Annotated in this window: 40 protein-coding genes (1 of these 40 running past the window's edge); 29 read left to right on the top strand and 11 right to left on the bottom strand. The window is 74.9% G+C overall.

Features of this window, described 5'->3' with window-relative positions; all coding sequences use genetic code 11:
• Positions 1-30 precede the first annotated feature (30 nt).
• Both E5225_RS08125 and E5225_RS08130 read left to right on the top strand, forming a co-directional pair.
• Complete coding sequence (locus E5225_RS08125; RefSeq protein WP_135971805.1) at positions 31-297, top strand: hypothetical protein; 267 nt, start codon at positions 31-33, stop codon at positions 295-297.
• A gap of 193 nt (positions 298-490) precedes the next feature.
• Complete coding sequence (locus E5225_RS08130; protein ID WP_135971806.1) at positions 491-1,126, top strand: fasciclin domain-containing protein; 636 nt, start codon at positions 491-493, stop codon at positions 1,124-1,126.
• Positions 1,127-1,180: 54 nt separating this feature from the next.
• Here E5225_RS08130 and E5225_RS08135 read toward each other — a convergent pair whose 3' ends face one another.
• Together E5225_RS08135 and E5225_RS08140 are read right to left on the bottom strand one after the other, a co-directional pair.
• A complete protein-coding gene (locus tag E5225_RS08135) occupies positions 1,181-2,278 on the bottom strand; it encodes a Fic family protein (protein WP_244243691.1) in 1,098 nt (365 codons plus the stop codon).
• A gap of 343 nt (positions 2,279-2,621) precedes the next feature.
• Positions 2,622-3,485 carry a universal stress protein gene (locus tag E5225_RS08140; RefSeq protein WP_135971807.1) on the bottom strand — a complete coding sequence of 288 codons (864 nt, stop codon included), beginning with the start codon at positions 3,483-3,485 and terminating at the stop codon, positions 2,622-2,624.
• Between the two features lie 87 nt (positions 3,486-3,572).
• Between E5225_RS08140 and E5225_RS08145 the strand changes: the two genes are divergently transcribed.
• From E5225_RS08145 to E5225_RS08155, 3 genes are all read left to right on the top strand, one after another.
• Positions 3,573-4,040 carry a response regulator transcription factor gene (locus E5225_RS08145; protein WP_243738004.1) on the top strand — a complete coding sequence of 156 codons (468 nt, stop codon included), beginning with the start codon at positions 3,573-3,575 and terminating at the stop codon, positions 4,038-4,040.
• Positions 4,041-4,056: 16 nt separating this feature from the next.
• Complete coding sequence (locus E5225_RS08150; protein ID WP_135971808.1) at positions 4,057-4,524, top strand: protein-tyrosine phosphatase family protein; 468 nt, start codon at positions 4,057-4,059, stop codon at positions 4,522-4,524.
• A 174-nt stretch (positions 4,525-4,698) separates the two neighbouring features.
• Positions 4,699-5,799 carry an amidohydrolase family protein gene (locus tag E5225_RS08155; protein WP_166435853.1) on the top strand — a complete coding sequence of 367 codons (1,101 nt, stop codon included), beginning with the start codon at positions 4,699-4,701 and terminating at the stop codon, positions 5,797-5,799.
• Here the strand turns inward: E5225_RS08155 and E5225_RS08160 are convergent.
• From E5225_RS08160 to E5225_RS08170, 3 genes are all read right to left on the bottom strand, one after another.
• Positions 5,736-6,029 (bottom strand): DUF1272 domain-containing protein, encoded by a 294-nt coding sequence (locus tag E5225_RS08160; RefSeq protein ID WP_135971810.1) that lies wholly within the window; start codon positions 6,027-6,029, stop codon positions 5,736-5,738. The genes E5225_RS08155 and E5225_RS08160 overlap by 64 nt on opposite strands.
• A gap of 148 nt (positions 6,030-6,177) precedes the next feature.
• Positions 6,178-7,008 carry a hypothetical protein gene (locus E5225_RS08165; RefSeq protein ID WP_135971811.1) on the bottom strand — a complete coding sequence of 277 codons (831 nt, stop codon included), beginning with the start codon at positions 7,006-7,008 and terminating at the stop codon, positions 6,178-6,180.
• Positions 7,005-8,687 (bottom strand): bifunctional lysylphosphatidylglycerol flippase/synthetase MprF, encoded by a 1,683-nt coding sequence (locus E5225_RS08170; protein ID WP_135971812.1) that lies wholly within the window; start codon positions 8,685-8,687, stop codon positions 7,005-7,007. The genes E5225_RS08165 and E5225_RS08170 overlap by 4 nt, the downstream gene beginning before the upstream one ends.
• A 164-nt stretch (positions 8,688-8,851) precedes the next feature.
• Here E5225_RS08170 and E5225_RS08175 point away from each other — a divergent pair, with 164 nt between their 5' ends.
• The 14 genes from E5225_RS08175 to E5225_RS08240 all read left to right on the top strand — a co-directional run bounded on the left by E5225_RS08175 (position 8,852) and on the right by E5225_RS08240 (position 28,558).
• Positions 8,852-9,874: a LacI family DNA-binding transcriptional regulator gene (locus E5225_RS08175; RefSeq protein WP_135971813.1), complete on the top strand. Its 1,023-nt coding sequence runs from the start codon at positions 8,852-8,854 to the stop codon at positions 9,872-9,874.
• On the top strand, positions 9,871-10,878 hold the full coding sequence (locus E5225_RS08180; RefSeq protein WP_135971814.1) for a LacI family DNA-binding transcriptional regulator: 1,008 nt from the start codon (positions 9,871-9,873) through the stop codon (positions 10,876-10,878). Before E5225_RS08175 ends, E5225_RS08180 begins: the two co-directional genes overlap by 4 nt.
• Before the next feature lie 343 nt (positions 10,879-11,221).
• On the top strand, positions 11,222-12,877 hold the full coding sequence (locus tag E5225_RS08185) for a type 2 periplasmic-binding domain-containing protein (protein WP_135971815.1): 1,656 nt from the start codon (positions 11,222-11,224) through the stop codon (positions 12,875-12,877).
• A 105-nt stretch (positions 12,878-12,982) separates the two neighbouring features.
• The gene (locus tag E5225_RS08190; RefSeq protein ID WP_243738005.1) at positions 12,983-13,966 is read left to right on the top strand and encodes an ABC transporter permease; all 984 of its coding nucleotides are present in this window, start codon (positions 12,983-12,985) and stop codon (positions 13,964-13,966) included.
• 26 nt (positions 13,967-13,992) lie between these two features.
• On the top strand, positions 13,993-14,901 hold the full coding sequence (locus E5225_RS08195; protein WP_135971816.1) for a carbohydrate ABC transporter permease: 909 nt from the start codon (positions 13,993-13,995) through the stop codon (positions 14,899-14,901).
• Complete coding sequence (locus E5225_RS08200; RefSeq protein WP_135971817.1) at positions 14,901-15,581, top strand: YesL family protein; 681 nt, start codon at positions 14,901-14,903, stop codon at positions 15,579-15,581. Before E5225_RS08195 ends, E5225_RS08200 begins: the two co-directional genes overlap by 1 nt.
• Before the next feature lie 83 nt (positions 15,582-15,664).
• Entirely contained in the window at positions 15,665-17,704 is a 2,040-nt protein-coding gene (locus E5225_RS08205) for a glycoside hydrolase family 31 protein (RefSeq protein ID WP_208012426.1), read from the top strand.
• Positions 17,705-17,827: 123 nt separating this feature from the next.
• Entirely contained in the window at positions 17,828-20,188 is a 2,361-nt protein-coding gene (locus E5225_RS08210; RefSeq protein WP_243738007.1) for a beta-L-arabinofuranosidase domain-containing protein, read from the top strand.
• A 548-nt stretch (positions 20,189-20,736) separates the two neighbouring features.
• Positions 20,737-20,826 carry a potassium-transporting ATPase subunit F gene (locus E5225_RS08215; protein WP_135971818.1) on the top strand — a complete coding sequence of 30 codons (90 nt, stop codon included), beginning with the start codon at positions 20,737-20,739 and terminating at the stop codon, positions 20,824-20,826.
• Positions 20,826-22,499: a potassium-transporting ATPase subunit KdpA gene (gene kdpA, locus E5225_RS08220; protein WP_135971819.1), complete on the top strand. Its 1,674-nt coding sequence runs from the start codon at positions 20,826-20,828 to the stop codon at positions 22,497-22,499. The genes E5225_RS08215 and kdpA overlap by 1 nt, the downstream gene beginning before the upstream one ends.
• Positions 22,500-22,501: 2 nt before the next feature.
• Complete coding sequence (gene kdpB, locus E5225_RS08225; protein ID WP_135971820.1) at positions 22,502-24,664, top strand: potassium-transporting ATPase subunit KdpB; 2,163 nt, start codon at positions 22,502-22,504, stop codon at positions 24,662-24,664.
• Positions 24,665-24,708: 44 nt separating this feature from the next.
• Positions 24,709-25,323, top strand: coding sequence for a K(+)-transporting ATPase subunit C (gene kdpC / locus E5225_RS08230; protein ID WP_135971821.1), 615 nt, complete (start codon positions 24,709-24,711; stop codon positions 25,321-25,323).
• Between the two features lie 2 nt (positions 25,324-25,325).
• Positions 25,326-27,848 carry a DUF4118 domain-containing protein gene (locus tag E5225_RS08235; protein ID WP_135971848.1) on the top strand — a complete coding sequence of 841 codons (2,523 nt, stop codon included), beginning with the start codon at positions 25,326-25,328 and terminating at the stop codon, positions 27,846-27,848.
• Positions 27,845-28,558, top strand: coding sequence for a response regulator (locus E5225_RS08240; RefSeq protein ID WP_135971822.1), 714 nt, complete (start codon positions 27,845-27,847; stop codon positions 28,556-28,558). Before E5225_RS08235 ends, E5225_RS08240 begins: the two co-directional genes overlap by 4 nt.
• Positions 28,559-28,630: 72 nt before the next feature.
• Here E5225_RS08240 and E5225_RS08245 read toward each other — a convergent pair whose 3' ends face one another.
• Positions 28,631-30,328, bottom strand: coding sequence for a catalase (locus E5225_RS08245; protein ID WP_135971823.1), 1,698 nt, complete (start codon positions 30,326-30,328; stop codon positions 28,631-28,633).
• Positions 30,329-30,632: 304 nt separating this feature from the next.
• Here E5225_RS08245 and E5225_RS08250 point away from each other — a divergent pair, with 304 nt between their 5' ends.
• From E5225_RS08250 to gdhA, 9 genes are all read left to right on the top strand, one after another.
• Positions 30,633-32,342 (top strand): DUF885 domain-containing protein, encoded by a 1,710-nt coding sequence (locus E5225_RS08250; protein WP_135971824.1) that lies wholly within the window; start codon positions 30,633-30,635, stop codon positions 32,340-32,342.
• A gap of 53 nt (positions 32,343-32,395) precedes the next feature.
• A complete protein-coding gene (locus tag E5225_RS08255; RefSeq protein WP_135971825.1) occupies positions 32,396-33,034 on the top strand; it encodes a trimeric intracellular cation channel family protein in 639 nt (212 codons plus the stop codon).
• A gap of 137 nt (positions 33,035-33,171) precedes the next feature.
• Positions 33,172-34,206: a LacI family DNA-binding transcriptional regulator gene (locus E5225_RS08260; RefSeq protein WP_243738008.1), complete on the top strand. Its 1,035-nt coding sequence runs from the start codon at positions 33,172-33,174 to the stop codon at positions 34,204-34,206.
• A gap of 144 nt (positions 34,207-34,350) precedes the next feature.
• A complete protein-coding gene (locus E5225_RS08265; protein WP_135971826.1) occupies positions 34,351-35,286 on the top strand; it encodes an alpha/beta hydrolase in 936 nt (311 codons plus the stop codon).
• Positions 35,277-35,702, top strand: coding sequence for a DUF3237 family protein (locus tag E5225_RS08270; RefSeq protein ID WP_135971827.1), 426 nt, complete (start codon positions 35,277-35,279; stop codon positions 35,700-35,702). The genes E5225_RS08265 and E5225_RS08270 overlap by 10 nt, the downstream gene beginning before the upstream one ends.
• Positions 35,703-35,946: 244 nt before the next feature.
• A complete protein-coding gene (locus E5225_RS08275; protein ID WP_135971828.1) occupies positions 35,947-37,398 on the top strand; it encodes a glycoside hydrolase family 10 protein in 1,452 nt (483 codons plus the stop codon).
• A 248-nt stretch (positions 37,399-37,646) separates the two neighbouring features.
• The gene (locus E5225_RS08280) at positions 37,647-41,243 is read left to right on the top strand and encodes a Tc toxin subunit A-related protein (RefSeq protein ID WP_135971829.1); all 3,597 of its coding nucleotides are present in this window, start codon (positions 37,647-37,649) and stop codon (positions 41,241-41,243) included.
• A complete protein-coding gene (locus tag E5225_RS08285) occupies positions 41,240-47,104 on the top strand; it encodes a toxin TcdB middle/N-terminal domain-containing protein (protein WP_135971830.1) in 5,865 nt (1,954 codons plus the stop codon). Before E5225_RS08280 ends, E5225_RS08285 begins: the two co-directional genes overlap by 4 nt.
• Positions 47,105-47,208: 104 nt before the next feature.
• On the top strand, positions 47,209-48,561 hold the full coding sequence (gene gdhA / locus E5225_RS08290; protein WP_424945110.1) for an NADP-specific glutamate dehydrogenase: 1,353 nt from the start codon (positions 47,209-47,211) through the stop codon (positions 48,559-48,561).
• Between the two features lie 61 nt (positions 48,562-48,622).
• Here gdhA and E5225_RS08295 read toward each other — a convergent pair whose 3' ends face one another.
• From E5225_RS08295 to E5225_RS08315, 5 genes are all read right to left on the bottom strand, one after another.
• A complete protein-coding gene (locus E5225_RS08295) occupies positions 48,623-51,382 on the bottom strand; it encodes a cation-translocating P-type ATPase (RefSeq protein ID WP_135971832.1) in 2,760 nt (919 codons plus the stop codon).
• A 104-nt stretch (positions 51,383-51,486) separates the two neighbouring features.
• Positions 51,487-52,461 carry a LacI family DNA-binding transcriptional regulator gene (locus E5225_RS08300; RefSeq protein WP_243738010.1) on the bottom strand — a complete coding sequence of 325 codons (975 nt, stop codon included), beginning with the start codon at positions 52,459-52,461 and terminating at the stop codon, positions 51,487-51,489.
• Between the two features lie 257 nt (positions 52,462-52,718).
• Positions 52,719-53,831 carry a fatty acid desaturase family protein gene (locus E5225_RS08305; protein ID WP_135971834.1) on the bottom strand — a complete coding sequence of 371 codons (1,113 nt, stop codon included), beginning with the start codon at positions 53,829-53,831 and terminating at the stop codon, positions 52,719-52,721.
• Positions 53,832-54,023: 192 nt separating this feature from the next.
• On the bottom strand, positions 54,024-54,473 hold the full coding sequence (locus E5225_RS08310) for an ATP-binding protein (protein WP_135971835.1): 450 nt from the start codon (positions 54,471-54,473) through the stop codon (positions 54,024-54,026).
• A gap of 4 nt (positions 54,474-54,477) precedes the next feature.
• The gene (locus tag E5225_RS08315) at positions 54,478-57,297 is read right to left on the bottom strand and encodes a SpoIIE family protein phosphatase (RefSeq protein ID WP_135971836.1); all 2,820 of its coding nucleotides are present in this window, start codon (positions 57,295-57,297) and stop codon (positions 54,478-54,480) included.
• Between the two features lie 208 nt (positions 57,298-57,505).
• Here E5225_RS08315 and E5225_RS08320 point away from each other — a divergent pair, with 208 nt between their 5' ends.
• Positions 57,506-57,671 carry the 5' end (the start) of an NAD-dependent epimerase/dehydratase family protein gene (locus E5225_RS08320; RefSeq protein ID WP_135971837.1) on the top strand. It continues 728 nt past the right edge of the window, so only the first 166 of its 894 coding nucleotides appear in the window; it begins with the start codon at positions 57,506-57,508; its stop codon lies off the right edge, out of view.

Consider the following 57,671-nt stretch of genomic DNA (forward strand, 5'->3'; position numbering starts at 1 on the left):
TCTGCACCACACGATCCAGGGGGATTGATCATGGCCGACACCGCCCGCGTGACCGACGACAGCATCAAGGTGCGTCAGCTCAGCCACTACCAGTTCAGCTTCCGTGCGGGTGACGCCGGGACCAAGGGCACCTGGTACCTGCAGCTCGTCCTGGACCAGGGAGCGTGGGAAGAGGTCCTGACCCTCACCGCCGACGACGCCGACAACCTGCAGGACGTGCTGACCGCCACGGACACCGTCTACTACGACATCGAGCGTCGCTTGTTCATGTTCGGGGTCACCAAGCCCGGCCACTGACGGGAATCGGCTCGGGCACACGCTCTTCGGTGAACACGCCGCAGCTCGGGCAGGCGCGGAGCGGGGGCGCGGCATCCACCGGTCGGACCGGGTGCATCCGGACGCGTCGTCCACGCGGAAGAAGGGATGAGGGCGTCGACGACGACGCCCGCGGCGCCGCGCGTGCCGCCCGACCGTCCGCAAGGAGTCCTCGATGAAGATCCGTCGTCTCGCCGCGTCCCTGGCCGCCACCGCCCTGGCCGGCGGTGCGGTCGTGGGCCTCGCCCCCGCCGCGTCCGCTGCCGCTCCGACCAGCCTCGCCGCGGTGCTCGCCGCCGACGGCTCCGGTTTCGACCGCAGCTGGTACGACTTCGACATCGTCGACAACGCGGTCGGCGCGGTGCTCGCCGCGAAGCCGGGGAGCCCGGTCGCCGTGCTCGCCGACGGCACGGTGCCGCTCACGGCGTTCCTGCCGAACGACCGCGCGTTCCAGGTGCTCGCGCACGACCTCACGCACCGCTGGTACGGCTCGGAGGAGAAGGTGTTCGAGGCCCTGGCCACGGCGGTGGGCATCGACGCGATCGAGCAGGTGCTGCTCTACCACGTGGTGCCGGGCGCGACGATCGACTCCGCCGCGGCGCTCGCGTCCGACGGCGTGGCGCTGACGACCGCGCAGGGCGGCACGTTCACGGTCGACGTCATCTCGAGGCGGATCCCGATCGTCGTCCTGCGGGACGCCGACCGGAACGACCTCAACCCGCTCCTCGTGCGGAGCAAGCTCGACATCAACGCCGGCAACCCGCAGATCGCGCACGGCATCACCTTCGTGCTGCGTCCGTCCGACCTCTGACGGACCGCGCCCGCCCGGTGCGCACCGGGCGGGCGCGACGGCGGCCCTCGTCCGTCACCAGTCCCGGCGGTGCGACCTCGCGGCGAACCGGTCCATCGCGGCCAGCACCTCGGGTGCCTGCCATACCCGATCGCGGGCTCCGTTGCCGACCTGCTCGAGGACGCCGTCCTCCACGAGCCGGTCGATCGCCAGCTGGGCGTTCACCGTGCTCACCCCGAGCGCCTGCGCCGCCAGGCGCGTGTCCACCACCGGCCGCGTCGTCACCAGGTCGGCGAGCGCCCAGGCCGCGGCACCGCGGCGCGCCCGGATGCGGTCGCCCCAGGCGGCACGCGCGGTGGTGACGTCGGCGATGAGCCGGCGCGAGCTCGCCAGCGCGGGGAACACCGCCTCGGCGACCTCGGTGACGATCGGCTCGACGTCGCCGGACCGGTAGAGGGTCAGGGCGTCGAAGTACCGGCCGGTGTCGACGAGCAGGCCGGCGGACACCGGGACGATCGCCTCCCGCGTCAGGCCACCGTGGCGCAGCTGGGCATGCAGCAGCGCCCGGCCGGTGCGGCCGTTGCCGTCCGGGAACGGGTGGACGGACTCGAGCTGGGCGTGCGTCAGGGCGGCCTGCGCGAGCAGCGGCACGTCGTCGCGTGCCATGAAGGCCACGAGGTCGTCGATGGCGGCCGGCACCCGCTCGTGCACGGGGGCGACGAACGTGGCGCCGTGCGGGCTGCGCGAGGTGCCGCCGATCCAGACCTGCTGATCGCGCCACCGCCCGGCGGCCGCCGGCATGTGGCCGACCATCAGCGCGCGGTGCATCGCGAGGATCGCTGCGCCGTCGAGCCGGCGGGCGCCGGCGAGTGCCTGTGTCATGGCGGTGACGTTGGCGACGATCTCGTCCGCGTTCGCGCGGCCCTTGCGTCCGAGCTCGGCCATCGCGATGGCCTTGGGGGAGGAGGTCAGGTTCTCGATCCGGGAGGAGCTGGCCGCTTCCGTGCGCAGCAGCAGCGCCGCGAACGACGTCGTGGCGGCGTGCGTCTCCCCGTCGAACCGGGCGATCTCCGCGGAGGCCTCAGCGACGAGCGCGGCGGCCCGGGACGACAACGCGACGGGGGCGTCGGCGATGCAGGGCGGGACGGCCGCCTCGTAGAGCCCCGTGTGCACGGAGCGCCCGGCGCGGGGCCCGTAGTCGGCGTCGGCGGACCGCCACTCGACGGCCTCGGTCCCGAACGTGGGCCAATCTCCCGTGGCCCGGGCAACGGACTCGCCGCGTCCGCCGGTGGCCCACCGGTCGCCGTGCGGCCGACCGATGGACTGCGGGGACTGATCCGTTGCCACCGTCGAACGTTACCATCGGAAGAGGCACGATCCATTGCCAACCCGCCCGGTCATTGACGGTTCCCGCCTCTGACCGCCCCGTGAGACCGGCCGCGACGGCATCCATCTCCCCGTGACGTGCCCTGCGGCCTGCGCGCCTCCTCGGCGGTGCCGTCGGGGCGAGCCGGCCTCAGGCCGCAGCCCGGCAAACCAGCACGCTCGACGACGCGTTGCGGAGCACGTCGTGGCTGACGGAGCCCAGCAGCATGCCGCGGAAGGCGCCCAGACCGCGGCAGCCGACGACGACGAGCTCGCTGCGGCGCGACAGCGCGGCGAGGGCGTGCGCGGGATCGTCCTCGACCACCTCGACCTCGACGCGCAGGCCGGGGTGCTCCTCCCGCAGGTCCTCGGCCAGGCGTGCCGCGGCGTGGTGCGCGGGGCCCGCCTCGTCGGGCAGGAGCGGGGCGGGTGCGTCGCGGGTGCCGTACGGGTCGACCACGGTCCGGCGGGCGTGCACCACCAGGAGCGGGACGTCGCGGGACCGCGCCTCCCGTGCCGCGGTCCGTGCCGCGGCGAGCGAGGCCGCCGAGCCGTCGACGCCGACGACCACCGGCCCCGCCGGTGCGGCGCCCGGTGCGTGCCGGACCACGGCGACGGGGACGGGTGCGTGCGCGGCCAGGTGGCCGGTCACGCTGCCCAGCCGGGAGCCGTCCGGGCGGGCGCTGGAACCCAGCACCAGCAGCTGCGCGCCCGCCGCGGCCGCGAGCAGCGCCGGGACGGGCGGCCCCTGGACGGCGCGGGTCTCGATGCGCAGCCGCGGGTGCAGGGCGGCCGCGCGCTCCCGCTCCGCGTCGAGGTAGCGCTGCGCCTCCAGGTCGAGACCCAGGTCGAGGGGCGCGTACCAGCCCCACGCTGCGAGGTCGGACGGCGCCTGCCATGCGCGGACGAGCAGCACGTCGGCGTCTCGCCGTCCGGCCTCGTCCAGGCCCCACCGCAGCGTGTGGGCGCTGTGCGCCCCGCCGTCGAGAGCGATGACCACCGGTCCGTCGAGCATCGGGACCGCCTCCTGTTCAGGTGGCCGACATCGTGTTCCTCTCCAGGTTCCGCCCTCGCAGGGGGCCACGGTGGTGACCTAGGACCCATGCGGGGCAGGTCCGGCCGGCAGCCGCACCGGCCCAAGCGCACGCCGGCCGGCTTCGTGCGCACGCCGTGCACGACAGGGGCACGACCGGGCTCAGCGCGCGAACGCCAGCACGCCGGTGACGACCAGGCTGATCGCGCGCTGCAGGCGGGGGTGGACGGCTTCCTGCCCAAGTCCCGCCACGCCCGGGACGTCGCCGAGGTCATCCGGCTCGTCGCCGCCGGCCGCCGCTACGTCGACCCCGAGGTGGCGGCCGACGCGCTCGCCGACGAACGCAGCCCCCTGACCGACCGGGAGCTCGACGTGCTGCGCGCCGGGCGCCGCGGCGAGACGACCGCCGAGATCGCCGCGTCCGTGCACCTCTCGGCGGGGACGGTGCGCAACCACGTCTCGTCCGTCCTCGGCAAGCTCGGGGTGGCGACGCGGCAGCAGGCCGTGCTCGCCGCGGAGGAGCGTGGCTGGATCTAGGGAGAGGATGCCTGCCATGAGTTCTGGAGCCGCGTGGGACAGCGCGGAGGCCGGGGTCGTCACCTTTCCGTCCGGTGCGCGGATCCGTGGCCGTCGGGTACGCGACTTCCGCGACATGACGACGCTGCCGGACCTGGCCGTGATCCTCTCCGGGACGCGGCCGCGTCACCGGATCGGTACGGACACCCGGTGGATACGGTGGCCCGACTTCTGGCTGCCCGTCCGCCCGGCTGACGCGAGAGCCGTCCTGGACGAGGCGCGCGCGGCGGCGTCGACGTCGCGCGTCGACGTGGCGTGCCGCGGGGGTGTCGGCCGTACGGGCACCGCCCTGGCCTGCATCGCGGTTCTGGACGGCGTCCCTGCCTCGGCCGCCGTGCAGCTCGTTCGTCGTCAGTACGACGCTCGCGCCATCGAGACACCCTGGCAGCGGCGGTACGTGGCGCAGCTCGCGCGGGAGACACCGCGTCGGGGGCACGGCGCGTAGGCGTGGACCGGCGCCGGGCGCCGTGGGCGGCTGGCTAGAGTTCCGCCGCGGAGGCGCCGCACCCCCGCGCGGCGAGAGACGTTGCCTGAGGACCTCGTGCTGACCGGAGCTCGCGTCTGGTCGGACCCGGATGCGGCCGTCTCGGAGCCGCGGTCCGTCGTGATCCGGGACGGGGTGATCCGGACCACCGGGTCGTCGGACTCCGTGCCGCGATCGGTGCGTCGGCTCGACGTGCGTGGGCGCGTCGTGACGGCGGGGTTCTGGAACTGCCACGTCCACCTGACCGGGCAGCCGTGGCTGCGGTCCCGTACCGGCAGCGCGCCGGACCTGCAGGCCGCCCTGGACGACATGTTCCTGCGCCGGGGCTTCACGCAGGTCCTCGACCTGGCGTCGAACCCGCTGACGACCCGCGCGCTCGTGCGCCGGATCTCCACCGGAGAGCTGCGCGGCCCGGAGATCGTCACGGCGGGCAACGGCGTCCGGCCGTGGCGCGGCATCCCGTTCTACGTCGCCGCCGACCTGCCCCGCTACCTGCACGCGCTGATGCCGGGACCGGCGACCCCGCTGGCCGCCCGGCTGGTGGTCGCGGCCCAGGCGGTCGCGGGCGCGGGCGTGACGAAGCTCTTCACCGGGTCCTACGTCACACCGACCCGCGTGAAGCCCATGCGCCTGGCGGTCGCGCGGGCGGCGGCGTCCGAGGCGCACCGCCGCGGCATGCGGGTCTTCGCCCACCCGTCGAACCGCGAGGGCACGTCGGTCGCACTGCGGGCCGGGGTGGATGCCCTCGCGCACGTCCCGGACGAGACCGACGGCACGGAGTCGTTGCTGCGCGAGGCCGCCGCGGCGGGTGTGCGGGTCGTGCCGACGCTCCACATGTTCGCCTCGACCGTCACCACCGACGAGGCCTACCTGGCGCCGATCCGGGGCGCGCTCCGCGGCTTCGTCGATGCCGGCGGTCGGGTGCTCTTCGGCACCGACGTCGGCTACATGTCCGACCGCGACACCCGCGGGGAGCTCGAGGCGATGCACGCCGCCGGCATGAGCCCGTCCGACCTGCTCCGGTCGTTGACGGTCGAGCCGGCCGAGTTCATGCGCCGACCGGACCTGGGGACCGTCGAGCCGGGCATGCGCGCGAACCTGACGGTGCTCGCCACGACGGAACCGCCGACACCGGCGGACCTCGCCCACGTCGCCGCGGTCGTCCGGGACGGTCAGGTCGTGTACGAGCGCGACACCTCGTCCGCGGCCGGCGCCGGGGCCGACCCCGGCCCGTGAGCGCAGGGCGACACCGTGCGGCGCGTGGCCGCGGGGTGGCGCAGCAGGGCGTCGGGCGGGCGGACGGGACGGCGCTCGAGCGTCCCGCCGCAGTTGGGGCACGCCCGCGCGGGGAAGCGGTCGACGCAGTCGGCGCACCAGGTGCACTCGAACGTGCAGACGTAGGCGTCCGTCGCGTCGGGCGGCAGGTCGCGGTCGCAGCACTCGCAGCCCGGTCGGATCTCCAGCACGGTCCCTCCCTGGTCCGGTGACCGGGACGCTACGCAGCGGCGACCCGTCCGCGCGCGCCGCGCGGTGCGGATGGCAGGAAGCACGCTGCGGCTGGCAGTCGCGGCCCGGGTCCAGGGGTCGGCGGCGGCAGGGAGGTCGCCGGGACGCTCACCCGCCGGGCGGCGGTGCCGCGGGCTCCGGGGCCTCCGCGGCCGCGTTCGCCGGGCTGGTGGCCAGCAGGACGCACCCGGCGACCGCGGCGAGCACGGCCAGGACCGCGGCCCAGGCCCAGCCGGCGCGGACCACGTCCCCGAGCACGGCGACCCCGACGACGCCCGGGACGAGCACCTCCACGACGGACAGCAGCGCGGCGACCGGCCCGACCGCACCGCGCTCCAGCGCGCGCAGGTAGCCCAGGACGCCGACGGCCCCGCACCCGAGGACGACCAGCGCGAGCGGCTGGAGCACCGCGTCGAGCAGGTCCCCGGACGCGTGCGCGGCGCGGGCGGCGACGGCCGCGCCGGAGTACCCGAGCCCGGCGAGCGTCGCGAGCGTCCACGCCCCGCCGCGGCGGTACGCCACGGCGAGCGCCGCCGCGAGCACGACCGTGGCGCCGAGCATGACCGTCGTGAAGCCGTCGGGCGGGCGGACCGCGGGCTGCTCGCCCGCCGCCCCGGCGAGCACCGCGAGCGCACCGACGACGACCACCACCGCGACCCCGTCCCGACCGCGCAGCCGCGCGCCGAGCGCCACGGGTGCGAGCAGCACCACGACGACGACCGACGAGCCCTGCACGGCCTGCACCACGAACAGCGGCAGGCGGTCGAGCGCGAGCAGCGACAGCAGGAAGCCCGTGCCGTCGAGCAGGAGCCCCAGCACGGCGAGCGGCTGCCGCACGACGCCGAGGCCGGCCGCGCGCCGCGCGGCCACGGCCTGCAGGACCGTGCTCACGCCGTAGGCGAGCGCGGCCCCGACGGCCGCCGCCAGCGACAGGATCACGACGGCGTCCCGCGCGGCGCGAGGAAGCGGCCGATGACCGGGATCTCCGTGACGCCTTCCGCGCCGGCCACCGCCAGGGCCTGCGTCGCGACGTACTCGGCGGGGTCCAGGACCAGGTAGCGCGGCGTCCACGACGGGTCGAACTTCTCGTTGAACGCGCCGAGCGTCGCGGCCTGCGTGCCCTGGGACAGCCGGCGGAGCAGCTGGCGCGCGAGCTCGTCGAGGCGGGACCTGCCCTCGCCCTCGAGCACGTCCCGCAGCACCGCGAAGTTCAGGCCGAGCCCGCGGCAGCCGCGTCGGCGCAGCTCCTCGACGGTCGCGACGATCGTCTCCTCGACGAGCCCGTTCGGCGCGCCCTCGTCGGTGCGCCGGCGCATCACGTCGAGCGACCAGCCGTCGATGTCGCGGGCCGGCACCCACTGGCAGAACGCGTCCACGCGGCCGTCCGGTGCGCGCGTCACCGACAGGAGCAGGCCCGTGTCGAGGGGGTCGAACAGCCGGGACAGGGTCATCGAGAACCCGCGTTCCTGCTCGCCGCGGCGCGACTCGTCGCTCATCGCCGCGATGGCGTCGCGCAGGTCCGGCGCGAGGTCCACGGGGTCGTGGAACGTGGTGACGTAGCCCAGGCGCACGATGCGTCCGACGGACTGCCGCAGCGACTTGTGCGCCCGCCCGTGGAGGGTGAACGTCCGGCAGTCGACCGTGGCCTCGTCGCCGAGGTACAGGGGACGCAGGCCGCTCGCCTCGTACACCGGCAGCCAGTCCGCGGACGCCGCGACCACCGACACCGACCACCCCGCCTCCTGCGCGTGCTCGAGGAAGTCGGCCCACGCGCCGACCCGCTCGTCGGGCGGGCCGATCGGGTCGGGGGAGACGAGGCAGACGCCCCCGCGCACGGCGTGCGCCACGACCGTGCGACCGCTGACGAACCAGTCCTTGTCGTCCCGCAGCGCGAAGTAGTCGAGCGTGCCGCCGCCCCACTGCTCCACCAGCGCACGCGCGCGCTCGCGCTCGGCGAGGTGCGCGCCGGCGCCGAGGGGCACCGGTCGACGCGGGGAGAGCAGCGACCAGAACAGCGTCACGAGGAACAGCACCGCGAGGCCGGTGACTAGCGGGTTCCCCACTCGCCCCCACGCCGTGCGGTCGGCCGCGTCCGCGCGCCCGGTGGCCGGCGCCCACGCCGACGCCGCCACGGCCACCGCCGCCAGGACCACGGCGGCCGCGCTGACGAGCACCGCGAGGCGGACGGCACGCCGCGTCGGCAGGACGGGGAACGCCCGTCCGTGCGCGGCGAGCCAGAGCGCCCCCACCGCGACCACGACCGACTCGACGACGTGCAGGCCCTTGGTCAGGTGCAGGGCCGCGCTGACGCCCAGCACCGCGAGCGTGCCGCCCCAGGCGAGCCTGCTGCCCGTGCGCAGGCCCCGCGCCGTCAGGAGCAGCAGCGTCGAGACGAGGAGCAGGGCGGCCCGCGAGGTCACCGGCACCAGGCCGGGCAGCACCTCGCGCACGACGGGCAGCTCCTGCCACAGCGGCCGGACGAGGGCCGACAGCACGCCGAGCACCGCGAGCAGCAGCGCCGTCCGCGACGCGACCACGCGGACGCGCACGTCGGCGCGGTGCCGCGCCAGGGCGTCGGGTGCGGTGCGCGGGAGCAGCGCCCGCCGCGCATCTGCCATCGTCCACGCCCCCCGACGCGGCACGCACCCTGCCGGCGCGCCGGACGCCACCGACGCTACAGCCGGCCCCCGTGCCGAGCCCGGCGAGCAACGGCGCGTCGTGCCGGGGGACCCGCACCGTGGAGCGCCCGGACCGACGCCGGGGCGCCACCTATGCTTTGGCGGTGTCCCCGACCGCTCGAGACGTGGCCGCCCTCGCGGGCGTCTCGGTGAAGACCGTCTCCCGGGTGGTGAACGGCGAGCCGCACACGCGGCCGGAGGTCGTGCAGCGGGTCACGGCCGCCATGGCCGAGCTCGGCTGGACACCCAGCGCCACGGCCCGCAGCCTGCGCACCCGCAGGACCGGGCTGGTCGGCATCGGCGTCGCCGAGCTGCGTCGGCCGTACCTGGCCACGCTCGTGGAGGCGCTCGTCGCGGAGGCGGACCAGCGCGGCATCCCCGTCGCGGTGGAGCCGACGCACGGCGACCCGGACCGCACGGCGGCGCTGTTCGCCGCCCGGGGGCGCGTGTTCGACGGGCTCCTGCACATCGGCCCGCTCGCCCCGGGTGTCGCCACGCAGGGCGCGCTGACGGACCGGCCGGCCGTCGTCATCCAGGGCGGCGCGGCCGTCCGTGACGTCGACCGCGTCGACGAGGACGTCGAGGCGGCGGTCTCCCTGGCGGCCCGGCACCTGGCCGTCATGGGCCGGGGACGGCCGGTGCTGCTCGGCGGCGACCGTGCGCGCCGCCCGGGCGAGGACCCCGTCGTGCCGTCGGCGGCCATGCGCGCCGCGCTGGCCGACGCGGGGCTCGACGCGTCCGACGTGCCGCTCGTCGCGATCGACGGCGTGGCGGACCGGCACGCCGGTGCCGACGCCGCCGGCCGCGCGGTCGTCGCGCACCCCGCGCTCGACGCGCTGCTGTGCGTGAACGACGAGGTCGCCCTGGGGGCGCTCGCCGCACTCAGCGCGCTCGGCGTCGACGTCCCGGGCCAGGTCGCGGTGATCGGGCACGACGACCTCGACGACGGGCGCTTCTCGACGCCGTCCCTGACGACCATCGACCCGGGGCCGGCCCGGCTCGCGCGCGTGGCGCTCGAGCTGCTCGGCGAGCGGCTCGCCGGACGGGGGCCGGAGCAGGCCCGCGCGGTCACGCTGCCCGTGCACCTCGTGCGGCGCGAGTCGACGCTCGGCGAGGTCGTGCCGTGAGGCGCCCGACCCTGGCCGACGTCGCGGCGGTGGCCGGGGTCTCGGCCAAGACGGTCTCGAACGTGCTCCTCGGCCGCGACGGCGTGTCCGAGGCGACCCGCCAGGCGGTGCTGGCCGCCGTCGCGGAGGGCGGCTACGAGGTCAACCTGGCCGGCCGCGGCCTGGCGTCCGGTCGCACGGGACGCGTGGCGGTCGTCGTGCCGAACGTCTACCAGCCGTACTTCGCCGAGATCGCCGAGCGGCTCATCCTCGCGCTCGAGCAGCACGGGTTCACCACGATGCTGCGCATCGGGCACGACGAGGCGGCGGAGCGCGAGGCCGTGCTCGGCAGCCGGACCCGCGACGTCGACGGCGTGATCTTCTGCCCGCACTTCGTCATCCAGCCCGGCGACACCGCGACGCCCCAGCGTCCGGTCGTCCAGCTCGGCGGCGGAGCCACGTCCCGCTGGGACTGCGTCGTCATGGGGGAGCGCGAGGGCGCGGAGGCGATCACCCGGCACCTCCTGGAGACCGGGCGCCGACGCATCGCGCTGGTCTGGAACGCCGGGCACGGCGGCGCGCCGAGGGACGACCGGTTCGCCGGCCACCTCGCCGCGCTGGCGGCGTACGGCGTGCCGCACGACCCGTCGCTCCTCGTCTCCGGGTCGGACTGGGACCGGCGTGCGTCGGGGTACGAGGCGATGGTGGCGCTGCTGCGGTCGGGGGCGTCGTTCGACGCCGCGATGTGCGTGAACGACGCCATCGCGGCCGGTGCGCTGCGCGCGCTGCGGCGCACCGGCGTCCGGGTGCCGCAGGACGTCGCGGTGACCGGCTTCGACAACACCGACGAGGGCGAGTTCACCGTGCCGGCGCTGTCGTCGGTCAGCCCGCAGCAGGAGCAGATGGTGGCGAGCGCCGTCGGCATGCTGCTCGAGCGCATGGCGGGCCACACCGGCCCTGCCCGCGAGGTCCGCACCGGCGCGGACCTCGTCGTGCGCGCCTCCTCGGCGCCGCGCCGACCGTAGCGGCCCGCGCGCACGCCGCTACGCCGCGGCGGGCGGTGCCCCGACGGTGCGGTGCCACCGCATCCGGTTCCGGGTCCGGGGTCCGGTTCGCCCACCCCGCACCGTCGGCGGAGCGCCGGTCGCGACGCGCGCTTGTCTCGTAGTTGACAACGCTGAACCACGCACGCCACGATCGCCCTGCACGTCCGCGGGCCACGGCTCGCACCGCAGCACCTGCAGCCCCGCTCCCACCGGCACCACGCCGCCCGAGCCGCACCGGCACCGTCGCCGGCTGTGGCGGGCGTGGCCGCCGCCGACGGGTCGCCGCAGCCGCATCGCCCGGCTCGTCTCAAGGAGGAGACCCATGGCCCGCAGCACCCGTCCCCGCTGGTCCCGGTCGCCGGGCCAGGCGCCCGGCCGCCGAGCGTTCACGTCGACCACGGCGGTCGTCGCCGCCTCCACCCTGCTCCTCGCGGGGTGCACGGGCGGCGGGGACGACTCCGCCGACGGGTCGGGAGACAGCTCCGGTGGCGGAGAGCTCACCATCCTCGTCGTCAAGCACCCGCTGACCCGCGCCATGGAGGACATGGCCTGGGTCGCCGAGCTCGAGAAGGCCGCCGACGTCTCGATCACCTGGGAGGAGGTCAGCGCCGACTGGGACCAGAAGAAGTCGACGATGCTCGCCGCGGGCGACACCCCCGACCTCATCATCGGCGGCAACGCCATCACGGACTCCGACCTCGCGACCTTCCGCTCGCTGTTCGAGGACCTCAGCGACGACATGGACGCCCTGCCGAACGTGCAGGCCATGTTCGAGGAGGTCGACGGCGTCAAGGAGATGGCCACGCAGGCCGACGGCTCGGTCTACGCCCTGCCGAGCTGGAAGGAGTTCTGGCCGCAGGCGATCACCCGGCAGTACATCAACCAGCAGTGGCTGGACAACCTCGGCCTCGCCACGCCCACCACCTGGGACGAGCTCTACGACGTGCTGCTCGCGTTCAAGGAGCAGGACGCCAACGGCAACGGCGACCCGGCGGACGAGATCCCGATGGACTGGTCGCCGGTGACGACGACCGGCTACGGGTACTTCCAGCCCACCGCGCTGCTCGGGAGCCTGGGCCTGCCCATCACGGGTGGTGGCGGCACGGGGTACTTCGTCGAGGACGGGCAGGTGGGCAACTTCCTCGCCGACGAGCGCTGGAAGGAGGTGCTGACGTTCCTCAACCGCGCCTACGCGGCCGGGCTCGTGAACACGAACGTCATCACGCAGGACTACTCGGCCTACCAGTCGATCGGGCGCGGCTCGGGCGACACGGCCGCGGTCGGCTTCAGCTGGGGCTGGACGGCCTCCGACCGCTTCGGTGCCCAGCTCGCGCCCCAGTACGCGTCCATGGCGCCGCTGCCGGCCGAGGCCGGCCAGTCCGAGCCCGTGACCTGGAGCTACGACTTCGAGAACCTGACCCCGAACCACGTCGTCGTGTCGGCGCAGACCGACGCGAAGGACGCGGCGCTGCGGGTCGTGAACGAGTTCTACGGCCAGGACATGTCGATGCAGGTGCTGTTCGGCGACTTCGGCACGAACGTCGAGAAGGCCGGCGACGACGCGTACGAGGTGCTGCCGCCCGCGGACGGCACGAGCGACCCGTCGACCTGGAAGTGGACGTCGACGCTGGCCGACGGCGGCCCCCTCTGGATCCGCTCGGGCATGGACGTGACGCTGCCCACCGACCTCGCCGAGGCCGTCGAGCAGAGCGCGCCCCTCGCGGACGCCGTCGCGAACGTCGACGCCGACGAGGACGTCCTGCCGCCCTACCTCAAGATGTCGACCGAGGACCTGAGCACGATCGCGCTCAACAACTCCACGATCCTCAACATCAGCCAGACGAAGTTCGCCGAGTTCGTCACCTCCGGCGGGATCGAGGCCGGCTGGGACGACTACGTGGCCCAGCTCGAGGCGTCCGGGCTGGAGCAGAACGTCGAGCTGTACCAGAAGTACTACGACGAGGCCGGCCAGGGCTGACCCACGACCCCGGCGTGGTGGCGGGCGACCCGCCCGCCACCACGCCGCGCCCGGCAGGTCCGCAGATCCGCGACGGAGCGGATCGCAACAGGAGGTGGTGGTGTCGTGGCGGTGACCCTCGACGAGACAGCGGCGAGCGTGCCGGGGTCGACGCCGGTCCGTGCGCTGGTGCGCGGCCGTCGGCGCAGGACGCTCACGGGGCACCTGCGCAGCACGTGGCAGCTGTGGCTCATGCTGACGCCGGCCGTCGTCGTGACGGCCGTGTTCGCGTACTTCCCGATGTACGGGATCCAGCTCGCGTTCCGGGAGTTCGACTTCGCCGCCGGCCTCACGGGCGGCAAGTGGGTCGGCTTCAAGTACTTCACGCAGTTCTTCGAGAGCCCGCTCTTCTGGGACCTGATCCGCAACACGGTGATGATCAGCTTCACCACGCTGCTCGTCGGGTTCGTCGCGCCGATCGTGCTCGCGCTCACGGTGAACCAGATCGTGGGCCCGCGGCGCAAGCGGTTCACGCAGACCGCGACCTACCTGCCGCACTTCATCTCGATCGTCGTGGTGGTCGGCATGCTGCAGGTCTTCCTGTCGCCCACGTCCGGCGTCATCCCGAACTTCCTGGGCCTCTTCGGCGTCGCCGAGCAGAACTACCTCGGGGACCCGGGATCGTTCGTGCCCGTGTACGTGATCTCTGAGGTCTGGCAGCACTGCGGGTGGAACAGCATCATCTACCTCGCGGCGCTGTCGAGCATCGACACCCACCTGTACGAGGCCGCGCGCGTGGACGGCGCGAGCCGCCCGCAGATCATCCGGCACATCGACCTGCCGGCCCTCGTCCCGACGATGGTCGTGCTGTTCATCCTGAACATGGGCGGTGTCCTGAACGCGGGCTTCGAGAAGATCTTCCTGATGCAGAACCCGCTCAACCTGCCGGTCTCCGAGGTCATCTCCACCTACGTGTACAAGATCGGCATCCTGCAGAGCCAGTTCAGCTATTCCACTGCCATCGGCCTGTTCAACACGGTCATCAACTTCGCCTTCCTGGTGCTGACGAACCAGCTCGCCAAGAAGTTCGCGAACACGAGCCTGTGGTGACCGTGCGGACAACCGGGAGGACGACCATGAGGACCATGTCCCTGCGTCGCAGGACACCGGGCGACCTGCTGTTCTCGATCGCCCTCGGCACGGTGGTCGTGCTGATCCTGTTCGCGACGATCTACCCGATCTACTTCGTGACCATCGCGTCGGTGAGCGACCCGACGATGGTCGCCACCGGAAAGGTGTGGCTGTTCCCGCAGGGCTTCAGCACCTTCGGTTACGAGCAGATCCTCGCCGACGAGCGCATCTGGACCGGGTACAGGAACACGCTGCTGTACACGGTGGTCGGCACCGCCGTGAACCTGGTGGTGACGCTGCCGGCGGCGTACGCCCTCTCGCGCCGGGAGTTCGCGCCCCGCAGGCCGCTGATGCTCTTCTTCGCGTTCACGATGTTCTTCAGCGGCGGCCTGATCCCCACGTACCTGCTGTACCGGGACCTGAACCTGCTGGACAACTGGCTGGTGTTCGTCATCCCGTCGGCGCTGAACGTCTACAACCTCATCATCGCCCGGGCCTTCTTCGAGAACTCGCTGCCCGAGGAGCTGTTCGAGGCCGCGACGCTCGACGGCGTGGGGTACCTGAGGTTCTTCGTGTCCATGGCGCTGCCCCTGTCCAAGGCCATCATCGCGGTGATCGGCCTGTACTACCTGGTGCAGCACTGGAACGACTTCTTCACCGGCCTGATCTTCGTCCGGGACTACGACAAGCAGCCGCTGCAGATCGTCCTGCGCGACATCCTGCTGTCCAACCAGGCGTTCGCCGGCGGCGCAGGGGGAGCCGGCGGCTCGGGCGGCGGGGCCTACGCGCAGCAGTTCGCTGACCAGATCAAGTACGGCGTCATCATCGTCTCCACGCTCCCCGTGCTGCTGGTCTACCCCTTCATCCAGAAGTACTTCGAGAAGGGCGTCATGGTCGGGTCGGTGAAGGGCTGATGGGACGCCTGGTCGGCTGGCACGCGCGCGCCGGCGAGCTCGGGGTCCGTCTGCTCGTGCTGCACCTGCTGTGGATCGCGTGGACGCTGCGCGGCGGGGTGGTGCTCGGCGTGTTCCCGGCCTCGGCGGCCGTGCACGCCGTGGTCCGGCGCGACGCGGTGCACGGCGTCGGCGACCGCGGCCACCGCGCCGTCCGGGCCGAGTTCCGTGCCGCCTGGCACGCGGAGCTCGTCCCCGCGAACGTGCTCGGGTACACCGTCGGCGCCCTGTGGGCGGTGCTCCTGCTCGACCGGCGGGTGCTCGGGGTCGTCGACCTCGGGCTCGCCGGCCCGGTGCTGGCGGGCCTGCTCACGCTGCTGACCGTGGTCGCGTTCGTCATGACGGCCGCGCTGCCGGTGCTCGCGTCGCACTTCGCCGAGGGGCCCGTCCGGCTGCTGCGCCGCGCCGCGGTGCTCGTCGTCGCACGGCCCTGGCAGGCGCTGGCGAACGCCGTGGTGGTCGGGGTGGTGCTGTCCGTCTACTACGTCGTGCCCGGTCTGGTGCCGGTGTTCGGCCTCGCGCTGCCCGCCTGGCTGTCCTTCGCCACGCTGTGGGGGAGCGGGCTGCTCCCGGCACCGGCACCTGTGCCGGCGCGTGCAGCCGACCCCGCCCTCGTCGGCGCGGCGCCCGTCCCCGCCTGAGGCGCGGCCCCGCCGCCCCGCCCGACGACCTCACTCATCAACCACCGCGCCGGACCGCCCGCGCGTGGGAAGGACGCAGAACCGTGACCCACCCGTTCGACGTGCACGCCGCCACCCTCGTCTGGCGCGGCGACGGCGAGACCCTCGTCGTCGAGCCCTGGGGGCGCGACAGCGTGCGCGTCCGCTCGGCGCTCGGCGACGTCGTCGACGCCGACTGGGCGCTGCTCGTGCCGGACCCCGAGGCGCACGTCGGCGCGACGCTCGCCGTCGACGGCGCGACCGCCACGCTGACCAACGGCCGCATCCGCGTGGTCGCCACCGCGACGAGCGGGAAGGACTGGCAGACCGGTGCCGTCGTGCACGACTGCCGGCTCGCGTTCGAGGACGCCGACGGCCGGCCGCTCTTCTCCGAGGTGCCCTCCGGCGGGGCGCTCAAGGTGCGGGCGCGCACGTACCGGCCGCTGCCCGGCGGTGGCGTGCGGGCCGGGCTCGCGCTGCAGTCACCGGACGGCGAGCACCTGGCGGGGATGGGGCAGTACCAGCAGGACCTGGTCGACCTCAAGGGCTGCACGCTCGAGCTGGCGCACCGCAACTCCCAGGCGAGCGTGCCGTTCGTCCGGTCCAGCGCGGGCTACGGGTTCCTCTGGCACAACCCCGCGGTCGGCCGCGCGACCTTCGCGGCCAACCGCACCGAGTGGACGGCGGAGAGCTGCCGCCAGCTCGACTACTGGGTGACGGCGGGCGAGACGCCGGCCGCGATCAGCAGCCGCTACGCGGAGGCCACCGGGCACGCGCCGATGATGCCCGAGCACGGGCTGGGGTTCTGGCAGTGCAAGCTGCGCTACTCCAGCCAGGAGGAGCTGCTGACCGTCGCGCGCGAGCACGTGCGCCGCGGCCTGCCGCTGGACGTGATCGTCGCCGACTTCTTCCACTGGCCGCACATGGGGGACTTCCGGTTCGAGGACGAGTTCTGGCCGGACCCGGCGGCGATGGTCGCCGAGCTGCGCGAGCTCGACGTCGAGCTGATGGTCTCGGTGTGGCCGCAGGTCTCGCTGGAGTCGGAGAACTTCGCCGAGATGGCCCGGCGCAACCTCCTGGCCCGCACCAACCGCGGCATCGACGTGCAGATGTGGTTCGGCGGCCCGAGCAGGTTCGTGGACGTGACCAACCCGGCCGCGCGCGCATACCTGTGGGACCGGTGCCGGGAGGGCTACGCGCGCCACGGGATCCGGCTGTTCTGGCTCGACGAGGCGGAGCCGGAGTTCGGGGTCTACGACCTCGACGCGTACCGGTACCACGCGGGCCAGGCGCTCGAGGTCGGGAACCTGTACCCGCAGGCGTTCTCGCGCGCGTTCTGGGAGGGCCAGACCGCCGACGGCGAGACCGACGTCGTGAACCTCGTGCGCTGCGCGTGGGCGGGGTCGCAGCGGTACGGCGCCCTGGTGTGGTCGGGCGACATCCACTCCGACTTCCCGACCCTGCGCCGCCAGGTCGTGGCCGGCGTGCACATGGGCGCCGCCGGCATCCCGTGGTTCACGACCGACATCGGCGGGTTCGGCGGCGGCCGCACCGACGACCCCGCGTTCCACGAGCTGCTGGTCCGCTGGTTCCAGGTCGGCACGTTCCTGCCGGTCATGCGCCTGCACGGCGACCGGGCCCCGGCGAGCCCCGTGCGGGCGGCGGACGGCTCCGAGCGCAACCCGACCGGCGCCGGCAACGAGCTGTGGTCGTTCGGGGAGCCCGTGTACGACGTCCTCGAGCGCTACGTCCACCTGCGCGAGGAGCTGCGGGACTACACCCGCGACCTCATGGCCGCCGCGCACACCGACGGACAGCCGGTCATGCGCGGGCTCGCGCACGAGTTCCCGGACGACCGGCACGCGTGGGACGTCGCGGACGAGTACCTGTACGGGCCGTCCCTGCTGGTCGCCCCGGTGCTGGAGGCGGGCGCCACGTCCCGGGCGGTCTGGCTGCCCGCGGGTGCCACGTGGACGTCGCTCGTGACGGGCGAGGTGCACGAGGGCGGCCGCTGGGTCGACGTCGCCGCGCCCCTGGCCACGATCCCCGTCTTCGCCCGCGACGGCGCCCTGACCCACCTGGTGGGGCGCGTCCCGGCGGCCTGACCGCCGCGTGCGGCGCGCCGTCGCTACCGTCGCCCCCATGTCCCGGCACGGCCCGCCACGCAGCGCGGCGCCGTCCCACGTCCGTCGCCGTCCGCCCGCGACCACTCCCCGGAGGATCACCCCATGCAGCAGCTCGACGTGCCGCGCGACCCCGCGTCCGCGGCGGGCGCGGTCCCGCCCGCCCCCGGCCGGCGCACGGCGCGGGTGCGCACCTTCCCGCTCGCGGACGTCCGGCTCCTGCCCGGGCCCTGCAAGGACGCCCAGGACGCCGACGTCCGCTACGTGCTGACGCTCGACCCCGACCGGCTGTGCGCGCCGTACCTGACGGAGGCGGGGCTCCCCGCGCCCGCGCCCGGCTACGGCAACTGGGAGGGCGACGGCATGGGTGGCCACATCGGCGGCCACTACCTCTCCGCCTGCGCCCAGCTGTGGGCGGCCACCGGCGACGAGCGGCTGCGGCAGCGGCTCGAGCACGTGCTCGACGTCCTCGGGCGCTGTCAGGAGGCGCTCGGCACCGGGTACCTGGGCGGCGTGCCCGGGGGGGCGCGGCTCGGGGCGGAGCTCGCGGCCGGTGTCGTCGACGCGGACACCTTCAGCCTCAACGGGCGCTGGGTCCCGCTGTACAACCTCCACAAGACCGTCGCCGGCCTGCTCGACGCGGCGACGTACGCCGGCTCCGGCCGTGCCCTGGCCCTCGCGACGCGGTGGGCCGACTGGTGGCTGTCGGTGAGCCGGGCCATGCCGGACGACGCGTTCGAGGAGATGCTGCACACCGAGTTCGGCGGCATGGCCGACGCGTTCGCGGCGCTCGCGGAGGCCACCGGTCGCGCCGACCTCCTCGCCGAGGCGCAGCGGTTCGCGCACCGCCGGCTGCTGGAGCCGCTCGTGGACGGTCGCGACGAGCTCGACGGCCTGCACGCGAACACGCAGATCGCGAAGGTCGTCGGGTACGCGCGGCTCGCGGCGCTCACGGGCGAGACCGGTTACGCCGACGCCGCGGACACGTTCTGGCGGACGGTCACCCAGGGCCGGACGGTGGCGATCGGCGGCAACAGCGTCCGGGAGCACTTCCACCGCGCGGACGACTTCACGGCCATGGTCACCGAGCGTCAGGGCCCGGAGACGTGCAACACGTACAACATGCTGAAGCTGACCGCGCTGCGCTTCGAGGCCACCGGCGACGCCGCGCTGCTCGACTACTACGAGCGCGCGACCCTCAACCACGTGCTCTCGTCCGAGCACCCGGAGCGCGGCGGGTTCGTGTACTTCACGCCGCTGCGGCCGGGGCACTACCGCGTCTACTCCCAGCCGGCGACGTCGATGTGGTGCTGCGTCGGGTCGGGGATGGAGAACCACGCGACGTACGGCCGGCTCGTGTACTCGCGCGTCGACGGGGACCTCGCGGTGAACCTCTACCTCGGTGCCGCGCTCGACTGGGCGGAGCGCGGGCTGTCGGTGCGGGTCGAGGCGGACCTGCGCCGGTCCGACACGGCCGTCGTGCACGTGCGGGCGGCGGCGCCGGTGGACCTCGGGCTCCGGTTGCGGCGCCCGGGCTGGGCCGACGCGATGGAGGTCGAGGTCGACGGCGAGCCCGCGGACGCCACCGAGGACGACGGGTACCTCGTGGTGCGCCGGACGTGGTCGGGGGAGGCCACCGTGACGGTGCGCTTCACCACCGGCCTCGTCGCCGAGCCGCTGCCCGACGGCTCCCCGTGGGTCGCCTACCGGTGGGGCCCGGTCGTGCTCGCGCACCGCGACGGGCACGACGCGCTGGACGGCCTCCTCGCCGGCGAGGAGCGGATGGGTCACGTCGCCGCCGGTGCGGTGCGCCCGCTCGCGGACACGCCGGTCGTCGTCGCCCAGGGCGACCCCGTCGACGCCGCCGTCCTCCTGCGACGCGACCCGCTGACGGTCGGCCTCACCGTCCGGACCGCGGGCTCCGACGCGCCGGCGACCGTGCACCTGGAGCCGTTCACCGACGTCCACGACGCGCGGTACACCGTCTACTGGCCGGTCGGCACGGACGCGGACGCGCGTCGCGCCGAGCTCGCGGCGCTCGACGCCGCCGAGGCGCCCGAGGCCGTCGTCCTCGACGAGGTCGTCGCCGGGGAGCAGCAGCCCGAGTCCGACCACGGGTTCGCCGGCGAGCACACGCGCGCCCACGCCACCGGGGCGACGCACTCGCGCAGCGCCACCGGCTGGTTCGCGTACACGCTGCGCGACCCGGACGCGGCGGCGTCGGTCCTGCGCCTCACCTGGGTCGAGCCCGACCCCGCGGAGCCGCGCGCCCACGAGGTCCGCATCGGCGGGGCCGTGGCGCGGCCCCAGGCGGCGCTCGTGCAGGACGGCGTCCTGCACGAGGACTTCGCCGTGACCCCCGAGGCGCGCGACGCGCACGGGCAGGTGGCCGTCGCGGTGCACGGGCGGGACGGGCTCGCGACGCCGGAGCTGCTGCGGGTCCGTCTGCTGGGCGCGACCGCCTGACGCGCGCCCGCCGCCGTCTCCTCGGACGGCGGCGGCCACGCGCCGCCGCGCCCGGGCAGCGAGCACCACGTCGACCGCGAGGAACGCCGGCAGCGGGGCGCCGAACACCGGGACGACGTGCGGCGCCGGCCGACGCGCACGCCGTCGCGGCCACGATCACCGTCCGCACCGTCCGCGGCGCCCCGCACCGGGTCCGGTCCACCCGCGCACCGTGACGACGTGGTCCGGGGCTGCGGCAGATCCCGGTGGCGACTGAGACGTCTCGGACGCCACCGGGACGCCCGGCGCGCAGGAGCTCCACCGTCGGCGCACCGGCCCGTATGGCGTCCGTAAGCGACCGCGCGCACGCCGTATGGATTCCGTGAGGACGGGCTGCAGGCCGCTCACCAGGGGGTTCGATCGTCGACGGCGCCCGAGCAGGGCGCTCGGACCCACGGGTCCGTCCACCGCGGAGCGGAGAAGCACAACGTGCTCGACATCGTCTACGTGCTGGGCGTCATCGCCCTGTTCGTGATCGTCGCAGGGATCGGGAAGGCGGTGGAGAGGCTGTGATCGTCGTCGAGCTCGTCGCGGCCGCGCTCGCCGTCGCCGCGGTCGTCTACCTCGTGGTCGCACTCGTGAAGCCGGAGCGGTTCTGATGACGGCGCTCTACGCGGCCCTGAGCCTGGGGGTCGTCGTGGTGGTCCTCGCGGCGCTCCACCGGCCGCTCGGTGACTACATGGCGCACGTCTACACGACGAACGCGGACTGGAAGGTCGAGCGGGGCGTCTACCGCCTGCTCGGCGTGGACCCGCGCTCGGAGCAGACCTGGCCGGTCTACCTGCGCAGCGTGCTCGCGTTCTCGCTCGTGGGCCTGCTGCTGGTCTACCTCCTGCAGCGCACGCAGCAGTGGCTGCCGTACTCGCTGGGCCTCGGCGCGCCCTCGGAGCACCTGTCGTTCAACACCGCCGCGTCGTTCGTGGGGAACACGAACTGGCAGTCGTACTCGCCCGAGCTCACCGTGGGCTACACGGTCCAGCTCGCCGGGCTCGCGGTGCAGAACTTCGCCTCCGCCGCGGTCGGCATGGCCGTGGCCGTCGCGCTGGTCCGCGGGTTCGCCTCCCGCCGGTCCGGCACCATCGGCAACTTCTGGGTCGACCTGCTGCGCGGCACCGTGCGCATCCTGCTGCCCGTCTCGGTGCTCGCGGCGCTCGTCCTGCTGGCCGGTGGCGTCGTGCAGAACTTCGCGGGCTTCACCGACGTGACGACCCTCGCCGGTGGTGCGCAGAGCATCCCCGGTGGTCCGGTCGCGTCGCAGGAGGCCATCAAGCTGCTCGGCACGAACGGCGGCGGCTTCTTCAACGCCAACTCGGCGCACCCGTTCGAGAACCCGACGGCGTGGACCAACGTCCTCGAGATCGTGCTCATGCTCGTCATCCCGTTCGCGCTGCCGCGCACGTTCGGCCGCATGGTCGGGGACGACCGGCAGGGGTACGCGATCCTCGCGACGATGGGCACGCTGTTCGTCGCGTCCTTCGCGGCGCTCACGGCGCTGGAGTCCGCCGGCCGCGGCACGGCGCCGCAGCTCGCCGGTGCCGCCCTGGAGGGCAAGGAGGCGCGGTTCGGGATCGTCGGGTCGACGCTCTTCGCGACGACCAGCACGGGCACGTCCACCGGTGCGGTCAACTCGATGCACGACTCGTACACCGCGCTGGGCGGCCTGCTGCCCATGCTCAACATGATGCTGGGGGAGGTCGCGCCCGGCGGCGTCGGGTCCGGCCTCTACGGGATGCTCGTCCTGGCCGTCATCGCCGTGTTCGTCGCCGGCCTGCTGGTGGGACGCACACCCGAGTACCTGGGCAAGAAGATCGGCCCGCGCGAGATCAAGCTCGCGAGCCTGTACATCCTCGTCACGCCGACGTTGGTCCTCGCGGGCACGGCCCTGAGCTTCGCCGTCCCGGCCCTGCGGGGGAGCGTCGAGTCGACGTCGATCTGGAACCCCGGCGTCCACGGCCTGTCCGAGGTGCTCTACGCGTTCACGTCCGCCGCCAACAACAACGGGTCGGCCTTCGCGGGCCTCACGGCGAACACGCCCTGGCTGAACACGGCGCTCGGCGTCGCGATCCTGCTGGGGCGGTTCGTGCCCGTCGCGCTCGTGCTGGCGCTGGCCGGCTCCCTCGCGCAGCAGGACAAGGTCCCGGCCACGGCCGGCACGCTGCCGACCCACCGCCCGCAGTTCGTCGGGCTCCTCACCGGCGTCGTCCTCGTGCTGACCGCGCTGACCTACTTCCCCGTTCTCGCGCTGGGTCCCCTGGCGGAAGGGCTGATCTGACCATGTCCACTCTGACCGAGACACCCACGACCCCGCCCGTCACGGCGCGGCCCACCCCGTCCGCGACGCCGAGCGGCGCGTTCTCGTGGACGCAGGTGCGCCAGGCGTTCCCCGGTGCGTTCCGCAAGCTCGACCCGCGCCGCATGTGGCGCAACCCCGTCATGTTCCTCGTCTGGGTCGGCGCCGCCCTCACCACGGTGCTCGCCGTCGCCGAGCCCTTCCTGGGCGGCCCCGGCACGTCCGGCGGCACCGAGGTCCCCGCATCGTTCACGGCCGTCATCGCGGCGTTCCTGTGGCTGACCGTCCTGTTCGCCAACCTCGCCGAGTCCGTCGCCGAGGGCCGCGGCAAGGCCCAGGCGGACTCCCTGCGCGCGACCCGGACGGCGACGGCCGCGCACCGGGTCGGCGCGTACGACGCGGACACCGACCCCGGTGCGACCGGCGCGCGCACGGACGAGGTGTCGTCCGCCGACCTGCGGCTCGGGGACGTCGTCGTCGTCACCGCCGGGGAGCTCGTCCCCGGGGACGGCGAGATCGTGTGGGGCATCGCGTCGGTCGACGAGTCCGCCATCACGGGCGAGTCCGCTCCCGTGATCCGCGAGTCCGGGGGTGACCGGTCCGCCGTGACCGGTGGCACGCGCGTGCTCTCCGACCGCGTCGTCGTGCGCATCACGTCGAAGCCGGGGGAGACGTTCGTCGACCGCATGATCAGCCTCGTCGAGGGCGCCAGCCGGCAGAAGACGCCGAACGAGATCGCGCTGAGCATCCTGCTGGCATCGCTGTCGATCGTGTTCGTGGTGGTCGCGCTGACCCTGAACCCGATCGCGTCCTACGCGGCGAGCCCCGTCAGCGTGACGGTCCTCGTGGCGCTGCTGGTCTGCCTGATCCCGACGACCATCGGGGCGCTGCTGTCGGCGATCGGCATCGCCGGCATGGACCGCCTGGTGCAGCGCAACGTGCTGGCCATGTCGGGCCGCGCGGTGGAGGCCGCCGGCGACGTGACCACCCTCCTGCTCGACAAGACCGGCACGATCACCTACGGCAACCGCCGCGCGACGCAGTTCCTGCCGGTGGACGACGTCCCGCAGCACGAGCTCGTGCGCGCCGCCGCCGTCGCCTCGCTGGCCGACCCGACACCGGAGGGCAGCTCGATCGTCGAGCTCGCCCGCACCCTCGGCGTCGACCCCGGCACCAGCGCACCCGGGACGGTCGTGCCCTTCACCGCCCAGACCCGGATGTCCGGGATCGACGAACCGGACGGCACGCAGCTCCGCAAGGGTGCCGGCTCGGCGGTGACGGCGTGGCTCGAGGAGGACGGCCGGCTGCCGAGCAGCGTGGTCGCGCAGGTCGAGGACGCCGTCGAGCACGTCGCCGCGTCGGGCGGCACGCCGCTCGTCGTCGCCGCGAAGACCCCCGGGGCACCGGGCCGCGTGCTCGGCGTCGTCCACCTCAAGGACGTCGTCAAGGAGGGCCTCGCCGAGCGGTTCGCCGAGCTGCGCTCCATGGGCATCCGCACGGTCATGATCACGGGTGACAACCCGCTCACCGCCAAGGCGATCGCCGCCGAGGCGGGGGTCGACGACTTCCTCGCCGAGGCGACGCCGGAGCAGAAGCTCGCCCTGATCCGCAAGGAGCAGGAGGGCGGCAACCTCGTCGCGATGACCGGTGACGGCACGAACGACGCGCCGGCGCTCGCGCAGGCCGACGTCGGCGTCGCCATGAACTCCGGCACCTCCGCCGCCAAGGAGGCGGGGAACATGGTCGACCTCGACTCGGACCCCACCAAGCTCATCGACGTGGTGCGCATCGGCAAGCAGCTGCTCATCACCCGCGGCGCGCTGACGACGTTCTCGATCGCGAACGACATCGCCAAGTACTTCGCCATCATCCCGGCCATGTTCATGGGCGTGTTCCCCGGGCTCGGCGCCCTCAACGTCATGGGCCTGAGCTCGCCGTCGTCCGCCGTCCTGTCGGCGATCGTCTTCAACGCGATCATCATCGTCCTGCTCATCCCGCTCGCGCTGCGCGGCGTGCGGTACCGGCCGCTCGACGCGTCCGCGACCCTCGGCCGCAACCTGCTGATCTACGGCGTCGGCGGGATCGTCGCGCCGTTCGTCGGCATCTGGCTCATCGACCTGGTCGTGCGCCTCATCCCCGGGTACTGACGCCAGGCCCCGGTACCGACCAGTCGGCAAGGAGACATCGCACCATGAGCACCAGCACACGCAGCACCGGACGCGTCCTGTGGGTCGCCACCCGCGCCATGATCCTGTTCACCCTCGTCCTCGGGGTGGGGTACACCCTGCTCGTCACCGGCATCGGGCAGCTCGTGCTCCCCGCGCAGGCCGACGGCTCGCTCGTCCGGGACGGCGACGGGCAGGTCGTCGGCTCCGCGCTGATCGGCCAGCCCTTCACCGACGCTGACGGTGCCCCGCTGCCCGAGTACTTCCAGCCCCGGCCCTCCGCCGCCGGCGACGGGTACGACGGGGGCGCGTCGTCGGGCTCGAACCTCGGGCCCGAGAACGAGGACCTCGTCGCCGCGATCGAGGAGCGGCGCGACCAGGTCGCCCAGCTCGAGGGCGTCGACGTCGACGACGTCCCGGCGGACGCGGTGACGGCGTCGGCCTCGGGTCTCGACCCGCACGTCAGCCCCGCGTACGCGGCCCTCCAGGTCGAGCGCGTCGCCGACGCGCGCGGGATGAGCGCCGGTGACGTCGAGGCGCTCGTCGCGCGGCACACTGAGGCCCGGGCCCTCGGCTTCCTCGGTGAGCCCGTCGTCCACGTGCTCGAGCTCAACATCGCCCTCGACCAGATGCAGAGGTGACCATGGGTCGCGGCCGGCTCCGCGTGCTCCTCGGCGCGGCACCGGGCGTGGGGAAGACCTACGCCATGCTCGAGGAGGGCCGGCGCCTGCGCGACGAGGGCAAGGACGTCGTGGTCGCGGTCGTGGAGACCCACGGCCGCGCCGCGACGGCCGCCCTGCTCGACGGGCTCGAGGTCGTGCCGCGCCGGACCGTCGAGCACCGAGGCGTCACGCTCACGGACCTCGACCTGCCCGCGGTGCTCCTGCGTCGTCCTGACCTCGCGCTGGTCGACGAGCTCGCGCACAGCAACGCGCCGGGCCTCGAGCACGAGAAGCGGTGGCAGGACGTGGACGCCCTGCTGGACGCCGGCATCGACGTGGTCTCGACGGTCAACATCCAGCACATCGAGTCGTTGAACGACGTCGTGGAGAAGATCACCGGTGTGGTCCAGCGCGAGACGATCCCCGACGGGGTGCTGCGCGCCGCGGACCAGATCGAGGTCGTCGACCTGGCCCCGCAGGCGCTGCGCGACCGCCTCTCCGGCGGCTACGTCTACCCCGCCGAGCGCATCGACGCGGCGCTGTCGAACTACTTCCGCCTGGGCAACCTCACCGCGCTGCGCGAGCTCGCGCTGCTGTGGCTCGCCGACGAGGTCGACGCCGCGCTGCGGCTCTACCGGACCGAGCACGGCATCGACAGCACGTGGGAGGCCCGGGAGCGCGTCGTGGTGACGCTGACCGGCGGCCCCGAGGGGGAGACCCTCATCCGCCGCGGCGCCCGGATCGCGGCCAGGTCCGCGGGCGGGCAGCTGCTCGCGCTGCACGTCGCGAGCCAGGACGGGCTGCGCGGGGCGACCCCCGGTGCGCTCGCCCGCCAGCGTGCGCTCGTGGAGCAGCTCGGCGGCACGTTCCACCAGGTCGTCGGGGACGACGTCCCGCGTGCGCTCGTCGACTTCGCGCGCGGCGTCAACGCGACGCAGCTCGTGATCGGCGTCTCCCGCCGGGGGCGCCTGGCCGCGGCGCTGAGCGGCCCCGGCATCGGTGCGACGGTGACGCGCGAGGCCGGCAACATCGACGTGCACATCGTCAACCACTCCGCGGCCGGTGGCGGGTTCGCCCTGCCTCCCGTCGGCGGCGCGCTGACCGTCCGGCGCCAGGTGGTCGGCTTCCTGCTCGCGCTCGTGGTCGGCCCCCTCCTGACCTGGCTCCTCGTCGCGTCCCGCGGCGAGGAGACGATCATCAGCGACGTCCTGGCCTACCAGCTGCTGGTCGTGGTCGTCGCCCTCGTCGGCGGTGTGTGGCCGGCCGTGTACGCCGCCGTGCTGTCCGGCCTCACCATCGACTTCTTCTTCATCGAGCCGTTCCACACGGTCACCGTCGCCGAGCCCTTCCACCTGCTCGCCCTCGTCCTCTACGTCGTGATCGCGTGCCTCGTGAGCTTCGTGGTCGACCGCGCCGCGCGCACCACGCGCGCGGCGCGCCGCTCGGCCGCCGAGTCCGAGGTGCTCGCGACCGTGGCGGGCAGCGTGATGCGGGGTCAGGACGCCGTGCAGGCCCTGGTCGACACCGCGTACCGCGCCTTCGGCACGGACGGTGCCCGCCTGGTCGCCGCCGGTGACGTGCTCGCCGCGCACGGCGACACCGGCGGTGCGCCGTCGACCACGATCGCCGTGGGCGACGACGCCCGGCTCGAGCTCTTCGGACCCGACCTGCCCGCCTCCGAGCGGCGCCTGCTGCAGGTCATCGCCGCGCAGCTGGAGGCGGCGCTCGAGCACACGGACCTCGCGCAGGTCGCGAGCGAGGTCGACCAGCTCGCGGCCCTCGACCGGGTCCGCAGCGCGCTGCTGTCCGCCCTCAGCCACGACCTGCGCCGTCCGCTCACGGCCGCGACGGCCGCGGTCAGCGGGCTGCGGTCGACCGCCGGGCACGACGGGCTCTCCGCCGAGGACCGCAGCGAGCTGCTGCGGACGGCCGACGAGAGCCTGACCTCCCTGGCCGGGCTGCTGACCGACCTGCTCGACGTGAGCCGGCTCGAGGCGGGCGTGCTCGCGGTGGCGCGCACACCGGTCGAGGCGGTCGACGCGATCCTGCCGGCGCTCGACGAGCTCGCCCTCGGCCCCGACCGCGTCGAGCTGGACCTGGACCTGGACGTGCCCGCGGTGCTGGCCGACCCGGTGCTCCTCGAGCGCGTCGTCGTCAACCTGCTCGCCAACGCCCACCGGCACGCGCCGCCGGGCACACGCGTGCGCCTGACGACCAGCGCGCTCGGCGCGAGCGTGGAGATCCGGGTCGTCGACCACGGTCCCGGGATCCCGACGGAACGACGGGAGGACGTCTTCGTGCCGTTCCAGCGCCTCGGCGACACCGACAACACCACCGGCCTCGGGCTGGGGCTCGCGCTGTCCAAGGGCTTCGTCGAGGGCATGGGCGGGCGCCTCACGCCCGAGGACACACCGGGCGGCGGTCTCACGATGGTCGTCTCGCTCCCCGCGGTGGCGTCCGGACCTGCTGCCGTGGCGGACGCCGCGTCGGAGGTGGCGGGGTGAGGATCCTCATCGCCGACGACGACCCGCAGATCCTGCGGGCCCTGCGCATCACGCTCACGGCACAGCGCTACGAGATCGTCACCGCCACCTCGGGGGCCCAGGCGATCGCGCGCGCGATCGACCAGCGCCCGGACCTGTTCATGCTCGACCTCGGCATGCCCGAGCTGGACGGCATCGACGTGATCCACGCCGTGCGCGGCTGGTCCGACGCGCCGATCCTCGTCGTCTCCGGACGCACCGGCGCGTCCGACAAGGTCGCCGCGCTCGACGCCGGCGCCGACGACTACGTGACCAAGCCCTTCTCCATCGAGGAGCTCCTGGCCCGGATCCGGGCGCTCACCCGGCGCATCGCGCACGAGGACGCCGACCCCGTCGTCACGTTCGGCGACGCGACGGTCGACCTCTCGGCCCGCAGCGTGACGCGCGGGGCGCCCGGCCAGCAGACGCACGTCCGCCTGACGCCGACGGAGTGGAAGGTGCTCGAGCTCCTGCTGCGCCACCCCGGCAGGCTGGTGACCCGGCAGACGCTGCTCACCGACATCTGGGGCTCCCAGCACGTCAGCGACACCGGGTACCTGCGGCTGTACATCGCGCAGCTGCGCAAGAAGCTCGAGCAGGACCCCGCGGCGCCGAGGCACCTGCTCACCGAGGCGGGGATGGGGTACCGGTTCGAGCCGGGCACCGCGGCCACGGCGGGGGAACCCGCCTAGGGGGACCGGACCACCGGTCCGCACCCCGGACGGGGTGCGGACCGGCGCCCGGGACGTGCCCCGGGGTGGGCGTCAGCTCGCCGCCGACTCCCGCGGGTCGGTGTACGGCAGCCGGCCGAGCGTGCCGGACAGCACGTCCTCAGCCGTCACCTTGTGGTTGACCACGGAGCTGGTCCACGTGCCCCAGCGGCGCGAGTCGATGCCGTCGCCGTTCGCACCGAGGTTCGCCAGGCGCGTGCGCTCGGCGTCGGTGAGGCGCTGCGTCGCCAGCGGCTCGAGGTGCCGGACGTCCGCCGCGGTCATGCCCAGGACCTCGCCGACACGGCGGCCGTAGTCGTCGTGGACCATGAACAGGTGCCAGAGCATGCGCTCCTGCACGTCGCGCTCGCAGTCGGCCAGGAGGCCGCCGAGCGTCTTGACGAGCTCGTCGCGCTCCCAGTCGTTCATCGTCTCGAAGCGGGCGCGCGCCTGCGCGTAGTCGTTCGTGCGCTCGAGCGGCGCCTGGACGAGGTGCCCGTGGATCTCCGGCGGCTGGTTCGGCTGGCGCTCCGCCTCGTGCAGGCCGCCGTGGACCGACGGCTCGTAGTTCACGTGCGGGTTCTGCGACGGGTGCAGGTCCACGCCGTAGGACATCTGCCCACCACGCTGGTTCGTGTGGACGGCGCCGTCGCGGCCGCGCGGCTGGTTGACCGGCAGCTGCAGGTAGTTCGGGCCCACGCGGTACCGCTGGGTGTCCGAGTAGCTGAACGTGCGCCCGACCAGCATCTTGTCGTCCGAGAAGTCCAGGCCGTCGACGATCACGCCGGTGCCCATGGCGATCTGCTCGTTCTCGTTGTGGTGGTCCTTGACGTTGCGGTTCAGCGTCATGACGCCCATGTGCCGCAGCGGGAACTGGTCCTCGGGCCAGATCTTCGTGTCGTCCAGCGGGTCCCAGTCCAGCTCGGGGTGCTCGTCGTCCGACATGATCTGCACGTACATGTCCCACTGCGGGAAGTCGCCGCGCTCGATCGCCCCGTACAGGTCCCTCGACGCCGAGCCGAGGTCCTGCCCCTGGACCTTCGCGGCCTCCTCGTCGGTCAGCGAGGCCACACCCTGGCGGGGGTGCCAGTGGAACTTCACCAGCACGGTCTCGCCCGCGGCGTTCACCATCTTGTAGGTGTTGACGCCGAAGCCCTCCATGTGCCGGTACGTCGCCGGGATGCCACGCGGGCTGAACAGGTGCGTCAGCATGTGCATCGACTCGGGCGTCTGGCTCATGAAGTCGAAGATGCGGTTCGGCTCCTGGCGGAACGTGACCGGGTCCGGCTTCAGCGAGTGGATGACGTCGGGGAACTTGATCGCGTCGCGGATGAAGAAGACCGCGAGGTTGTTGCCGACGACGTCCCAGTTGCCGTCCTCCGTGTAGAACTTCACGGCGAACCCGCGCGGGTCGCGGGCGACCTCGGAGGAGTCCCGGCCGCCGATCACCGTGGAGAACCGGATGGCGACCTCGGTCTTCTTGCCGGGCTCGGCGAACAGCTTCGCGCGGGTGTAGCGCGACGCCGGCTCGTCGCCGATCTTGCCGGTCGCCTCGAACTCGCCGTAGGCGACGAACCCGCGGGCGTGGACCACACGCTCCGGGATGCGCTCGCGGTCGAAGTGGCTGATCTTCTCGAGGAAGTGGTAGTTCTCCAGCGTCGCGGGTCCGCGGCTGCCGACGGTGCGCTGGTTCTGGTTGTTCTGGACCGGGTGGCCCTGGCGCGTCGTGAGGATCTTGTCGTCGTCTGCCATGTCACTCCTAGGCCCCGGCGGGAGGGCCGAGCGACGCACAGCGCCTCGGCGTCCCGGGGGCGGCTCTTCGGGTCGGGCGGGGGCGCTACCAGGCTAGGCGCGGCGCACCGCCGGTGGCCCCACGGGAGGCGGCCCGAGGCCTGTGCACTTGGTCACTGCCGCGCACCTGCCGGCGCACCCGCCGGCCCGTGCGGTGGTGGGCGAGGTGCTCGCGGTGCCGTGCCTGCGCCTCGTCGACGCCGCCGCGCAGTTGCGTCCCGGAGCCGGCAGGGAGCGCGGGGCGGGCGCGGGCTAACGTGCTGCGATGGTCACCTCCCCGCCGTCCCCGTCCGCCCCCACCGCACGTCAGGTCGCCGACCGCTGGGTCGAGACCCTCGCCGACCTCGACCCCACGGTCGGCACGGCGCTCGGGACGCGGCCGGACGACCGGCGCATGCCCGACCTCTCACCCGCGGGCGCCGAGGAGAAGGCGGCGGCGTCGCGCCGGGTGCTCGTCGAGCTCGACGCGTCCCAGGTGCTCGACGACGACGACCGGCGCTGCGCCACCCTGCTGCGCGAACGGCTCGAGGCGCAGCTCGCGGTGCACGAGGCGGGCGAGCACCTGGCCGCGCTGCGGCCGCTGGCGTCGCCCGTGCACGCGCTGCAGTCCGTCTTCCTGATGATGCCCACCGCGACGGCGCACGACTGGGACGTGGTCGCGGACCGCATGGCGCAGGTCCCGGCGGCGGCCGACGGCTTCCGCGCGTCGCTCGAGGAGGGCCTGCGCCGGGGCGTGCGCAGCGCGCCGCGTCAGGCCGAGGCCGTCGTCGGGCAGCTCGGCGACTGGCTCGCGGCGGGCGACGGGCGCGGCTGGCACGCGGGCTTCGTGACGGGTGCGGAGGCGGCCGGTGTCGGCGACGCGCTGCGCGGGCGGCTCGACGGCGCCGCCGTGGCCGCCGCCGACGGGGTCGAGCGGCTGCGGGCCTGGATCGCCGAGCGGTACCTGCCCGCGGTCGGCGACGTGCCGGACGCCGTCGGGCGCGAGCGCTACCGGCTCGCGGCGCGCCTGCACACCGGGGCCGATCTCGACCTCGACGAGGCCTACGCGTGGGGCCGCGAGGAGCTGGCCCGCATCGACGCCGAGATGGTGGCCGAGGCCGACCGCGTCCGGCCCGGGGCGTCGGCCCAGCAGGCGCTCGCGCACCTCGACGAGCACGGCGAGGCGGTGGAGGGCGTCGAGGAGGTCCGCGCGTGGTTGCAGCGGATGATGGACGACGCCATCGCCGAGCTCGACGGGACGGTCGTCGACGTGGCGGAGCCGGTGCGTCGCGTGGAGGCGATGATCGCCCCGCCCGGCGCGGCGGCGGCGCCGTACTACACGCGCCCGTCCCTCGACTTCTCGCGCCCGGGCCGGACGTGGCTCCCGACGCTCGGCCGGGACCGCTTCCCGACCTGGGACCTCATCAGCACCTGGTACCACGAGGGCGTCCCCGGTCACCACCTCCAGCTGGGCCAGTGGGCGTACCGCGCCGGTGACCTGTCGGTCTTCCAGACGTCGGTCGGCTCCATCCCGGCGACGACCGAGGGGTGGGCGCTCTACGCCGAGCGCCTCATGGACGAGCTCGGGTACCTGCGGGCACCCGGTGCGCGCCTCGGGTACCTCGACGGGCAGCGGATGCGCGCGGTCCGCGTCGTCATCGACATCGGCATGCACCTGGGTCTGGAGGTCCCCGCGGAGCACGCCACGCACGGCGGCGAGCGGTGGACGGCCGACCGTGCCGAGGCGTTCTTCGCCGGGCGCAGCGGGTCGCCGGCCGCGTTCGTGCACAGCGAGATCGAGCGCTACCTCGGCTGGCCCGGGCAGGCCATCAGCTACAAGCTCGGCGAGCGGGCCTGGCTCGCCGGCCGGCAGGCGGCGCGCGACCGGCGGGAGGCAGCGGGGGAGACGTTCGACCTGCGCGCGTGGCACACCGCGGCGCTGGGCCTCGGCTCGCTCGGGCTCGACGACCTCGAGCGGGAGCTCGCCGCGCTCTGAGGCGGGTGCCGGGGGAGCGGACGAACACGGCGGGTCTCGGGTAGACAGGCGTCGTGGACACGACCTCCGGGATCTTCCTGGTCCTCGACCTGACGGGGACGTTCGCCTTCGCGCTGAGCGGTGCCCTGACGGCGATCAAGGTCGTGCGCCTCGACATCGTCGGCGTCGTCACCCTGGGCATGCTCACCGCGCTCGGCGGCGGGGTGATCCGCGACGTCATGCTGCACGCGTTGCCCCCCGCCACCTTCGACGACTGGCGGTACCTGGCGGTGGCGGCGTCCGGGGGTCTGGTGGCCTTCCTCTTCGGCCGCGGGCTGGACCGGTGGGCGATGCCGATCGTCGTGCTCGACGCCGCCGGCCTGAGCCTCTTCGCGGTGAGCGGTGCGCTCAAGGGACTCGAGCTCGGTGCGGGGTCCGCCCAGGCGGTGCTGCTGGGCGCGATCACCGCGGTGGGGGGCGGCACGCTGCGCGACGTCCTCATCGGCCGGATCCCGGCGGTGCTGACCAGCGGGCTGTACGCGATCCCCGCACTGGCCGGGGCGACGGTCCTGGTCGCGGCGGAAGGCCTCGGCGTCCCCGAGCTGCCCGCCGCCGTGGGCGGCGCGGTCGTGTGCTTCGTGATCCGCATGCTCGGCGTGCACTACGACATCGACGCGCCCGGCCCGCCGGGGTTCCGGCCTGCGGCCTCCTGAGCGGCCGCGGTGCGTGCGGTCGGCCCTGCACCGTCCGGCGGGCCCGTGGCGGGGGACGGTAGATTGCGACCGCTCACGTCGCGGCCGTGGCGCGAGGCGCGTCGGCGGGGCCGGTGCGACGAGGTGAGGAGGCGGCGGTGGCCACCACGATGGCGGACGTCGCGCGGCGTGCCGGCGTCTCGGTGAAGACCGTCTCGAACGTGCTCAGCGGGTACCCCTACATCCGGGACACGACCCGCGACCGGGTCCTGGCCGCCGTCGACGAGCTCGGCTACGAGATCAACGTGACGGCGCGCATCTTCCGTTCGGGGCGCAGCGGCGTCATCGGGCTGGCCGTCCCCGAGCTCGGGCAGCCGTACTTCGGCGAGCTCGCCGACGAGATCCTCGCCGCGGCGCGCCGGCACGGCCTGCACGTGCTGATCGAGCCGACCGGGTTCACGCGCGAGGGCGAGCTCGCCGCGCTCCGCGAGCCGCGGCGCGGGCTGATGGACGGCCTCATCTTCAGCCCGGCGGCCCTCGTCCAGGACGACGCGCACCTGCTCGACGCCCTCGACTACCCGCTCGTGCTGCTGGGCGAGCAGATGTTCTCGCCGAGCGTCGACCACGTGACGATGCGCAACATCGACGGCGCCCGCGCGGCGACGGACCTGCTCCTCGACGTCGGCCGGCGCCGCATCGCGGTCCTCGGCATGCTCCACGCGGAGACGGCCGGGTCGGCGCGGCTGCGGTACGCCGGCTACCGCCAGGCGCTCGAGGCGCGCGGCATCGAGGTGGACACGCGCCTGCTCGGCTGGGCCGACGACGCGTGGCACCGGGAGAACGGCGCGCGGGCGATGGCGGCGGTGCTCGACGCGTGCCCGGACGTGGACGGCGTCGTGGCGTTCAACGACGCGCTCGCGATCGGGGCGATGTTCGAGCTCCAGGTGCGGGGCCGGTCGATCCCGCAGGACGTGGCGGTCGTCGGCTTCGACGACATCGAGGACGCCCGCTACTCGGTCCCCGCGCTGACCACCGTCGACCCGGGGCGTCGGGAGATCGCGGAGGTGGCCGTCGAGATCGTCCGCCGCCGCGTGGACGAGGGTCGCGAGCGTGGCGGTGACCGCGACGCGCCGGTGATGTACCTGGCGGGCATGCGCGTCGTCGAGCGGGAGAGCACGCCGCGCCGTCGTTGACACGGTCGCCGGCCACGACCAGGGTGACTGCCTGGCGTGCTCTACACCGATGTAGGGAACGCCGCGCCGCGCCGTCGGCACCGCGGGGCAGACCCCCTGCGCCGCGGCGGGACCACCCGACCAGGACCACGAGAGGCCGAGACCGTGCACGAGCGAGCAGCGACGTCGGACGCCGGGGCGGCGGCCCCGCCCGACGGCATCGAGACCTTCCGCGCGGGTGCCCGGCGGCATGCCGAGCAGGCGCCGCGCGCGCTCGACCACCTGCCGCGCGGCACGTACGAGCGCGTGCCGCTCCCGGGGGACGCGCCGGTCCGCGAGCTCATGGTGTACCGCCCGTCCGGCGGGCCCGACCGGCCGGGGGTGTTCGTGAACCTGCACGGCGGGGGCTTCGTGCTGGGGGACTGGGAGGGCGACGACCCGTACTGCCGCCACCTCGCCGACACGGCGGGGTGCACGGTCGTCAACGTCGACTACCTGCTGGCCCCGGAGCACCCGTTCCCGGCCGCCGTGCACCAGGTGACGGACCTGCTCGCGTGGCTGGGCGCCGGAGCGTCCGTGTTCGGTGCGGACGGGACCCGGCTCGCCGTCGGCGGCCACAGCGCGGGCGGGAACCTGGCCGCGGCGGCGTGCCTGCTCGCCGCGCGTCGCGGGCAGCCCGGGCCGCGCGGGCTGGTCGTCGACTACGCACCGCTCGACCTGGCCACCGCGCCGGCGGGGAAGCTGGCGGCCGGGGCCGCGCCCGAGGCGGTGGAGCTCGCGCAGATCGGGGCGCGGTTCAACGCCTGGTACCTGCCGTCCCCGGCGGCCGGGGCCGACGAGCTCGCCTCGCCGGTGCGCGCGCGCGACCTGTCGGTCCTGCCGCCGACGCTCGTCCTCACGGCGGAGCACGACCTGCTGCGCGCCGACGGTGACCGCTTCGCGGACCGGCTGCGCGCCGCCGGCGTCGACACCGAGCACGCCGTCCACCCCGGCAGCGGCCACGCGTTCACGCACGTGGGCCCGGAGGACCAGGCCGCGGCGGCGTGGCAGCGCATGGCCGACTTCCTGCGGCGCGTGCTCGGAGGCGACCCGTGCGCCTGAGCGGCACCCACCTGTTCACGATCGACGCGCTGCTGGGCCCCGTCGTGGACGTCGGCGTGACCCCGACCGGGCACCGCCGCGTCATCCCGGTGGTGGGCGGCACGGTCACCGGTGGGCTCCGGGGCGCGGTGCTGCCCGGCGGTGCCGACTGGAACCTGCAGCACCCGGACGGCTCGACGGAGCTCTGGGCGCGGTACGAGATCCGGCTCGACGACGGGGCGGTGGTCTCCGTGACGAACACCGCGGTGCACGCGCCCGACGACCCGGCACCCATCCTCACCACGCCGCACTTCGACGTGGGTGCGGACGGCCCCGTCCGACTGCGCACGGGGGTGCACGTCGGCCTCCTCACCCCGCGCCTCGACGAGGGTCGGGTCCGCATCGAGGTGCACCGGCTGGACGCCGCGGAGACATGATGCTGACGACCGAAACTTGCGGCGCCGGGGCGTCGCGCTCGGCCGGCTCACGCGGCGCAATCTGGCCGAAAGCGGCCCAGACCGGCCATCTACACCGGTAGAAGTCACCCGGAAGAGTGATGAAACGGTTCGTAACGCGTCCCGAAACTATCTGACCACCGTCCGGCTGTTGACCGGGCATCGGGGACCGGCGGAGGGTGATGCGCCGGCGTCAGCCGACACCTGGACCCCTGAGGAGGGATCAATGAGGACCCCACGACAGAGGCACGCACGCGGCCCCCTCGCCGCCGCGGTGAGCGGCCTCGCCGTCGCCACGCTGGCCGTGACGCTGGCCGTTCCGGCCGCCGCAGCCGGCAGCACCCTGCAGGCGGCGGCCGCGGAGAGCGGCCGCTACTTCGGCACCGCGATCGCCGCGAGCCGGCTCAACGACTCGACCTACACGACCATCGCGAACCGAGAGTTCAACATGATCACGGCCGAGAACGAGATGAAGATGGACGCGCTCGAGCCGTCCCAGAACCAGTTCAACTACACCAACGGCGACCGCATCGTGAACTGGGCGCGCCAGAACGGCAAGCAGGTGCGCGGGCACGCGCTCGCGTGGCACTCGCAGCAGCCGGGCTGGATGCAGAACATGTCCGGCACGGCGCTGCGCAACGCGATGCTCAACCACGTCACGCAGGTCGCGACCTACTACCGCGGGAAGATCCACAGCTGGGACGTCGTCAACGAGGCGTTCGCCGACGGCTCGTCGGGCGCGCGCCGCGACTCCAACCTGCAGCGCACGGGCAACGACTGGATCGAGGCGGCCTTCCGCGCCGCGCGGGCCGCCGACCCGAACGCCCGGCTCTGCTACAACGACTACAACACCGACAACTGGGCGCACGCCAAGACGCAGGCCGTCTACAACATGGTGCGTGACTTCAAGTCGCGCGGCGTCCCGATCGACTGCGTCGGCTTCCAGGCCCACTTCAACTCGGGCAACCCCGTGCCGTCGAACTACGACACGACCCTGCGCAACTTCGCCGCGCTCGGCGTCGACGTGCAGATCACCGAGCTGGACATCGAGGGCTCGGGCAGCTCGCAGGCGCAGCAGTACCAGGGCGTCGTCCAGGCGTGCCTGTCCGTCGCCCGCTGCACCGGCATCACCGTGTGGGGCGTGCGGGACACCGACTCGTGGCGCGCCTCCGGCACGCCGCTGCTCTTCGACGGCTCCGGCAACAAGAAGGCCGCCTACACCAGCGTGCTCAACGCGCTGAACGCGGGCGGCACGCCGGTCCCGAACCCGACGACCCCGGCGCCGAACCCGACGACCCCGGCGCCGAACCCGACGACGCCGGTCCCGAACCCGACCACGCCGGTGCCGAACCCGACGACCCCGCCGCCGACCGGCACCCCGAGCTGCACGGCGACCTACTCCGAGGGCCAGAAGTGGGGCGACCGGTTCAACGGCACGGTGACCATCCGCGCCACCACGAACATCAGCGGCTGGGCCTCCACCGTGACCGTGCGCTCCCCGCAGCGCATCAGCGCGACGTGGAGCGGGACGCCGACGTGGAACGCCGCCGGCAACGTCATGACGATGCGGCCGAGCGGCAGCGGCGCCCTGGCGGCCGGCCAGACGGCGACGTTCGGCTTCACGGTCATGCACGGCGGCAACTGGACGTGGCCGACCGTCTCGTGCTCGGCCTCCTGACGGTCTGAGGACGCAGCACAGCACCGCACGACGGGCGCGGCACCTCCGGGTGCCGCGCCCGTCGTCCGTCCGCGCCGGCCGTCCGTCCGCACCCGTCGTCCGTCAGCACCCGGCGCGCCACCGCGCGGCGCACGGCCCCGCACCGGCGGTTCACCCCGGCGCGGCCGGCCCGGCCGTATCAGGCCCCCGCGAGCACGGCTCCTCCTCGTACCTGCCGTCCGGCAGGTGCCCACGAGGGGGGTCCTGCCATGAGCACATCGAGCGCCGTCCTGCTGTACTCCGCCCACCCGGCCGTGACCGCCCTGACGGCGGAGACGACGCTCGCGGCGCGGTCGCCGCGCACCCGCGTGCTGCCGGACGTGCGCGCCGAGGTGGAGCGGGCGCACGCGCTGGTGCTCGCCGGCGACCACGCCGGGGCGGCGCAGGTCTACCACGCCGTGCGCACCCGCATCTTCCGGCTGCTGCACGCGGGCGGCCCGACACCCCTCGCCGGCGTCAGCGACCACTTCGCCGCGCCGCACGACGTCCGGCACCTGCCGGCCATGGTCGCCGCGGCGGCCGTCCTCATGGCCGACCTCGTGCCGGGCGACCCCGAGCAGCCGGTCGTCGACCCGGGCCTCGACCGCGCCGACCTCGGCGCGTTCGCCGGAGCGGCGACGGCCCTCCCACGCACCGGCCCCGTGGACGCCCCGGCGTACGCCACGCAGGCCGTGCTGGGCCGCGCCGCGTTCGACACGGGCGACTACACCGGGGCGATGAAGCGGTTCTCCGCGGCCGCCGACGCGGCCGACGGTGACCCGGGCGCGCGGGCGACGCTCCTGCTCGACGCCGGCGCGGCAGCGGTCCAGGCCGGGCACGCGCAGGAGGCCGGGCGTCTGCTCACCGCCGCGCTGGAGGGGTTCCGGCAGACCGACGACGCGCTCGGCGCCGCACAGGCGAGCCACAACCTCGCCGTCGTCGCCGCCGGCGCGGGCGAGGTCGAGACCGCGAAGAAGGCGTTCCAGGAGGCCGACGACCGCAGCCGCGCGGCGGCCGGGTCGGCCGGGCGGGCGGTGGACGTCATCGACCGGCTCGGACGCTCGGGCACCGGCACGCGGGCGCTGCGGCTCGCCGACGGGAGCACGGCGGAACCTGTCGTGACGGGCACCGGCGCCGGCGGCGCGGCGGCCGGCGCGCGACGGGTCGTCGTCGACGGGGCGCGACCGCTCCGGGCGACCGCCACGGCGGACCAGGGCGCCACGGCCGTGCTCGCCCGCACGGACCTGGCCGAGGCGCTCGCCGGCGTGACCGGAGCGCCCGGGGTCGTCGTCGACGAGGCCCCCGGCAGCGTCGACCTCGGCGACCTGCTCGGCCGGGGCGCGACGGTGGTGCTGCGCGACCCGCTCGCGCCCACGGTGTGGAGCACGCGTCCCCTCGCCGGCGCCGTCGAGGCGGCCGAGCGCGCCGTCACGTACACGACCGGCGTCGTGCGCGGCTCGACGGTCACGCCGCTCTCGTGGTCGGCGGCGGAGGCGCCCCGCGTCGAGGACCTCCTCGACGCCGCGTACCGCCCGCGTCTCGCCGCCACCAGCCACCGCGACCTGCGGGCCGCGCTGCTGTCCGTCGTGGACGTGTCCGTGCACCTGGCGCACCTGTACTACTATGTCGTCCCGGTCGGGCTGGCCGAGGCCTACGCCGGCCTGGGGGAGTGGGCGACCGCGCGCACCTGGCTGTACCGGGCCGCCGACTACCCCTACCTCAACACGCGCCTCGAGGGGCCCGTGCTGTGGGCCCGCATCGCCCGGACGCACCTCGACGAGGGAGACACGCGCTACAAGGAGGACGAGCCCGCGGCCGCGCTGGCCGCCTACGGCGGGGTCGTGGCCGCGGACGGCGGACCCGGTGACGCACCGCTCAGGACGCACCCCGCCCTCGCGGGCACCGGCACCCTCGTGGCGGCGCTGCTCGCCGACCCCGCGGCGCTGCCCGACGGCCTGGACCCCGGCACGGGCGCGCTCGTGCTCGACGTCGCCGCCCGCGTGCGCCAGCTGACCGCCGGGCTCGACTGGTTCGGGCTGCCGGCGTCCGTCGTGCCGCCGTTCACGTTCGACTACCTGCAGAACGCCTCGCGCTTCCTCGCCCAGCAGGCGCAGGCGGCCGAGCGCGACCTCATCCAGTTCATGGAGCGGTACGACAGCGGGCGGCTCACGCGGCTGCAGGCGCAGCAGGCTGCGGCCGGAGCGGCCGCGGACGCCGCGGTCGCGGCGCAGCAGGCCCACGCCGCGCAGGCCGAGGTCGAGCTGGCGCAGACGGCGCGCGACCTGGCGCAGACCCGGCACGACCACGCCGTCGACGCCCGGTCGTCGTACGCGACGATGACCGCCGAGCAGATCGCCCTCGAGACGGAGATGGCCTGGTACAGCTCGCAGAACGAGTGGGAGCTCGACAACCCGATCCCGGGCGACGGCCGCGACATCCACGAGGTGATCGCGGCGGACCGCCACCGGCTGGGGGAGATCAGCCGCGACCACGAGCTCATGCGCATGCAGCAGAACGCGGACGAGCTGGCGATCGCGGAGCAGCAGGCCGGCGACCAGGTCGCCCTGTCGCAGGCGCGGGCCCAGGCGGCCGCGCTGCAGTCGCAGGCGGCGGCGCTGCGACGCGTGCAGGCGCAGGAGCTCGCCGCGGCGTTCGAGGCGAGCGCCTTCACCCCCGAGGTCTGGAAGGCCCTCGCCGACTTCATGCGCGCGCAGGCGCAGCGCTACCTCTACTGGGCGACGCGGGTCGCCCGCCTCATGGAGCGGGCCTACGAGTTCGACTACGACGCGGCCGTCGACCGCGTCCGCACCGACTACTCCGCCGGTGCCGTCGACGGCATGCTCGGCTCCGACCAGCTCCTGGCCGACATCGACTACTTCACGTACGACCGGATCACGCGCACGACCCACAAGACCGTGCGCGCCAGCCGCGAGGTGTCCCTCGCCGGGTCCTACCCGTTCGCGTTCGCGGGGTTCCGGCGCACCGGTGCGGTCGCGTTCGACACGCTCCTCGCCGACCTCGAGCGCTCCTACCCGGGGTCGTACAACCACCGCATCCAGGCCGTCGAGGTCGAGGTCGTGGGCCTCGTGCCGAGCCACGGGCTGCGCGGCACGCTGACGAACAGCGGCGTCTCGCAGTACCGGGCGCTCGACGGGTCGACCAAGTGGCGGCTGCAGAACGTCGACACGATGCTGCTCAGCTCCTACGCGCGCGACGACGCCGTCGTCTTCCGGCCGCGGCCGGAGCTGCTCGGCGTCTTCGAGGGCGTCGGGATGGCGTCCGGCTGGACGCTGCGCTACCCGCCGCACGTCAACGACGTCGACTACCGCTTCCTCGTCGACGTGCGCGTGACCTTCCACTTCGAGGCCCAGTTCGACCGCGCCCTCGAGGCGACCGTCCGTGCCCTGCCCGTGCCCGCCGAGCAGCTGCGCGCCACCACGTCGTCCAGCCTGCGGAACGACCGGCCCGACCGGTTCTACCTCTTCACGACGCAGGGCAGCACGACGCTCACGTTCGGTCCGGAGCACCTGCCGCACCACCACCTCGACCCCGTCGTACGGACGGTGGCGGTGCAGCTGCTGCCCGGCGCGGGGCCGCTGCCGAGCGTGCCGCTCACGATCACGGCACCCGGTGGGGCCACGGCCGACGTCGTGCCCGACGGCGACGGGCGCGTCGCGTCCGACGACCCGGCGCTCGCGGTCCTGGCCGGCGCCGACGTGCTGGGCGAGTGGGGCCTGTCGACCACGGCCGACGCCGCGGACCGCGGCGCGGTGCACGACGTCCTGCTGTTCGTCGAGTACGACTTCACCGCACGGGACGCGTCATGAGCGGCGTCGGCCCGGACGTCCTCGCCCTGCCGCGCGGCGGCGGCGCCGTCGGGGGCATCGGCGGCGGCTTCGCCCCGGACCTCAACACCGGCGGCGGCGGGTACGCCGTCCCGCTCGACCTCCCGCAGGGGGTCGACGGGCACACCCCGCAGCTCACGCTCCAGTACGGCACGGCGCACGGCGCGGGGCCCTTCGGGCTCGGGTGGGCGCTGAGCCTCCCGCGCGTCGAGGTGTCGACCGACGGCCGGCTGCCCGCCCACGACGGCACCGACGTGCTCGTGGTGCCCGGCGCGGGCCCGCTCGTCGCCGTGCCCGGCGACCCCGGTGCCTTCGTGCCCGAGACGGACGGTCTCGGCTGGCGCGTCCGGCGCACCGGCGACGGGTTCACCGTGACCGACCGCTCGGGGCTGCGGCACGTGCTGGGCACGACGCCCGGCGCGCGTGTGGCGGACCCGGCCGACCCGGGGCGCGTGCACGCCTGGCTGCTCGAGCGGTCCGTGCGCCCCGCCGGCCAGGAGATCGCCTACACGTGGGCGGCCGACGGCCTGCTCACGGACGTGCGGTGGGCCGCCTACCGGCTCGAGCTGCACTACGAGGAGCGTCCCGACCCGGTGCTCGACGGACGCGCCGGCTTCCTGCGCGTCACGACGCGGCGGTGCGTCGCCGTCGAGCTGCACGCACCCGCGCAGGCGCCGTCCCTGCTGCGCCGGTACACGCTCGACTACGTCGCGGGCGCCCCGACCGGGCACAGCCTGCTCGCCGGCGTGACCCTCAGCGGCCACGGTGCCGACGGCACCGTCGAGGCGTTCCCTCGCCTGGCCTTCACGTACACCGACGGCGGCGGGTTCGGCCTGCGCGCCACCGGGTCGGGGCTCGCCGGGGTGCTCGCCCAGCCGGGCGGCACCCTCGCGGACCTCACGGGCGACGGCCTGCCCGACGCGGTCCTGCTCGGCGCCGTGCCGGCGGTCGCGGCGAACCGCGGCGGGCTCGCCTTCGACCCCCCGCGCCCGCTGGGCCGCGCGGGGCTGCCCGGTGCCCCGGCGGGTGCGGCGACCTTCGTCGCGGACCTCACGGGGCGCGGTCGCGTCGACCTCGTCACCGTCGGCGCCGGGCTGCGCCACCGCTACCCCGTCGACCGCGGCGTGGTCGGCCGGCCGGTCGTCGACCGGTACGCGCCGACGGCGGTGCCGTGGGACGCCGACGTGCGCCTGCTCGACCTCGACGGGGACGGGGCCACGGACCTGCTGGCGCTCGCCGACGGCATCCTCACGACCGTGACGTCCGGCGCCGCCGACGCGTGGGACGAGGTGCGGCGGCGCGTCGTCGCGGACGGCGACCCGCTCGCCGGGCTCGACCTGCGCTCGCCCGACGTGCGCGTCGCGCCCATGGGCGGCGACGGGCTCGTCGACCTCGTCGAGGTGCGCAACGGCAGCGTCCGGTGGTGGCCGAACCTGGGTCACGGCCGGTGGGGCGCTCCCGTGAGCATGGCGGGTGCGCCCGTGCTGCCGGCCGGCTACCGGCCGGACCGCGTGCTCCTCGTGGACCTCGACGGCGACGGGTGCGCCGACCTCGTCCACGTCGGCACGGACGGGGTGCACGTGTGGTCCAACCGCGGCGGCACGGCGTTCGAGGCCGAGGTGGTCGTCGCGCCCGTGCCCGGGGTGACGGTCGAGCGCATCGAGCCGGTGGACCTGCGGGGCACGGGGTGCGTCGGGCTGCTCCTGCTCACGCGGCACGGGTCGCGGCCGGCGGCCTACCAGCTGGACCTCGAGGCGAAGCCGTACCTGCTGGACCGGGTCGACGACGGCCTCGGCCACGTCACGACGATCCGGTACGGCACGTCGACGGCGCAGTCGCGGCACGACGCGGACGCGGGACGCCCGTGGTCCACGTCCCTGCCGTTCGCGGTGCCCGTCGTCACGGCGGTCGAGCGCACCGAGCCCGCGGGCGCCCCGCGCGTCAGCACGTACCGGTACCACGACGGCCACTGGGACCCCGCGCTGCGCCGGTTCCTCGGGTTCGCCGTCGTGGACGAGGTGGAGGCCGGCGACGAGACCGTCGAGGGGCTCCTGCGGCGCACCGAGTTCCACCTCGGCCGCACGCCCGAGCGCACCGACCGGCCGGCGACGGACGCCGAGCGGGTCGCCGCGCAGGTGCTCCGGGGCCGCGTCGTGCGGTCCGCCGGCTACCGGGCCGACGCCGACCCCGACGTGGACGCCCCCCTGTTCGAGGTCCGGCAGGACTGGCGCGCGCACGTGGAGGACCTCGGCGGCGCGGCGGCCGCCACGCCGCGGCTCGTCGAGCGACGCGAGGACCACCTCGACGGCGGCGGGACCGCGTGGCGCAGCACCGTCACCACGACGCTGGCGTGGGACGCCACCGGGAACGTCACCGAGCAGGTGCAGCGGACCGTGCTCGCGGCCGACCCCGCCTCCGCGCAGGAGGTCCGGACGGTCACCGCGTACGCGCTCGACCCGACCGGCCGCGTCCTGGACAAGGCGGCCCGGGTGCGGCAGACCGACGGCTCGGGCGCGGTCGTCGACGACCGCGTGCTGCGCTACGACGGCCCGGCGTCCGAAGGGCTGCCCGTGGGGGAGGTCGGCGCCGGGCTGCTCACGCACGAGGAGCGCCTCGTGCTGCGCGACGACCAGGTCGCCGCCGTCTACGGCGCCGACGTGCCCGACCTCGCCGCCCTCGGCCACCATCGCCGCGCCGGGGAGGACGGCTGGTGGGTGCACGCGGTGCGCTACGACCGCACCGTGCCCGGGCGGCTCGTCGCCCGGGACCCGCGAGGCGCGCCCGTGACCCTCGAGCTCGACGCGGAGCACCTGTTCCCCGCGCGGCGCACCGACGCGCGCGGCAACACCGTCGAGGCCACGGTCGACCGGCGCGCCCTGCGGCTGGCCTCCCTCACCGACGGCAACGGCGGCGTGCGCCGCAACACCTACGACGCGCTGGGCCGCCTCGTCGCCGAGCACCGCCCCGGTGACGGCGACACCGAGCCGACCGTCGTGCACACCTACCTGCTCGGGCCCGCCGGCCCGCAGGTGGAGGTGCGCGAGCACGCCTCGGCCGACCGGACGGCGCCCGTGACCACCCGCCGGCTCCTCGACGCCGACGGGGAGGAGACGGGGGTCGCACGCCGGGACGGCGACGGCACGTGGGTCGTCACCGAGGCGCAGCGGCGCAACGCCCGGGGGCTGACCGCCCGCTCGTACCTGCCGTACCGGGCCCCCGCGGCGCCGGACCCGGAGCCCCCCGCGCCGGGCGCTCCGCACCTGGCCACCCGGTTCGACGCGCTCGGCCGGCCGGTCCGCGTCGACCTGCCCGGCGGTGGCGTGCGGCGCGGCGTGCACGCACCCGGCCGTTCCGACCTGTGGGACGAGGAGGACACGCGCGCGGGGTCGCCGCACGAGGGCACGCCGACGAGCTTCCACCTCGACGGTGCCGGCCGCGTGGCGCGCGTCGTGCACCGCCTCGACGGGACGGAGGTCGTCACGACGTACCGGTACGACCTGCGCGACCAGCCGGTCGCCGTGACGGACGCCCTCGGCCGCACGACCACCGTGACGTACGACCTGCTCGGCCGGCGCGTCCGCGTCGACGACCCGTCCACCGGCCCGGTCGTCCTGGTCCACGACGCCGCCGGCAACGTCGTCGAGCGCCGCAACGCGGCGGGGCAGCGGGCACGGCAGGAGTTCGACGTCCTCAACCGCCTCGTGCGCGCGACGCAGGACGGCGGCGCCGACGTCGACCACCGGTACCTCGACCGCGTCGACGTCCCCGGCGACGCCGCCCCCGGGCGCCGCGTCGGGCGGCTCGCCTCCGTCACCGACGCGCGGGGCACGGTGACGTTCGACTACGACGTGCGCGGCGAGGTCGAGCAGCGCCGCGTCGTGCTGCCCGACGGCACGGCGTACACGCTGCGCCGGCGCACGGACCGGCTGGGGCGCGTCGCCTCGATCACGTACCCCGGTGCCGGGGACGTACCGGGGCCGGTGCTGACCTACCGCTACGACGCCCGGGGCATGCTCACGGCGGTCTCCGGCGTGGTGGACGCCGTCGACCGCGACGCCGCCGGCAACCCCGTCGTCACCCGCTTCACGGGCGGCGTCCGCACGGAGCGCACGTACGACGCCATGCTCCGGCTCGCCACGTCCCGCACGCTCGACGCGGGCGGCACGGTCCTCCTGCAGGAGGACCTCGTGCGGGACCTGACCGGCCGGGTCGCCGGTGTCACCGGCCTCGACCCCGCCGACACCTGGGCCTACGAGCACGACGCCCTCGGGCGCCTGGTCCGTGCCGCGCCGGGCGCCGGCGCCGTCCTCGAGCTCGCGTACGGGCCGACGGGCGACGTGCTGCACCGCTCCGACGTCGGAGCGTTCGCGTACGGCGGTGCCGGCGCGGCCCCGACGGCCGTCACCTCGGCCGGGCCGCACACCTACGGGTACGACGCGGCCGGCCGCCAGACCACCGGGCCGGCGGGCGCGTTCACCTACGACGCCCGCGACCGGCTCACGTCGGTGACGGGGGCGGGCCCGGGTGCGGTCACCACCACGGTGACGCACGGCGCGTTCGAGGAGCCCGCCGTGCGCGAGGTGACCACCGGTGCGACCACGCGCCGCATCGTGCACCTCGACGACCTCGTCGAGCTCCACGACGGACACCTCGTCCTGCTGGTGACCGACGGGACCGGCCCCACCGGCCAGCTCGTGCCGGGCGGTCCCGTCGCCCGCTGGCACACCGACCACCGCGGCTCGGTCGTGCTCGTGACCACCGGCGCGGGCGCGGTCGTCCAGCGGCTGCGCTACGACCCGTACGGACGGCTGCTGTCCAGCCTGCCCGGGGACCGGCCCCGCGCCACCTACGACGGGTACGACCTCCTCGACGAGGTCGGCCTCTACCTGTCGCCACGCCGCCCCTACGACCCCGTGCTCGGCCGGTACCTCGTGCCCGACACCGTCGCGTCCGACCTGTGGCACCCGGTCGGGACGAACCGGTACGCCTACGCGGCCGACGACCCGGTCACCGTGCACGACCCCTCCGGCCGGGCGTGGTGGCACGTCGCCCTCGCGGCGCTGGCGGTCGTCGCGGTGATCGTGCTGACCGTCGTGACGTTCGGGGCCGGTCTCATCAGCCTCGGCGCGATGATCGGGGTGTTCGCCGCCATGGCCGTCGGGGGCACCGTCGGGGGCATCGCCGCCGCGCAGGCGGGCGGCGACGTCGCGCTCGGCATCCTGCTCGGCGCGGCGCTCGCGGGCGCCGCCGCGCTGGGCGGCGCGCTGGCGGGCGCGGGCTTCGCCGCGAGCTTCGGGGCGAAGGCGTTCCTCACGCACGTGCTGTCCGGAGCGGTCAGCGGCATGCTGCTCGGCGCGGCCACGGGCTTCGCCGCGGGCTGGGCCGGCGGGCAGGGCTCGCTGGGCGACGTGTGGGAGCGGACGTGGCAGTCGGCGCTGGCGGGACTGGCCACCGGGATCGTCTTCGGCGTCGCGAGCTACGGGTTCGCGCAGGGCTGGTTCGGCACCGGCAACATCGACCCGCGCCTGCCGACGAGCGCGGAGGTCCAGCGCGCCGCGGCGGAGGGCGCGCGCGCCGCCGGCCAGGCGGGGAACGCGGGTGCGACGGTCGGGCAGGCCGCAGGGCAGGGCGCCGGCGCGGCGGCCGGCAGCCTCGCCACGAGCGCGCTGAACTTCGGCGCGTCGTCGGGGTTCAACGTCCTGCAGACGTTCGTGTTCAACCCCGTCGCCATGACGCTGCTGATCGAGTCCGTGTCCGTGCTGTTCGCGTTCGACCTCGTGGACGACCTCGCCGACGCGATCCGGGACTCCGGCGCCAGGGCGTCGGCCGCCGGGACGTGGTGACGGACCGCCGCACGGCTACCGGTGCCGCCGGACCGAGCGCTTTGCTGTTTCCGGGCGCAGCCGTGGTGGAATGCCGCATCGAGCCGCGAGCAGGCGGCGCCGAGATGCATGGAGGACGTGTGGACCAGTCGTTGCAGCAGGTGTTCGAGCAGGTCTTGCGCCGCAACCCGGGTGAGGCCGAATTCCACCAGGCGGTCCGTGAGGTGTTCGACACGCTGGGCCCCGTGGTCCGCAAGCACCCGCAGTACGTCGAGGCGGCCGTGCTCGAGCGGCTCTGCGAGCCGGAGCGGCAGATCATCTTCCGCGTGCCGTGGGTCGACGACGCCGGCCGGGTGCAGATCAACCGCGGGTTCCGTGTCGAGTACAACTCCGCGCTCGGCCCGTACAAGGGCGGCCTGCGGTTCCACCCGTCGGTGTACCTGGGCATCGTCAAGTTCCTCGGGTTCGAGCAGATCTTCAAGAACGCGCTCACGGGCATGCCGATCGGCGGCGGCAAGGGCGGCTCCGACTTCGACCCGCGCGGGCGGTCCGACGGCGAGGTCATGCGGTTCTGCCAGTCCTTCATGACCGAGCTGTACCGCCACCTCGGCGAGCACACGGACGTGCCGGCGGGGGACATCGGCGTGGGCGGCCGGGAGATCGGCTACCTGTTCGGCCAGTACAAGCGCATCACCAACCGGTACGAGTCCGGGGTCCTCACGGGCAAGGGCGTGGCGTGGGGCGGCTCCCTCGTGCGCACCGAGGCCACCGGCTACGGCACCGTCATGTTCACGCAGGAGATGCTCCGCACGAGCGGCCGCGAGCTCGACGGCCTGCGGGTCTCGGTGTCGGGCGGCGGCAACGTGGCGATCCACGCGATCGAGAAGGCGCAGCAGCTGGGTGCGACGGTGCTCACGTTCTCCGACTCGTCCGGGTACGTCGTCGACGAGGCGGGCGTGGACCTGGCGCTCCTCAAGGACGTCAAGGAGGTGCAGCGGGGCCGCGCCGCCGACTACGTGGCCCGCCGTCCCGGGGCCCGGCTCGTCACCGACGGCCGCGTGTGGGACGTGCCCGTGGACGTGGCGCTGCCGTGCGCGACGCAGAACGAGCTGCTGGTCGACGACGCGAAGGTCCTGCTCAGCAACGGCGTGCTCGCGGTCGCCGAGGGCGCGAACATGCCCACCGACCCGGGCGCGGTCGCGCTCCTGCAGGAGTCCGGGGTGCTGTTCGGCCCCGGCAAGGCGGCGAACGCCGGTGGTGTGGCGACCTCGGCGCTCGAGATGCAGCAGAACGCGTCGCGGGACTCGTGGACGTTCGAGTACGCCGAGGGGCGCCTCGACGAGATCATGACCGGCATCCACGACCGCTGCGCGGCGACCGCCGAGGAGTACGGCGCGCCCGGGAACTACGTGCTCGGGGCGAACATCGCGGGCTTCCTGCGCGTGGCGGACGCGATCGTCGCCCTCGGCGTCATCTGACCCCGGAGGCCGCGGCGGGCGCGTGCCCGCCGCGGCCCGGGCCGCGCCCGTGGCCGCGGGCTCAGCGTCGCGCGCGCCGCCCCATCGCCTTGACCGCCTCGGTGAGCAGCAGCACGACCACCGCGCCCGCGGCGGCGAGCCCCCAGTCGCGCAGCCCGATCGGCGCCGACTCGAACCACGTGTGCATGAACGGCGCGTACGTGAACACGAGCTGCAGCACGAGCAGCGCGCCGACCGCCAGCAGGACCGCGCGGTTCCCGACCAGCACGCGCGGCGTCAGGCTCGAGCGGGTGAGGAACCGGCACGACAGCAGGAACGCGATCTGGCCGAGCACGAGGGCGGTGACGGCGCTCGTGCGCGCGACGCCGTCGCCGCCGCCCAGCCGCTGCTCCGCCAGGTAGACGCCGAGGGTGACGCCGCCGATGAACAGGGACGCCGTCACCACCAGCACGAGCGACCCGCGCGACAGCACCGGTTCGCGCGGTGAGCGCGGCGGGCGGTCCATCACGCCGGGCTCGGCGGGCTCGTACGCGAGGGACAGCGAGAGCGTCACCGCGGTCACCAGGTTGACCCACAGGATCTGCACGGGCGTGAGCGGCAGCGCGAGCCCCAGCAGCACGGCGACGAGGATGACGAGCGACTGCGCGCCGTTGGTGGGCAGGAGGAACACGACGGACTTGCGGATGTTGTCGTAGATGCGCCGCCCCTCCTCGACGGCCCGCTCGATGGTGGCGAAGTTGTCGTCCGCGAGGACGATCTCCGCCGCCTCCTTGGTGGCCTCGGTGCCCTTGATGCCCATCGCGATGCCGACGTCGGCGCGCGTCAGCGCCGGGGCGTCGTTCACGCCGTCCCCGGTCATCGCGACGACCTCGCCGTGCGACTGCAGGGCGCGGACGATGCGGATCTTGTGCTCCGGGCTCGTGCGCGCGTAGACGTCGACGTCGCGCACGCGCGTGCGGAGCTGCTCCTGGCTCATCACCTCGAGCTCCGCACCGGTCAGCGCCTGCACGTCGTGCCCGGGCGGGACGATGCCGAGCTCGCGGGCGATCGCCACCGCCGTGCCGGCGTGGTCGCCCGTGATCATCTTCACCGCGATCCCCGCGCGGTGGCACTCGGCGATCGCCGCGACCGCCTCGGGCCGCGGCGGGTCGAGGATGCCGACGACGCCGAGCAGCACGAGGCCCGTGCCGACGTCCGCGAGCCCGAGCGTCGTCGTCGTCGCGTCCGCGGGCCGGTACGCCGCCGCCAGCACGCGCAGGCCACGCGCACCGAGGGCGTTGACGGCCGCCTCCCACCGCGCGCCGTCGAGGGGCGCGGGCCGACCGTCGGGGCCGCGCTGCGCGCTCGCGCGCTCGAGCAGGCGGTCGGGCGCCCCGACGACGTGGACCCGCAGCTCTCCGGAGGGGAGCCGGTCCAACGTCGCGGAGAGCTTGTTGGCGGACTCGAACGGCAGTGCGGCGACGCGCTGCGCACCGGTGGTGTCCGCCCCGGCCTTGAGGGCGAGCGTGCGCAGGGCGCCCTCGGTGGGCTGCCCGACCACGCGCCAGTGCCCGGCGTCGTCCACCGAGACGCGCGCGTCGTTGCACAGCGTCGCGGCCTCCAGCAGCGCGCGCAGGTCGCCGTGCGTGTCGAGCGACGCCGCGGCGCCGTCGAGGGTGAGGCGCCCGACCGGCTCGTAGCCCAGGCCCTCGACGTCGTACGTGCCGTCCGCGGTCACGACCGTGCGCGCGGTCATCTCGTTGCGGGTGAGGGTGCCGGTCTTGTCGGAGCAGATGGTGGTGACCGAGCCGAGCGCCTCGACCGCCGGCAGCCGGCGGGTGATCGCGTTGCGGCGCGCCATCTGCTGCACGCCGAGCGCCAGGGTGACGGTGACGAGAGCCGGGAGGCCCTCGGGCACCGCGGCCACCGCGAAGCCGATGGCCGCCGAGATCAGCTCGGGCGGGTCCCACGCGTGGATCACCCGCCCGACGACGAGCATGACCGCCGCCATGACCAGGATCCCGCGCGACAGCAGCGTCCCGAGCCGGGCCAGCTGGCGCTTGAGCGGCGTCTCGAGGTGGTCGACCTCGGCGACGAGGGCCTGGATACGGCCGATCTCGGTGGCCGCTCCCGTCGCGGTGACCACGGCGACCCCGGTGCCCCCGGCCACGATCGTCCCCGAGAACAGCATGCTCGCGCGGTCGCCGACGCCCGCGTCGGCCCCCACGGGGGCGACCTCCTTCGCGGCCGGCACGGACTCGCCCGTCAGCGCGGACTCGTCGACCTGCAGACCGGTCGCCTCCAGGAGCCGTGCGTCGGCGGGCACCTTGTCGCCCGAGCGGACCCGCACGACGTCACCCGGCACCAGCTCGTCGGCCTCCACCGCGGACCACTCACCGTCCCGTAGCGCCGTCGCCTCGAGCGACAGCATCGTGCGGATCCCGTCGAGCGCGCGTTCCGCCTGCCCCTCCTGCACGAGGCCGACGACCGCGTTGGCGACCGCCACGACGAGGATGACGGTGAAGTCGACCCAGTCCCCGAGGAACGCCTTGAGCACGGCCGCGGCGAGCAGGATGTAGATGAGGACGTCGTCGAAGTGCCGCAGGAACCGCACGACCGCGTGCTCCCGCGGCGCGGTGGGCAGGCGGTTCGGGCCGTACCGCTCCAGCCGGCGCGCCGCCTCGTCCGCGTGCAGCCCGCCGCGGCCGGCGGCCAGCGCACGCAGGACCGCGGCCGGGTCGTCGGCCCACGGGTGCGGGACCTCCCGGGCCGGCGCCGCGGTGCGCCCGGGTACCGTGCCGCCGTCCGACGCTGCCCTGTCGTCGGGTGGGGTCGCCGTCATCTCGTCACCTCGGTGCTCGCGAGTGCGTCCGTCCAGCGTCGCACCCGTGCGCGCCCCTGTCGTGGGCCGGGGTCAGGCCCGGGGCCCGGCGCCCGGGCCCGCGGTCAGGTGCTGGCGCGCACGACGAGGTGGATCGACGGCTCGTCGTCCGGCTCGGGCAGCCCGAGCGACGGCTGCACCCGGTTGAGCACGTGCCGTGCCAGGCTGGCGCCGACGTCGGCCGTCTGCACGTCGACCGTCGTGAGGGCCGGTGCCGCCAGGCGCGCGAGCGGTGCGTCGTCCACGCCCACGACCGCGAGGTCACGCGGCGCGCTGAGCCCGGCGGCACGCAGGCCGGCGAGCACCGCGAGGGCGACCTCGTCGTCGTACGCGCACACGCCGGTGACCGGGTCGGGCCGCTCCCGCAGCCGGCGCACCGCGCGCTCGGCGGCGTCGGGGTACAACGGCACGTCGACCGTGACGGGCTCCGGGAGGCCGCGCTCGGCGCACACCTCGTGCACGCCGGCGGCACGTCCCCGCGCCAGCGCGGTGGCGCGGGGGTCGGCCGCCGCCGCGTAGCCCAGGCGGGTGTGCCCGCGGGCGACGAGGTGCTCGGCCTGCAGCCGCCCGATCGTCCGCTGCGGCACGCGGACGAGATGGCCGTCGACGCCGTCGAGGGAGACCCCCACGACGGGGACGCCGCGCGCCGCCTCGGCGGTGACCTCGGCGAAGGTGAAGGCCCCGAGGTCGACGACGGCGACGGGCGTGAGCGAGGCGATCATCTGGGACAGGTCGCGGCCGTCGCGCCGCTGGTACACGTCCGCGTAGCCGTACGGCCGCAGGGTCGCACCGAGCACGCCCATGATGGCGACCGCCGCAGGGCTCACCGGCATGTCGGCGAGCACGACCAGCACCGTGTCGGTCCGACCGGCCCGCAGGGCGCGCGCCGCGGCCGACGGGGTGTACGCGAGGGCGGCCGCCGCCTCCTGCACGCGCGCACGCGTGGCCGCGCTGATGGTCTGACCCGGGGTGTCGTTGAGGACGTAGCTGACGGTGCTCTGCGAGACGCCCGCCCGCCGCGCGACGTCGCGCGAGGTCACACGCGGCTCCGGCATCGGTGCCCCCGCTCTCGTGCGACGGCCCGCTGCCCGAGCCGCGGTCCACTATGTCACGGTCCGCGCGGATCCCGGGCGCGCGGAGGTCCCGCCCGAGCAGCGCGACGCCCCGTCACCCACCGGCGGCGCGGCGGGCGGGGCTGCGGCGCCGTGGGTGCGGGGCCCGGACGAGCGCGTGGCGGGCGCGTCCCGGGGACGCGCCCGCCACGGGCACGGGTTGCGACGGGCTCAGCCCGTGCCGCTCAGCGCGCGACGCGCATCTCCGCGACGAGCGGGCACTGGAAGGGGTCGCGCGCGGCGAGGCCGACCTCGTTCAGGTAGCGCACGACGATCCCGTACGAGCGCGTCAGCGTCGTCTCGGTGTAGGCGATGCCGCGCTCGGCGCAGAACTGCTTGACGATCGGGCGCACCTCGCGCAGGGCGGGGCTCGGCATGCTCGGGAACAGGTGGTGCTCGACCTGGTGGTTGAGCCCGCCCATGAACACGTCGACCCAGCGGCCGCCCGTGATGTTGCGGCTCAGCAGGACCTGCCGGCGCAGGAAGTCGATCTTCATCGACTCGGGGACCACCGGCATGCCCTTGTGGTTCGGTGCGAAGGACGCGCCCATGTAGACGCCGAAGAGCCCGAGCTGCACGCCGAGGAACGCGAACGCCATGCCGACGGGCAGCACCCAGAACACGAGCGCGAGGTACCCGCCGAGGCGCAGCGTCACGAACGCGATCTCGACCCCGCGGCGCTTGACCGGGGCGCGGCCGAAGATCGTCTTGATGCCGGAGGCGTGCAGGTTGATGCCCTCGAGCAGCAGCAGGGGGAAGAAGAACCAGCCCTGGCGCTTGGCGAACCACGCGGCGGCGCCCGTGCGCGTCTTCGTCAGGTTGTCCGTCGTGAAGACGAGGACGCCGGGCTCGATGTCGGTGTCGGTGCCGACCGTGTTCGGCTTGGCGTGGTGCCGGCTGTGCTTGTGGTTCCACCACCCGTAGCTCATGCCGGCGTACAGGTTCGCCATGACGAGGCTCGCCCAGTCGTTCCACTTGCCGGACTTGAAGATCTGCCGGTGCGCGGCGTCGTGCCCGAGGAACATGACCTGCCCGAGCACGACGGCCAGTGCCGCCGCGACGACCAGCTGCCACCACGTCGGCCCCAGCAGCACGAACACCGTCATCAGGCCCACGAGGAGCAGGGTCAGCACCACGAACCGCGTCCAGTAGTAGGCGTAGCGCCGGCGCATCAGGCCTGCCTCCTGGACCATCCGCGTCAGCTCGGTGAAGTCGCTGACGTGCCGGTCCCGCCGCGGGCGCGTGCGCTCGGCCTCCCCGCCGGAGCGATCGGGCGCGACGTCGTGGGTGGTGGTCATCTGGTCTCCTTCGACGATCAGGTGGTGCAGCGCGACGCTGTGCGCGCGCCGATCCTTGCAGACCAGGGGGCACGACGCCCGCTCCGGCGCCCCGTGGGTCGCCCGACCCGCCGGAAGACGGTGCGCGTGGTGCGCTGGGTGCGCCCGGCCAGGGCACGGGTGGGACCGGCGCACCCGCGACGGGCGCGGCCGTCAGCGCTGCGCGACCACGGCCCAGACGTGCTTCGTCGTGCGCGTCCGGTACCAGCCGACCTCGTCGGCGACGCGGCGGGCGATCAGCAGGCCGAACCCACCCTCACCGGGGGCCCGCGGCCCGGCCACGACGGGCCGGGTGGCCGTGTCGTGGTCGGCGACGTCCAGGACGATCGCCGCGCCGTCGGTGCTCAGGTCGACGAGCGCGGGCGCGTGACCGTGCCGCAGCGCGTTGGTGGTGAGCTCCGAGACGAGGAGCGCGACCAGGTCCGCCGCGGGCGGGGGGGTGTGCCCCCGCCCCGCGTGCGCGACGACGGCCGCGTGCACCGCCCGGCGCAGCCGGGTCAGACCGGCGAGGTCGTCCACCTGCCAGTGCCCCAGCCGGTGCGGGCCGCGCGGCGGGCGGCTGCTGGGCAGGTCGTGGTCGTGGCCGTCGCGTCGGTCCGCCATCGGGTCACCGCCCCGCCGGCGTCGGGCCGCCCCGCTGAGGGTCCACCGGGTCCACCGGGTCCACCGCGGGCACCGGCGCGTCCGGGAGGAACGGCGACGCGTCGGCGGCCAGGTCGGCGGGCGTGCGGCTCGGTCCCGCCTCGGCCGGACGAGGCTCGTCCTCGGGGTGGGCACGCACCGCGAGCAGCGCGACGTCGTCGTCGCTGCCCGACGCGAGGTCGGCGATCAGGCGGTCGCAGAGCTCCTCGAGCGGGAGGTCCGCGAGCGCCTCCGCCGCCGTGCGCAGCCGTTCGAGGCCGACGGTCAGCGGCTCGCCCCGGCGCTCGACGAGCCCGTCCGTGTAGAGCAGCACCGTCGAGCCGGGCCGCACGACGACCGTGTGGTCGTGGCGGTCGTTGTGGGGACGCAGTCCGAGGAGCATGTCGGCGGGCCGGGCGAGCAGCTCGGCGTGCCCCTCGGGGTGCAGCAGCAGCGGCGGCAGGTGACCGGCGTTGGACCAGCGCAGCAGGCGGAAGCCCTGCTCGGCGAGGTCGGCGGGCTGCTCGACCTTCGCGAGGATGCCGGTGCTGAGGGCGCCGACGGCCAGGTCGTGGATCGCCCAGTCCAGCGACGCGAGGATGTGTGCGGGCGGCTTCACGACGGCGTGCGCGCCCCCGCGCAGGACGTTGCGCACCTGCGCCATGGCGACGGCGGCGCGCAGGTCGTGGCCCGTGACGTCGCCGATGACCAGGCACGTGCTGCCGTCGCGGACGACGAAGGCGTCGTACCAGTCGCCGCCGATCTGCGCGCCCGTCGCTGCCGGGACGTAGCGGGCCACGAGGTGCAGGTGGTCGGGCTCCGGGAGCTCGGTGAGCAGGCTGCGCTGCAGCTCCTCGGCCAGGTCGCGGCGCGCCGCGTGCAGGTGGGCGTTGTCCAGGGCGAGGCCGATCTGCGCCATCACGTCGCGCAGCGCGGTCAGGTCGGCGTCGGTGAAGGCCCCGCGGCCGACCGAGCGACCGAGGGTCAGCAGCCCGCGCGTGCGGCCGCGGCCCCGCAGCGGCATGACGACCATCGCGTCGGGCGCGAGCGCCGTGAGCAGCTCGTGCGCCGGCCCGTCCTCGACCAGGTCGCCGGGGCTCGGCAGGCCGGTGCGCAGCGCCTGCGCACCCCCGGCGAGCACCTGCGCGACCATCGACGACCGGGTCAGGGCGGGCACGCGCACCGCCCGGTACTCCTCGAGCACCGGCTGCATCGCGGGGTCGGCGTGCAGCGCCGCGACGTCGTGCAGGCGCTGCTGCCAGCCGGCGTGCCCCTCGTCCAGCAGGCTCGCCACCGCGAAGTCCGCGACGGCCGGCACGAGGTGGGGGAGCACGCCCCGCAACGCCTCGACCGGGTCGAGGATCTCGACCAGCCCCGCCGCGACCGCGGCCAGCAGCTCGGAGCGCTCGCGTGCCTCCTGCGCCGCGTCGAGCGCATGCCGGCGCGCGGTCACGTCGGTGAAGTACGCCGCGACGCCGCCGTGCTCGGGCACGGCGCGCACCTCGTACCACCCGTCGAGCGGCGCCGGGTAGTAGGCGTCGAACACGGCCGGCGCCCCGGTCCGCGCCACGGTCCGGTAGCCCTCCTCGAACTCCGTGCCCACCGCCGCGGGGAACAGGTCCCACAGGACGCCGCCGAGCAGGTGCTCCCGCGTCCTGCCGAGGATCCGCTCGGCCTCGGCGTTGACGTAGCCGATCCGCCAGTCGGGGTCGAGCCAGTAGTACCCCACCGTCATGTCCTCGAGGACGCGCCCCACCCGCTCCTCGCCCGTGCGCAGCGCGGTCGTGTCGGTGGCGACCCCGATGACCTGCTCCGCAGTCCCCGCCGCGCCGGCGAGGGCGCGCCCGCGGGCGCTGAGCCAGCGCGTGGAGCCGTCCGGCCGCACGACGCGGAACTCCGCCTCGTACACCCCGCACGTGGCGATCGCCGCGTCCAGCGCGGCCGTCACGTGCGCGCGGTCCTCGCGGTGCACACGCGCGCGGAAGGCGTCGATCGTGCCGCCGAACGAGTCCGCGTCGTAGGCGAACACCTCGAGCAGCGACGCGTCCCAGTGCAGCGCACCCGTCGCGAGGTCCCACTGGAACGTGCCCAGGCCCGCGGCCTGCGCGGCCGCGTCGAGCAGCGCGAGACGGTCCACGCGCGCGTACTCGCGGTCGAGCGCGTGGACCTCGAGCTGCGCGGCCGCCGCGGCGGCGAGGTGCTCGAGCGTCGCGACGTCCTGCGGCGTCCAGCGGCGGGCGTGCGGCTGGTGGACGCACATCGCCCCGACGACGCGGCGGTCGTCGCCGCGCAGGGGCACGCCCAGGTAGGCCCCGAGGCGCCCGCCCGCGACGGCGGCGGAGCCCGCGAGCCGTGGGTCGCCGGCGGCGTCGTCCACGACGACGCGCTCGCCCGCGGCGCCGACCCGGGCGCAGAGGGAGTCCACGAGGCTCGTGCGGGTGCCGACCGGCCCGGGCAGCGGGTCGACGCCCCCGACGACGACGCGCTCGTCGGTGAGCAGCGACAGCTCCGCCGACGGCGTGCCCAGCAGCTGCCCGGCGAGCTCGACGAGCGCCTGCAGCGTGCCGCCCCCCGACGCCTCCGCACGCAGGAGCCGTCGTGCGGCGGCCGTGCGCGCCACGTCGTCGGTGAGGGACCGCGCCGCCGCTCCGCCGTCCGCCGCGGCGCGCTCCCGGGGCGTGGCCCCGCCGCGCCGCGGGGTACGGCCCGCCGGGGTGGCGGCCGCACCGCCCGTCGGTTCCTCGACCAGGTCGTCGGACCGGTCGGCGGCCGACACGTCGCGCGCTCCGGGCACGGGCTCCTGCATGGGTGTGCCTCCTCCACCGGGCGTCGCGGTCGGGCCGTCGGTCGACGTCCCGGGCCGGCGCCGGTCGGGTGGACCGGCGGCCGTCGCACATCATCTCGCGCCGCGAGCGCCCCGCGCGCCCGGGGGCGGCGGCCGGCCGTGCCGACCGACGGGCCGGGGACGCCGCGGCGGGTCGCCGGCGGCGCCTGCCGGGACGATGATGCGGCACATGCGCATCGCCGTCACCGGGGGATCCGGGAAGCTGGGCAGGACCGTCGTCGCCACGCTGCGGGAGGCAGGGCACGCCGTCACCAACCTCGACGTCGTTGGGGAGCGGGGCCCCGGCTTCGTCCGCGTCGACCTCACCGACCACGGGCAGGCGCTGGACGCGCTCG

It is taken from the genome of Cellulomonas shaoxiangyii, from assembly GCF_004798685.1.
In the GTDB taxonomy this organism is placed as follows: Bacteria; Actinomycetota; Actinomycetes; order Actinomycetales; family Cellulomonadaceae; genus Cellulomonas; species Cellulomonas shaoxiangyii.

Excerpts from the sequence above, each read along its gene's own strand:
- E5225_RS08130 (WP_135971806.1), top strand. The coding sequence starts at position 491 with ATGAAGATCCGTCGTCTCGCCGCGTCCCTGGCCGCCACCGCCCTGGCC.
- kdpC (WP_135971821.1), top strand. The coding sequence starts at position 24,709 with ATGAGCACCAGCACACGCAGCACCGGACGCGTCCTGTGGGTCGCCACC.
- E5225_RS08285 (WP_135971830.1), top strand. The coding sequence starts at position 41,240 with ATGAGCGGCGTCGGCCCGGACGTCCTCGCCCTGCCGCGCGGCGGCGGC.
- E5225_RS08125 (WP_135971805.1), top strand. The coding sequence starts at position 31 with ATGGCCGACACCGCCCGCGTGACCGACGACAGCATCAAGGTGCGTCAG.
- E5225_RS08235 (WP_135971848.1), top strand. The coding sequence starts at position 25,326 with ATGGGTCGCGGCCGGCTCCGCGTGCTCCTCGGCGCGGCACCGGGCGTG.
- E5225_RS08305 (WP_135971834.1), bottom strand. The coding sequence starts at position 53,831 with ATGACCACCACCCACGACGTCGCGCCCGATCGCTCCGGCGGGGAGGCC.
- E5225_RS08210 (WP_243738007.1), top strand. The coding sequence starts at position 17,828 with ATGCAGCAGCTCGACGTGCCGCGCGACCCCGCGTCCGCGGCGGGCGCG.
- E5225_RS08295 (WP_135971832.1), bottom strand. The coding sequence starts at position 51,382 with ATGACGGCGACCCCACCCGACGACAGGGCAGCGTCGGACGGCGGCACG.
- E5225_RS08250 (WP_135971824.1), top strand. The coding sequence starts at position 30,633 with ATGGTCACCTCCCCGCCGTCCCCGTCCGCCCCCACCGCACGTCAGGTC.
- E5225_RS08200 (WP_135971817.1), top strand. The coding sequence starts at position 14,901 with ATGGGACGCCTGGTCGGCTGGCACGCGCGCGCCGGCGAGCTCGGGGTC.
- gdhA (WP_424945110.1), top strand. The coding sequence starts at position 47,209 with ATGCATGGAGGACGTGTGGACCAGTCGTTGCAGCAGGTGTTCGAGCAG.
- E5225_RS08150 (WP_135971808.1), top strand. The coding sequence starts at position 4,057 with ATGAGTTCTGGAGCCGCGTGGGACAGCGCGGAGGCCGGGGTCGTCACC.
- E5225_RS08275 (WP_135971828.1), top strand. The coding sequence starts at position 35,947 with ATGAGGACCCCACGACAGAGGCACGCACGCGGCCCCCTCGCCGCCGCG.
- E5225_RS08170 (WP_135971812.1), bottom strand. The coding sequence starts at position 8,687 with ATGGCAGATGCGCGGCGGGCGCTGCTCCCGCGCACCGCACCCGACGCC.
- E5225_RS08145 (WP_243738004.1), top strand. The coding sequence starts at position 3,573 with ATGCGGGGCAGGTCCGGCCGGCAGCCGCACCGGCCCAAGCGCACGCCG.
- E5225_RS08195 (WP_135971816.1), top strand. The coding sequence starts at position 13,993 with ATGAGGACCATGTCCCTGCGTCGCAGGACACCGGGCGACCTGCTGTTC.
- E5225_RS08310 (WP_135971835.1), bottom strand. The coding sequence starts at position 54,473 with ATGGCGGACCGACGCGACGGCCACGACCACGACCTGCCCAGCAGCCGC.
- E5225_RS08280 (WP_135971829.1), top strand. The coding sequence starts at position 37,647 with ATGAGCACATCGAGCGCCGTCCTGCTGTACTCCGCCCACCCGGCCGTG.
- kdpA (WP_135971819.1), top strand. The coding sequence starts at position 20,826 with ATGACGGCGCTCTACGCGGCCCTGAGCCTGGGGGTCGTCGTGGTGGTC.
- kdpB (WP_135971820.1), top strand. The coding sequence starts at position 22,502 with ATGTCCACTCTGACCGAGACACCCACGACCCCGCCCGTCACGGCGCGG.
- E5225_RS08315 (WP_135971836.1), bottom strand. The coding sequence starts at position 57,297 with ATGCAGGAGCCCGTGCCCGGAGCGCGCGACGTGTCGGCCGCCGACCGG.
- E5225_RS08185 (WP_135971815.1), top strand. The coding sequence starts at position 11,222 with ATGGCCCGCAGCACCCGTCCCCGCTGGTCCCGGTCGCCGGGCCAGGCG.
- E5225_RS08245 (WP_135971823.1), bottom strand. The coding sequence starts at position 30,328 with ATGGCAGACGACGACAAGATCCTCACGACGCGCCAGGGCCACCCGGTC.
- E5225_RS08140 (WP_135971807.1), bottom strand. The coding sequence starts at position 3,485 with ATGCTCGACGGACCGGTGGTCATCGCTCTCGACGGCGGGGCGCACAGC.